Source organism: Modestobacter lacusdianchii, assembly GCF_054177765.1.
The window spans coordinates 1-57,671 of the sequence record NZ_JBJJTJ010000012.1 but is presented as its reverse complement, the minus strand read 5'-3'; the positions used below and the strand labels follow the sequence as shown (position 1 = coordinate 57,671).

The 57,671-nt window shown below is 73.4% G+C and carries 44 protein-coding genes, 2 tRNA genes and 1 pseudogene (1 of these 47 running past the window's edge); 40 read left to right on the top strand and 7 right to left on the bottom strand.

Annotated elements, in window-relative coordinates; all coding sequences use genetic code 11:
- The 10 genes from ACJTNH_RS10975 to ACJTNH_RS10930 all read left to right on the top strand — a co-directional run.
- Positions 1-1,544, top strand: partial view of a hypothetical protein gene (locus tag ACJTNH_RS10975; RefSeq protein ID WP_458175504.1) — the 3' portion only. Its footprint begins 76 nt before the window's first position; only the last 1,544 of its 1,620 coding nucleotides appear in the window; the start codon falls outside the window, past its left edge; the stop codon is at positions 1,542-1,544.
- Entirely contained in the window at positions 1,541-3,052 is a 1,512-nt protein-coding gene (locus ACJTNH_RS10970; protein ID WP_458175502.1) for an SCO6880 family protein, read from the top strand. The genes ACJTNH_RS10975 and ACJTNH_RS10970 overlap by 4 nt, the downstream gene beginning before the upstream one ends.
- Entirely contained in the window at positions 3,049-4,557 is a 1,509-nt protein-coding gene (locus ACJTNH_RS10965; RefSeq protein WP_458175500.1) for an ATP-binding protein, read from the top strand. The genes ACJTNH_RS10970 and ACJTNH_RS10965 overlap by 4 nt, the downstream gene beginning before the upstream one ends.
- A complete protein-coding gene (locus ACJTNH_RS10960; RefSeq protein WP_458175498.1) occupies positions 4,554-5,702 on the top strand; it encodes a M23 family metallopeptidase in 1,149 nt (382 codons plus the stop codon). The genes ACJTNH_RS10965 and ACJTNH_RS10960 overlap by 4 nt, the downstream gene beginning before the upstream one ends.
- A 58-nt stretch (positions 5,703-5,760) precedes the next feature.
- Complete coding sequence (locus ACJTNH_RS10955) at positions 5,761-7,671, top strand: type IV secretory system conjugative DNA transfer family protein (protein ID WP_458175496.1); 1,911 nt, start codon at positions 5,761-5,763, stop codon at positions 7,669-7,671.
- The gene (locus tag ACJTNH_RS10950) at positions 7,668-8,225 is read left to right on the top strand and encodes a hypothetical protein (RefSeq protein ID WP_458175494.1); all 558 of its coding nucleotides are present in this window, start codon (positions 7,668-7,670) and stop codon (positions 8,223-8,225) included. Before ACJTNH_RS10955 ends, ACJTNH_RS10950 begins: the two co-directional genes overlap by 4 nt.
- A complete protein-coding gene (locus ACJTNH_RS10945) occupies positions 8,225-8,785 on the top strand; it encodes a hypothetical protein (protein ID WP_458175492.1) in 561 nt (186 codons plus the stop codon). Before ACJTNH_RS10950 ends, ACJTNH_RS10945 begins: the two co-directional genes overlap by 1 nt.
- A gap of 15 nt (positions 8,786-8,800) precedes the next feature.
- Complete coding sequence (locus ACJTNH_RS10940) at positions 8,801-9,097, top strand: hypothetical protein (protein ID WP_458175490.1); 297 nt, start codon at positions 8,801-8,803, stop codon at positions 9,095-9,097.
- A 66-nt stretch (positions 9,098-9,163) separates the two neighbouring features.
- Positions 9,164-10,417, top strand: coding sequence for a hypothetical protein (locus tag ACJTNH_RS10935; RefSeq protein ID WP_458175488.1), 1,254 nt, complete (start codon positions 9,164-9,166; stop codon positions 10,415-10,417).
- An 86-nt stretch (positions 10,418-10,503) separates the two neighbouring features.
- The gene (locus ACJTNH_RS10930) at positions 10,504-11,637 is read left to right on the top strand and encodes a hypothetical protein (RefSeq protein ID WP_458175486.1); all 1,134 of its coding nucleotides are present in this window, start codon (positions 10,504-10,506) and stop codon (positions 11,635-11,637) included.
- A gap of 91 nt (positions 11,638-11,728) precedes the next feature.
- Here ACJTNH_RS10930 and ACJTNH_RS10925 read toward each other — a convergent pair whose 3' ends face one another.
- The gene (locus ACJTNH_RS10925) at positions 11,729-12,727 is read right to left on the bottom strand and encodes a hypothetical protein (RefSeq protein WP_458175484.1); all 999 of its coding nucleotides are present in this window, start codon (positions 12,725-12,727) and stop codon (positions 11,729-11,731) included.
- A 78-nt stretch (positions 12,728-12,805) separates the two neighbouring features.
- Complete coding sequence (gene mobF / locus ACJTNH_RS10920; RefSeq protein WP_458175660.1) at positions 12,806-18,301, bottom strand: MobF family relaxase; 5,496 nt, start codon at positions 18,299-18,301, stop codon at positions 12,806-12,808.
- Between the two features lie 667 nt (positions 18,302-18,968).
- Between mobF and ACJTNH_RS10915 the strand changes: the two genes are divergently transcribed.
- Positions 18,969-20,174, top strand: coding sequence for an AAA family ATPase (locus tag ACJTNH_RS10915; RefSeq protein WP_458175482.1), 1,206 nt, complete (start codon positions 18,969-18,971; stop codon positions 20,172-20,174).
- On the top strand, positions 20,167-22,389 hold the full coding sequence (locus tag ACJTNH_RS10910; RefSeq protein WP_458175480.1) for a S8 family peptidase: 2,223 nt from the start codon (positions 20,167-20,169) through the stop codon (positions 22,387-22,389). The genes ACJTNH_RS10915 and ACJTNH_RS10910 overlap by 8 nt, the downstream gene beginning before the upstream one ends.
- Positions 22,390-22,792: 403 nt before the next feature.
- Here ACJTNH_RS10910 and ACJTNH_RS10905 read toward each other — a convergent pair.
- A tRNA-Gly gene (locus ACJTNH_RS10905) sits at positions 22,793-22,866 on the bottom strand.
- Positions 22,867-22,941: 75 nt separating this feature from the next.
- Between ACJTNH_RS10905 and ACJTNH_RS10900 the strand changes: the two genes are divergently transcribed.
- From ACJTNH_RS10900 to clpX, 5 genes are all read left to right on the top strand, one after another.
- A tRNA-Pro gene (locus tag ACJTNH_RS10900) sits at positions 22,942-23,015 on the top strand.
- 95 nt (positions 23,016-23,110) lie between these two features.
- Complete coding sequence (gene tig, locus ACJTNH_RS10895; RefSeq protein WP_458175478.1) at positions 23,111-24,547, top strand: trigger factor; 1,437 nt, start codon at positions 23,111-23,113, stop codon at positions 24,545-24,547.
- A gap of 313 nt (positions 24,548-24,860) precedes the next feature.
- The gene (locus tag ACJTNH_RS10890) at positions 24,861-25,511 is read left to right on the top strand and encodes an ATP-dependent Clp protease proteolytic subunit (RefSeq protein WP_458175476.1); all 651 of its coding nucleotides are present in this window, start codon (positions 24,861-24,863) and stop codon (positions 25,509-25,511) included.
- Positions 25,512-25,513: 2 nt separating this feature from the next.
- Entirely contained in the window at positions 25,514-26,152 is a 639-nt protein-coding gene (locus tag ACJTNH_RS10885) for an ATP-dependent Clp protease proteolytic subunit (RefSeq protein ID WP_458175474.1), read from the top strand.
- A 346-nt stretch (positions 26,153-26,498) separates the two neighbouring features.
- Positions 26,499-27,773, top strand: coding sequence for an ATP-dependent Clp protease ATP-binding subunit ClpX (gene clpX / locus ACJTNH_RS10880; protein WP_458175472.1), 1,275 nt, complete (start codon positions 26,499-26,501; stop codon positions 27,771-27,773).
- Positions 27,774-27,879: 106 nt separating this feature from the next.
- On the opposite strand, the gene ACJTNH_RS10875 is transcribed toward clpX, so the two are convergent.
- Positions 27,880-28,797, bottom strand: a complete 918-nt coding sequence (locus tag ACJTNH_RS10875) for an endonuclease domain-containing protein (RefSeq protein ID WP_458175470.1) — start codon at positions 28,795-28,797, stop codon at positions 27,880-27,882.
- 123 nt (positions 28,798-28,920) lie between these two features.
- Complete coding sequence (valS, locus tag ACJTNH_RS10870; protein ID WP_458175468.1) at positions 28,921-31,509, bottom strand: valine--tRNA ligase; 2,589 nt, start codon at positions 31,507-31,509, stop codon at positions 28,921-28,923.
- Between the two features lie 19 nt (positions 31,510-31,528).
- Here valS and ACJTNH_RS10865 point away from each other — a divergent pair, with 19 nt between their 5' ends.
- The 3 genes from ACJTNH_RS10865 (at position 31,529) to ACJTNH_RS10855 (ending at position 33,719) form a co-directional block, all read left to right on the top strand.
- Entirely contained in the window at positions 31,529-32,926 is a 1,398-nt protein-coding gene (locus tag ACJTNH_RS10865) for a bifunctional folylpolyglutamate synthase/dihydrofolate synthase (protein WP_458175466.1), read from the top strand.
- Positions 32,923-33,309, top strand: a complete 387-nt coding sequence (locus tag ACJTNH_RS10860) for a DUF4233 domain-containing protein (protein ID WP_458175464.1) — start codon at positions 32,923-32,925, stop codon at positions 33,307-33,309. The genes ACJTNH_RS10865 and ACJTNH_RS10860 overlap by 4 nt, the downstream gene beginning before the upstream one ends.
- 134 nt (positions 33,310-33,443) lie before the next feature.
- A complete protein-coding gene (locus ACJTNH_RS10855) occupies positions 33,444-33,719 on the top strand; it encodes a hypothetical protein (protein ID WP_458175462.1) in 276 nt (91 codons plus the stop codon).
- 28 nt (positions 33,720-33,747) lie between these two features.
- On the opposite strand, the gene ACJTNH_RS10850 is transcribed toward ACJTNH_RS10855, so the two are convergent.
- Complete coding sequence (locus ACJTNH_RS10850; RefSeq protein ID WP_458175460.1) at positions 33,748-34,284, bottom strand: Clp protease N-terminal domain-containing protein; 537 nt, start codon at positions 34,282-34,284, stop codon at positions 33,748-33,750.
- A gap of 1 nt (position 34,285) precedes the next feature.
- Positions 34,286-34,507 carry a helix-turn-helix domain-containing protein gene (locus tag ACJTNH_RS10845; RefSeq protein ID WP_222193235.1) on the bottom strand — a complete coding sequence of 74 codons (222 nt, stop codon included), beginning with the start codon at positions 34,505-34,507 and terminating at the stop codon, positions 34,286-34,288.
- A 72-nt stretch (positions 34,508-34,579) separates the two neighbouring features.
- Here ACJTNH_RS10845 and ndk point away from each other — a divergent pair, with 72 nt between their 5' ends.
- The 20 genes and pseudogenes from ndk to holA form a co-directional block, all read left to right on the top strand.
- Positions 34,580-34,999, top strand: a complete 420-nt coding sequence (gene ndk, locus ACJTNH_RS10840; RefSeq protein WP_458175458.1) for a nucleoside-diphosphate kinase — start codon at positions 34,580-34,582, stop codon at positions 34,997-34,999.
- 33 nt (positions 35,000-35,032) lie between these two features.
- On the top strand, positions 35,033-36,958 hold the full coding sequence (locus tag ACJTNH_RS10835) for a TIGR03960 family B12-binding radical SAM protein (RefSeq protein WP_458175456.1): 1,926 nt from the start codon (positions 35,033-35,035) through the stop codon (positions 36,956-36,958).
- Positions 36,959-37,726 (top strand): TIGR03936 family radical SAM-associated protein, encoded by a 768-nt coding sequence (locus ACJTNH_RS10830; protein ID WP_458175454.1) that lies wholly within the window; start codon positions 36,959-36,961, stop codon positions 37,724-37,726.
- Positions 37,727-38,035: 309 nt separating this feature from the next.
- Positions 38,036-41,422 (top strand): Rne/Rng family ribonuclease, encoded by a 3,387-nt coding sequence (locus ACJTNH_RS10825; protein WP_458175452.1) that lies wholly within the window; start codon positions 38,036-38,038, stop codon positions 41,420-41,422.
- 205 nt (positions 41,423-41,627) lie between these two features.
- Positions 41,628-41,963 carry a 50S ribosomal protein L21 gene (gene rplU, locus ACJTNH_RS10820; protein WP_208383954.1) on the top strand — a complete coding sequence of 112 codons (336 nt, stop codon included), beginning with the start codon at positions 41,628-41,630 and terminating at the stop codon, positions 41,961-41,963.
- A gap of 4 nt (positions 41,964-41,967) precedes the next feature.
- A complete protein-coding gene (gene rpmA / locus ACJTNH_RS10815) occupies positions 41,968-42,243 on the top strand; it encodes a 50S ribosomal protein L27 (protein WP_110554204.1) in 276 nt (91 codons plus the stop codon).
- Positions 42,244-42,509: 266 nt separating this feature from the next.
- On the top strand, positions 42,510-43,997 hold the full coding sequence (gene obgE / locus ACJTNH_RS10810) for a GTPase ObgE (RefSeq protein ID WP_458175449.1): 1,488 nt from the start codon (positions 42,510-42,512) through the stop codon (positions 43,995-43,997).
- Positions 43,994-45,115: a glutamate 5-kinase gene (proB, locus tag ACJTNH_RS10805; RefSeq protein ID WP_458175447.1), complete on the top strand. Its 1,122-nt coding sequence runs from the start codon at positions 43,994-43,996 to the stop codon at positions 45,113-45,115. The genes obgE and proB overlap by 4 nt, the downstream gene beginning before the upstream one ends.
- A gap of 12 nt (positions 45,116-45,127) precedes the next feature.
- The gene (gene def / locus ACJTNH_RS10800; protein WP_458175445.1) at positions 45,128-45,607 is read left to right on the top strand and encodes a peptide deformylase; all 480 of its coding nucleotides are present in this window, start codon (positions 45,128-45,130) and stop codon (positions 45,605-45,607) included.
- Positions 45,608-45,623: 16 nt separating this feature from the next.
- The gene (locus ACJTNH_RS10795; RefSeq protein WP_458175443.1) at positions 45,624-46,232 is read left to right on the top strand and encodes a GNAT family N-acetyltransferase; all 609 of its coding nucleotides are present in this window, start codon (positions 45,624-45,626) and stop codon (positions 46,230-46,232) included.
- A 56-nt stretch (positions 46,233-46,288) separates the two neighbouring features.
- Complete coding sequence (locus tag ACJTNH_RS10790; RefSeq protein ID WP_458175441.1) at positions 46,289-47,539, top strand: glutamate-5-semialdehyde dehydrogenase; 1,251 nt, start codon at positions 46,289-46,291, stop codon at positions 47,537-47,539.
- 34 nt (positions 47,540-47,573) lie between these two features.
- Positions 47,574-48,458 carry an AAA family ATPase gene (locus tag ACJTNH_RS10785; RefSeq protein WP_458175439.1) on the top strand — a complete coding sequence of 295 codons (885 nt, stop codon included), beginning with the start codon at positions 47,574-47,576 and terminating at the stop codon, positions 48,456-48,458.
- The gene (locus ACJTNH_RS10780; RefSeq protein WP_458175437.1) at positions 48,458-49,945 is read left to right on the top strand and encodes a vWA domain-containing protein; all 1,488 of its coding nucleotides are present in this window, start codon (positions 48,458-48,460) and stop codon (positions 49,943-49,945) included. The genes ACJTNH_RS10785 and ACJTNH_RS10780 overlap by 1 nt, the downstream gene beginning before the upstream one ends.
- Before the next feature lie 78 nt (positions 49,946-50,023).
- Positions 50,024-50,794 carry a nicotinate-nucleotide adenylyltransferase gene (gene nadD, locus ACJTNH_RS10775; RefSeq protein ID WP_458175435.1) on the top strand — a complete coding sequence of 257 codons (771 nt, stop codon included), beginning with the start codon at positions 50,024-50,026 and terminating at the stop codon, positions 50,792-50,794.
- Complete coding sequence (rsfS, locus tag ACJTNH_RS10770) at positions 50,791-51,276, top strand: ribosome silencing factor (protein WP_458175433.1); 486 nt, start codon at positions 50,791-50,793, stop codon at positions 51,274-51,276. Before nadD ends, rsfS begins: the two co-directional genes overlap by 4 nt.
- Positions 51,273-52,046: a histidine phosphatase family protein gene (locus tag ACJTNH_RS10765; RefSeq protein ID WP_458175431.1), complete on the top strand. Its 774-nt coding sequence runs from the start codon at positions 51,273-51,275 to the stop codon at positions 52,044-52,046. Before rsfS ends, ACJTNH_RS10765 begins: the two co-directional genes overlap by 4 nt.
- 37 nt (positions 52,047-52,083) lie before the next feature.
- Complete coding sequence (locus tag ACJTNH_RS10760; RefSeq protein ID WP_458175429.1) at positions 52,084-53,025, top strand: DegV family protein; 942 nt, start codon at positions 52,084-52,086, stop codon at positions 53,023-53,025.
- Between the two features lie 137 nt (positions 53,026-53,162).
- Positions 53,163-54,101, top strand: a complete 939-nt coding sequence (locus ACJTNH_RS10755; protein WP_458175427.1) for a ComEA family DNA-binding protein — start codon at positions 53,163-53,165, stop codon at positions 54,099-54,101.
- Between the two features lie 731 nt (positions 54,102-54,832).
- A pseudogene (locus ACJTNH_RS10750) lies at positions 54,833-56,197 on the top strand (ComEC/Rec2 family competence protein); the annotation flags it as partial.
- A 409-nt stretch (positions 56,198-56,606) separates the two neighbouring features.
- A partial coding sequence (gene holA / locus ACJTNH_RS10745; RefSeq protein ID WP_458175425.1) for a DNA polymerase III subunit delta occupies positions 56,607-57,671 on the top strand: 1,065 nt, incomplete at its 3' end.

Here is a 57,671-nt window from a genome sequence, read left to right as displayed (position 1 = left end):
CGTCGGCCGATCCGGTGGTCTGGGCCTTCCCGGCAGATCCGTCATCGGCCGAGGAGACTTCGTCGTGTCTGCCGATCAACCCGTTCTGTGTGATCGGCGAGGCAGCCGGCGCGGTGGCCGCCGACGTGTGGGCCAGCGCCATGCTGTCGCTCTGGGAGGCCGGGCTCTGGCTGCTCGGCCTGGCGTTCTCGGTGATCGACGCCCTCACCACCCCAGACCTGTCCGCCGGCGGCCCGCTGGCCGGGATCTATCCGGTGACCTTCGGCATCGGCGCGACCGTGGCCGCGCTGATGGCGCTGGTGCAACTGGGTGCGGCGCTGGTACGCCGGGACGGTGAGACGCTGGGGCGGCTGCTGATCGGGCTGGTGCAGTTCGGCCTGGTGTGGGTCGGCTACGTCGGGGTGGCGGCACTGCTGGTCACCGGTGTGTCCGGGTTGACCACCGGCCTCCTGCGCAGCCTGCTCGACATCGACACCTTGGCCGCCTTCGACCCTTCGATCAGCGTGGGCCGCGACCTCGTCGACGGCACGGTCGCCACCGTGCTGGGGGTCAGCTCGATCTTCTTGCTGGTACCGGCCAGCGTGGGCTACCTGCTGCTGATGCTCGTCCGCGAAGCGGCGCTGATCGTGCTGGCGACGACCTCGGCGATCTCAGCAGGGGGCCTGATGGCCCAGACCTCGAGCACCTGGTTCTGGCGCAGCCTGCGCTGGTTCCTCGCCGCGCTGCTGGTCGCTCCGGTCGCCGTCCTCGTCCTCGGGGTCGGGGTGACCATCACCGAGGGGATCGTCACCGGGGCGGAAGGGACGAGCACTGAGTCCGCGGTGGGGATGGCGGTCATCGGCTGCCTGCTGGTCCTGCTCGGTGCGATCTGCCCGTTGGTGCTGTTCCGGCTACTGGCCTTCGTCGACCCCGGCACGTCCAGTGGTGCCGGGCTGCGCTCGTCGCTGGCCGCCTCCGGCGGAGTCATGAGTGCGCTGGGCAACGTCGGCGGCGGACGGGGTCGCGCCGCGGGGGCAGCAGCGGCCGCGGCTTCGGATGGGGTGGCCGCTTCGGGGGCCGCGGCCCAGCGGGCCGGTGATCGCGCTCAGGGTGAGTCGACCGCGGATGCGGCGACCAGTGGGCGCTTCGCCGGCGCGCTGCGTGCGCTGGCCACCGGCACCTCCTCCGCCGGTCGGCTCGCCACCGGGGTGGCCGCCTCGGCCGCCGACGTGCTGTCCGGTGCCGGCGTCGGGCACTCGGTCCACCACTACGGGCAGCCGGCGCCCAGCCAGAGCGGAACGGGCAGCCACGGGGCCGGGTTGCGGCTCGGTCGTCCGGCTCTGGTCGGAGGCCCGAGCCGTCGGGAAGACGGTGTCCGGGCGCCCGGCGGCGGAAGTCGGGGTCCGCGTCAGGGGGCGACTGGTGATGACGACGCCCCGGTCGGCGTGGCCTGGCCCGCGCAGTACACCAACGGCACTGGGCCCGCCGAACCGGATGAGGCCGATGCCCCGGCTCCGAGAAGCCCACGCTCCGATGGCGGCACCGATGACGGCGGTGCGCGGTGAGCGCCCGCTACGGCGACTACGCCAAGGACGTCTCGGGCTGGTTCCTCGGCATGACCGGCACCCAACTGGCCCTCGTCACGCTCGCCGGCGTCCCGGCGCTGCTGGCCCTCAATGCCCGGGCATGGGGACTGCTCGTCCTCTGCCTGCCGGTGTGGGCGCTGCTGGCGGTGGTCCTCCTGGTTCCCATCCGGGGCCGGGCAGCCGGCCGCTGGATCGGCGATCTCTGTCTCTACGCGATCGGAGGAGTCATGGGCTGGCGGGCGTTCGGATCACGAGCCGCCTCCGGAACGGCGGACGAGCTGGCCGAGGCGGATCTACCCGGCGTGCTCGCCGGCATCCGGACCCACGACGGACCGCCGTACGGGCAGCTGTTCAGCCGCCCGGTGATCGTGCAGAACTCCGCGGCACGCACCTGGGCGGCCGTGGCGCGGATCGCCCATCCCGGCATCGGGTTGGCCGAGCCGGGCGAGCGGAACCGCATGGGCGCCGGCCTGGCCGAGTTGTGCGAGATCGCCGCGCGCACCGAACTGGTCGACGTCCTGGCCCTGCAGGTGCGCACCGTGCCCGACGACGGCGCGGAACGCGCCGCCTGGGAGCGGGCCCACACCCGTGCCGACGCCGCGCCCCTGGCCACCCGGGTGAACGCGCTGCTGGGCGCCACCCTCACTCCGGCTGCGGTCCGTACCGAGGCCTTCGTGACCGTCGTGGTCGGCGAAGGTCGGATCGGCCGGGCGGCGAAGGAGAGCGGCGGAGGGTTGGACGGCCGCGCCCGGGTGCTGCACGGGGTGATGGCCGAGGTCGAGAGTGCGTTGCGTGGCCCGGTCGGCTGCACCGCGGTGACCTGGCTGGACTCGGCTGCACTGGCCGCCGCGGTGCGCACCGGCTTCGCTCCCGGCGACCGCGGCCAGCTGATCGCCGCCGACCTGTCCGCCGCCAACGGCACGCAGCTGGCGACCGGGGTGCCGATGGCCGCCGCCGGGCCCACCCAGGCCCGCGCCGAGGTGCGCCACTACGTGCACGACGCGTGGGCGTCGGTCACCGACACGATCCTGCTGCCCGACTCCGGGGCGGTACTCGGGGCGCTTGCCCCCGTGCTGGTGCCGACGACGGCGGGGGAGCGGCGCTGCGTGACGGTGTTCCTCGCTCCGCTGCCGCTGGACCGAGCTGCCCGGCTGGTGGGCCGGGAGGAGATGAGCGCCACCACCGGCAACGAGCTGCGCGCCCGCATGGGCTTCCGGCAGCGGGCCCGGCAACGCCGGGACACCGAGCGGATCGGCGTCGCGGACGAGAAGCTGGCTGCCGGGCGGGCGCTGGTCCGCCCGGCCGTCGCGGCCTGCGTCACCGTGCCGCAGAGCTGGCCGGTGGCCGAGCACGGCCGCCGGCTGGACGCCTCGATCCGCGCCGCCGGATACGTTCCGCTGCGGTTGGACCTGGCACAGGACTCCGCCTTCGCCGCCGCCGCCATCCCACTCGGCGTCGGGCTGCCCGACCGCAGGGGCCGGCGATGACGCGCCGTGCTGCGCACCGCGGACGGGACATCGCCGTCCTGCTCGACGACTTCGGCCACCGGCTGCCCGCTGTCCCCGCGCTCGAGACGGCGGGACGCGAGCGCGGGCCGTTCACTGCGCTGGTGCCCTCTCGCGGGCCACGCGGCCGCGGCCGGGGCCGGGCGGTGACGCCTGCGCCACTGTCGGTGTGGCGGATGACCTCGGAGCAGACGCCGGTGGTGTGGCCGCTGATCGCCACCTCCGGTCTGCCGCCCACCGGCGCGCAGATGGGACTGGACCTGCTGTCGGGCGGGGCGTTCTACTGCGATCCGGTCGGCTGGGTCACCGACGACGACATCCCGGTCACCAACCCGAACATCGTCGTGTTCGGCAAACCCGGCAGGGGGAAGTCGGCGACGGTCAAGGCATTGGCGCTGCGCATGCTCGCCTACGGCTACCGCACGTTGATCCTGGGCGACACCAAGGACGAGTACGAGCCACTGTGCCGCGCGTTGGGCGTGGAGCCGTTCGTCATCGGCCATGGCCTGTCCGCCCGGGTCAACCCGCTGGCCTTCGGTCCGCTGGGGCGCGACTGGAACCGGCTGGACGCCGCCGAGGCCCGCCGCCGTGAGGCCATCATGTTCGCCCGGTGGATCGTGCTGATCCGTGGCCTGGTGGGCTCCCAGGGCGTGCCGTTCGGTCCGGTGGAGGAGACCGCGGTCGGGGAGGCGCTCCGGCAGCTCACCGGCTACCGAACCGGAGCCACCCGGCTGACCGAGGGCACGATCCCGCAGTTGTGGCGGGCCTTGGACGAGCCCACTGACGAGCTCGTCGCCTGCTGCCGGTACGCCGACCGCCGGCACTTCCTCGACGCCACCCGCACCCTGCGCGATGCCCTCGGCTCTCTCGTGAAGGGGTCGCTGGCCGGGCTGTTCGACGACCACACGTCGATCGCCGTCGACTGGCGGGCGCCCATCCAATCCCTGTCGCTGTCCCGGCTCGAGCCGCTCGGTGACCAGGCCGTCGGCATCGCGTTGACCTGCCTGAACTCCTGGGGGCAGGCGATGCGGGAGGTCGCCGACCCGGGTGACCTGCGCATCGTCGTCCGCGACGAGACGTGGCGGCAGATGCGTCTGGGTGCCGAGGCGATGAAGAGCCTGGATGCGAACCTGCGGCTGAGCCGCCGCGACGCCGACGTGCAGATCTTGCTGGCCCACAAACCGTCGGACATGCTCACCGCCGGCGACGCCACGTCCCAGGCGGTCGCCATCGCCCGCGACCTGCTGCACCTGTGCGACGTCAAGGTGCTGCACGGCCAGGACCAGGCCGTCGGCGACGAGCTGGGCAGCATGCTCGGCCTGACGCCGACCGCCCAGCGGCTGGTCACCGGCTGGGCGGTCGCCGGCAAGGGCCGGGCGCTGTGGCTGGTCGGGGACCGGGCGTTCAAGGTGCAGACCGTTCTCACCGGGCCGGAGCTGCGGCTGACCTACACCAACGAGGCGCTCGCCGCCGGAGGCCCGACGTGAGCGGGACGGCGGCGCGGGCGGGGCTGTGGCGGGCCGCCGCTCCTTGCGCCCTCCCGGTGTTCGCGGGGCTCACGCTGCTGCTGCTCCCGCTTGCAGTCATCGGTGCCCAGGAGGCGTCGACGCCGACCGCGTCGTCGGCCTGCTCGATCGGCGGCACCGGCGCCATCGTCGCCGGCATCGAGCTGGACGCCGTCCAGATGGGCCACGCGCAGACCATTGCCGACGTCGCCGCGGCCCGCGGGCTGGATGCCTACGCGGCCACGGTGGCGCTGGCCACGGCCTACCAGGAGTCCCGCATCCGGATGCTGGCCAACGACGGCAGCAGCCCCGAACTCACCGGCGAGCAGGCCGACGTGACCGCCACCAGCCTGCAGTACCCGCATGACGGCCTCGGCTCCGACCACGACAGCGTCAACACCTTCCAGCAGCGGTGGATGGCCGGCTGGGGCACCGTCGCCGAGCTGATGGACCCCGTCTATGCCGTCGAGGCCTTCTTCGCCCGGCTGGTCGAGATTCCCAACTGGCAGACCATCCCGCTCACGCAGGCGGCCCAGGCCGTGCAGATCTCCGCCGCCGGCGACGCATACGCCCGCTGGGAGCCGCTCGCCCGGGAGCTGACCGCCATGCTGTGGCCCACCGCCCAGGCCGCAGCGGCCGCCCCCGCCGGCGCAGTGCCCGCCGTCTGCCCGGGACTGCCGGTGGCCGCCGGGTCGTGGATCCGGCCCACCGCCGGCACGGTCACCTCCGGCTACGGGTCCCGCTGGGGAACGCTGCACGCCGGCGTGGACATCGCCGGCCCCCGCAACACGCCCGTCTACGCCGCCGCCGACGGCACCGTGCTTCAAGCCGAGTGCACCAGCGACTACTGCGACCGCGACGGCAGCCTGAGCCTGGCCGGCTACGGCAACCTCGTGGAGGTCGACCACGGCGGCGGGGTGACCACCCGCTACGGGCACCTCTCCGCGTACACGGTCACCGCAGGCCAGCATGTCGCCGCCGGGACGCTCGTCGGCTTCCAGGGCTCGACCGGGAACAGCACCGATGTCCACCTGCACCTCGAGGTCCGTCAGGACGGCGCGCCGGTCGACCCGGTCCCGTGGCTCGCCGACCGCGGCGTCGACCTGCACGCCTCCGATGCCCCATGAGCCGTTTGGACTTCAACGAGGGAGAAGCCATGCACCACGCGAACGCAGGCGGTCAGCGATGAACGTCGGCCGGTCGCGCCCCGACGTCGGCCCCGCCAGCTGGGAGATCCCGCTCGCCGCCGTCCTGGTGTGGTTCACGGCCGCCGCGCTCCTGCTGCCGGCCGCCCGCGCAGCCGCGGCACTGCTTACCGGCGGCGGCTGGGTGTGGCCGCACGGGTCGGACGCCCTGGTCGCGTCCGTCGGTGGCCTGCTCACCGCCGAGCCCACCGCCGGGCTGGACGCCGCCCAGACGGCCGCACTACCGCCGCCCGCAGCTGTGTACACCGTCATCGCCGGGTGCCTCGCACTCTTCCTGGCCGCAAGCGGGGGAGCGGCCTGGGCCGGGCACCGATGGCTGAGCGGGCGGCCGGGCATGGCCACCCGCAGCCAGGTCGCCGACGTGCTCGGCAGCGGCCGGCTGCGCCGGGTCGGACCCGTCGTCCGTCCCGACCTGACCTCGGCTCGCCAGTGCAGGCCTCGCCGCGTGGTGAACACGGACGTGGGATGGCGGCTGGGCGACGCCGCCGTTCCCGCCGCCGGGCAGCTGTGGGTGCCCTTCGACCGCACCACCGGCGTCTACGGCCCGCAGGGGTCCGGCAAGACCCTCGACCTGCTCGCCCCCGCTCTGCTCGACGCGCCCGGCGCGGCGCTGGTCACCCTGACCAAGGCCGAGGACCTGCTGCTCACCCTCGACGCCCGCGCCGCCGGCGACCGTCCGGTCGCCGTGCTCGATCCCTTCGGCGCGGTTCCTGGGCTGCCGGAGCTGGTGTGGGACCCCGTCTCCGGCTGCGTGGATCCTATGACGGCTGAGCGCCGCGCCAAGGCTTTCGCCGCCGGCACCGTTCCCGGTGCGGTCACCGGCGGCACCACCGACTCAGCGGCCCGCTTCTACGCCTTCGAAGCCGCCAAGGTGCTGCAGGGCTACCTGCACGCCGCCGCGCTGACCGGCCGCACCATCGAGGACGTCCTGGAGTGGGCCGCTCACCCCCAGGCGGCGACCCAGCCGGCCGACGTCCTGCGCGCCCATCCGCACGCAGCGCCGTTCTGGGACGGGCTGCTGCACGGTGCCCTGCACGGCGACCCGCGTACCGCCGGGAACACCGCCACCACGGTGCAGCAGGCGCTGACCTTGTTCTTCCAGGCCGACATCCGCCGCCGGTGCACTCCCGGGCCCGGCCGGCCGGCCACCGACATCACCGCGCTGCTGGCCGCCGGCGGCACCGTCTACCTGCTCGGCCGCGAGGATCCCTACGCCTCGGCGGCCCCGCTGATGACCGCCCTGGCCGAGCACGTCCTCGACACCGCCCTGCAGCTCGCCGGCGACGCACCGACCGGACGGCTGTGTCCACCGCTGCTGGCCTGCCTGGACGAGCTGCCCTCCACCGCGCCGCTGCCCACCCTGCGCACCCGGATGGCCAACGACCGGGCCCTCGGGGTCAGCTTCCTCTACGCCGCCCAGACGTGGCGGCAGCTGGTGCTCATCTACGGCGAGGACGAGGCCCGCGCCCTGTTCGGGCTCACCAACGTGCTCGTCGCCTTCGGCGGCGGCAAGGACGGCGGCTTCTACCGCGAACTCTCCGAGCTGCTGGGCAACACCCGGGTCCGGCGCACCTCCTACAGCTACCGGGGCACCGGATGGTCCCGATCCACCCACGGCGAGACCGTGCCCGTGCTGCGCCCGGAAGAGATCCGCCAGCTGCCGCCTGGCCGGGCACTCGTGGTCGCGGAGAACGCCCCACCGCTGATCGCCCGGCTGACCCGCTGCCTCACCGGACGCCGCGGCGCGCAGCTGCTGGCCGCGCAGGCCTCGGCCCGCGACCGTGTCGCCGCCGCCCGGGAGGACACCGCCAGCGTGGCCGAGCGCACCGGTCGAGCACACGCCGCTGCCGCCCGCGCAGGGCTCACCCCGGTCGAGCGGGGCCTGCGATGACCGCCTCCAACGTGGCCCTGCCGTTCCCGCCGCCGCCGCGGGAGATCCGCCGGGCCCTCGAGCAGCTCCGGCAGGCCGAGGACGCCGGCCTCGAGCCCGCCGGCCTGCGGATGCTGGACCGGCCCTGGGACCCGGCGACCTGCTCGATTGACGTGCGCACCCGGTTGTGGCCGTGGCTGGACGACGTCGCCGCCTGGCTCAACCACAGCTACGCCTGGCAGACCACGCAGGCCATCCCCTCCTGCTGGCCTGCCCATCCCCACCTCGTGCACGAACTCGCGGTCCTGGCCTGCTTGCGAGCCACCGCAGCCGACGCGACTGCTCCGCACCCGCTGGAGGAGTGGCACCGCTACGCGCTGCCCGCCTTCCACGCCCGCCTGGCCGAGCGGCTCGGCATCGGCTGCCCACCCGGCCGGCACACCGACTGGCCCGCTCGCTCCTGGGCGGCCGAATACAACAGCCCGCAGGCGACCGCAGCGCGTCGAGCGCTGTTCGACGGCGACCTCGGCGCCACCACGACCGGCCACCGCCCCGAAGCGGTAGGAGGCCAGTGATGCCCAGAGCCGCCCCGTCCGACCGAGGCGACTGGGTGTCGCTGCTCGCCGGCGTGCGAATCAGCCGGGCCTGGATGGTCCGGCACACCCCCGACCTGCTGGCCGCCTGGTGCGACGCCGCGACCGCCGAGGGCCGCCGCGCGATCTCTAAGCGCATCCTGCAGATCGCCGCCGATCTGGAGAGCGAACCCGAGCACGGCGACGACGACGCAGCCACCGACCTGGCCTGGCGGCAGCTCGTGGCACGCATCGACGCTCGCCTGGTCCGTGGCCCGGACTGGCTGCCGCTGGCCGCTGCGCTCGCCCGCGCCGCGACCGCTGGCTACGACGTCGCCGCCCGGCTGCCTGCGCTGGCCGCCGCCGCTCCGCTGCCCGACCGGCACCCGGCTCGCGAGCTGCACTGGCGGCTGCTCGACGACTGCGCCGCCGCCCTTCCGGCGCGCGGCGCCACCGACCACCGCTCCTCGACCACACACAGCCCGGTTGGTCCTCCACAGATATCCCGCAACACGCCTGCGGCCAACCGCGGCGACGCAAGCGTCGACAGAGCCAACCCGTGAGAAAGGACGTGCCTCATGACCATCGACACGGTCAGCGACCCGCTCGGCTATGCCGCCTCCCTGCTCGACGCCGTCGGCGCCGACCGGGAACAGGTGCCGGCCGACATCGCCCTGGAGTGCCTCTACGCCGCAGAACTCCTCGAGCTCGCCGGCGGACGCACCGAACCGGTCCCGCTGATCGACGGCGATCCCGCCGCCAGCATCCGCGCAGCGATGGGCGCACTCGGCCTCCTGGACGAGGGCACCTTCGCCAGCACACCGGTGCTCGACGCCGCGCGCGCCGCCCGCCGTGCCCTGCGACGGCTGGGCTGAGCGGTGGTCACGACCCTGCGGCAGCTGCTCGACGACCTCACGGACCGAGCCGGTACCCGCCCCGCGGTGACGACCATCGAGGACGTCAGCGGAGCACTGGCCCACCTGGGTCGGGCGCTGTCCGGACTGGCCGAGGACGGGCTCACCCCCGGCGACAGCCACCGGCAGCGCAACGCCTCCGCACTCGCAGCCGCTGTCGCCACCGCCGGCCGGCTGTGGCCGCACAGCGGCGGGCCGCTCACCGACCTCGCCGGCGTCGCCGCCGACCTCGTCGGCCGCGACCGGCCCCTCATGGGCCGCTCCCACCGCTGGGCGGTCACCGTCGAGGTGGCCGAGGTCGCCGACCACTGCGCACGACTCGGTCGCCGTCTGCTGCCGGAGGCGGCAGCTCCGGAGCTGGATGTCGTCCGCCAGTTGGCTGCCACCATCGAGCGTGACGCGCAGGCTGATCCGCCCACCGCCGCGGGCTCGGTGGTGCTCGACCGCCTGGTCCCGCTGCCAGGCCCGCCGTCCGGAGAGGCCGAGGTGACCGTCCTGGACGCCGCCGCTGGTCTCCTGGCTGCGCTCGACCGTGCACAGCGAGCCGACGACCTGACACTGCGGGACCTCCGTGCCGTCGTCGCCGCCGCCGAGCTCATCAGTCGCTACGCCGCCGTTGCGGCGGGCATGGCCGGACGGGACGCCGGACCGCTGCTGGTCGCCGGGCTCGCTTGGCAACTTGTGGGTCGCGCCAGCATGGTCTTCCACGACGGACGCCGAGGAGCGCCCGGCGAGCGCGGAGGGGTCGTCGAGTCGTCGCAGGCGCTCGTCCGCGCCCTGCGCAACGAAGTCGGCGCGCCTACCAACATCGGCGAGCAGCACGGCCGGAAGACGCCCGCGGACGTTGCAACAGCGGTCCAGCAGGTCGCGAGCCACATGCCGGTCCTCGCCGACCGCCTCACGATGGCGGTCGAGCACTGGTCCCGCACCGGGCAGCTGTTCGCGAACGCCCGAGACCTGCCGCCCATGGAAGTCATGCCCGAGGACCGCATCCACGCGGTGATCGCCGGACGACACGTGCGGGCCAGCGGCGCCGACCTTGATCGTCTGCGGCAGGTCGTCGGTCGAGCCGCTGATCTGTCGACAGGACTGGCCGATGCGCTGCACCGAGCCTCCGGGACTGAGCCAGTGGCGCAACGGCCCCGCATCGACGGGCGCGACCGGGGAGCGAAGGTGCCGAGCGATGCCGAGCGCTCGCTCAGACGGGCCCACGCCATTGACCGCGACGGCCAGGGGATCCGGCTGCTCCACGCGCCGCGACGAATCCCACCGTCTCGATAGCGATCGCCGCGCGGGACGACGCTCAGCCCTTGCCGCCCAGCCGGGGCTCCCGGGACCTCGAGCCCCGTGAAAGCTACGGTTCGATCATGTACCCGCCGCCCGATGGGCAAGGCCTCACCGAAGAGCAAGCCATTGCACTCGACAACACATTTCTCGCTTCCGACCCGTTCCAGTATTTCAAGTCGCGGATCGCCTCGCTGGCGGCTTGGCACGAGAGCGCACCACTGTCGGACGTACCGCTGCCGGAGCCCAAGCCCGGCAGCATCCGCGCCGAACTTGACCAATATTTGCAGCGCCCTGTCGCCAGCGGACCGTTCAAGGATCTTGACGTGAATGCGCAGGTCGCCGCCGATGCGCTCGCGCTGCGCCACCATGCCGCCGAGGCTCTCTTGCGGTTAGCCTGCGCTCGGCTTGCTCCTTCGACGAGCGCCGGCGTGCCGTGTCTGTGGGCGGAGGTCGCCTCGGGACCGACACAGATCGGCGAGGTCATCGCGCGCCTTACTGCCAGCGCCCAGGCCGCGGACTGGGCGGAGCGGTTGCTCGGCGCGCTGGTCTCGTCGGAAAAGGTCGAGACCGCACGCACAGACCTAGAAGTCCTCGACGCCTGCGATGTAATTGTCGAATGGATCGGCTACGCCGCAGGACTGCTTAGCCCGGCGGAGATCGACCTTCAAGCGGGTCACAACAAGGTTAAGCATGGCCTCGCCGTGCGGACCAGGCCCGACATGCGAGTCACCTTCCTGAAGACAGCACCGAACGCGGACGGCACCGTCCCGCTCAGCTCACTCACGGGACCCGACGCAATCAACATCTTCGATCAGCCCGTCCTTGAGTTGCTTGCTCATGGCCCTAAGGTCGACGGCCACCGGCAGGGCCTTGAGATCACTCAGCTGCGACTCAAGCCGTCGGCGCTGCTCGCCGACGCCTACATGCTCGCCACGGCGCACGGAACGCTGTTTCACGTCGCTGCCGTTGAGCACTTCAAAGGACACGACGACCCCAGTGAACTCCGAATGCCGACATTCCCCGGCTACCCGGTCGGAGGTCCGCGACCCAAGGACATCGACGCTCACGCGCCGCTCGGGATGCGCTTCCCGCTGACGACGCCGCCCGGAGGGGGCCAGGTCAGACGCGAGGCCGGCATCGGCTTCCGCGATCGCTTCCATACTCTTCATATCGACCACGCCAATCGAACCAGCGGCCGTGTCGTCGACGGTTGAGGTCTTTTACAGCCAAGGCCCCGGTTCTGCTGCGCATTGAACGCAATAGACTGGTTGGTGGGCTAGACGACAGTTGGCGATCCCCGCCCGGTCAGTGTTCGCCGACCGGCAGATTCGACACTGCGACAAGCACGTCCGTGAGTTTGGCCGTGTCAGAAAGCAGCTGGGTCTCGAAGCGCTCCTCGATCTTGCCGAGCCGTAGGTGATGCACCCACTGCTTCTCGGTGACGACGACGTCGCAATACACCGCCGGGACAGGTAGGGCGACGATGTCGATGAAGTCGTTGGGCTCCCAAGGCTGCTGGCGCTGCGTGTGTTTGGCGCGTCGTAGGACGTTGGTGACGTACCTCGTCGGAAGGTCGTCGACGAATTCGAGCAAGCCGCGTGTGCCGAGCAGGCCGGGAAAGGTCTCTGGATCAAGGCCAGCGCGTAGGAGTGCCTCCACGACCGCTGGGTAGATGTCGCGCAGGTCGGACATCCGAATGTTGTCGTAGAGGGCTGAGCCCTTGACTCCCGCGTTAGCGATAGCCGACGCGAGTGAGACCTCGAACTCGACGAAGCGCTCAGCATGGTCGGATTCGCTGAGGTCAGAGCCGGCGGCCGCGTGGGCTGCCGGGCCGGCGCGAAGCAGTTGCTGTTCGAGCATTTCGTTCAATTGTGCCTGAAGCTGGGCCTTAAGTCCGGGAGGAGTCCCCTCGGGGACCTTCACAGCGGGCCATTCCATGCGGCCGCCGGCGATGTGCCGCAGCCCTCGCCCGAAGGGCCGTGCCCGTCGGGCGTCGGCCGGGCGGGCGAAGCGGCGGTGCAGAGCCCGGTCGATCTCTTCGTCCAGCAACGGGAATGGGAGGGCGATCGTGTGGTTGCGTGACAGTTCGAGCATTACGTCCACGAGCCGATTTCGGGAGACGTCGTCGCCTCGCTTGGCGGTCTCCCAGTAGCGGTACAGGTCGAGTGGGAACGAGACCGTGCCTGATGCGACGGTCGCGCGACAGACGTCCAAGGCGTCGCGAAACCGATCGCCTTCGGGGTGGCCGGTTGCTGCGCGCGCCAGGTCCACCCACTTGTTTTGGTCAAGGTAGACGCGGAACACGGGGCGCTTCCTTCCCGCGAGGACTGTGGGCGGACTCCGGCACCATCACAGCACCCAGCTCGCCCGCAAGGCGAACCGCTACCGGGAAGGCCCCACGTCAGGCGAGTTGCCTCGCGGCGCCAGTCCCGTAGTAACCGCCCGCAGTAGACCCCTAAACGGGGGCGTTGCGTGGGACGCCCGTCGGGGATCAGCCGTACTTCTGCCAAGCGCTGAGGTGTTCGAGTCGGCGTCGAGTACGGCACTGTGGACGGTGCCCTGCGGCACGCCAAGTACCTCAGTGGCCCGGTCGATGTGCGCCAGCCACCGGCCCGGTGGCAAGGCGACGATGATCGCGCCGGCCTCGCACAGTGCCGCATGGATGTCCGAGTCGCTCCGTTCGCGCGAAGCCGGGTTGATGCGGGCGTCGAGCAGGACGTCGGCGAGGCTGCGTGAGGAGTCGATGGCCGTCCGCAGCCCGGTGGTGCCGTCGCGATGGACGAGGTCGGCGGGATCGAGCCCCTCGGGTAGGGCGAGGCGGCGTGGGGCGTCGCCACGGCTGGTGAGCTGCCAGTAGATGCGCTCGGCGGCCTGCCGACCGGCGGGGTCGTTGTCGGTGGCCACGAGGATGCCCGGACCGTCGGTACGGATGTAGTGGCCGAGGAGGTCGGCTTGCCGGTCGGTGAGCGCGGTACCGAGGGTGGCGACGCCGACCGTCTGTCTGGCACCGGACAGGGTGAGGGCGATGGCGTCCAGCGGTCCCTCGACGAGAGCCGGGGTGGCTCCAGCGGCGAGCGCGGATCGGCTCTCGTAGAGCCCGAACAGGTGCTCCCCCTTGCGATACAGGTCGGTGCCCGGGGTGTTGAGGTACTTGGGTCCGGCGCATCCGCCGTCGGCTGCGCTGGGGGAGCGGCGGCCAATGAAGCCGACGATCGCGCCGTCGGCGTCGTGGATGGGAAAGGTGAGCCGGTCGCGGAACCGGTCGATCAGCGCGCCGGTGCGGGCGCGTTGGGCGAGGCCCGCGCCGACCAGTTCGGTATCGGTGGCGCCGAGGTCGCGCAGGTGATCCACCAGCGCCGTCCAGCCGGCGGGGGCGTAACCCGGGGCGAACCGCGGATCGGTGGTGAGGTCGGTGCCCAGCCGGTCGCGCAGGTAGCCCGGCGCCCAGGAGGCGGAGTAGCGGTCGGTGAGGAAGACGGCGGCCTGGGTGTTCAGCTCGATGAGCCGGTCGCGGCCGACGACGGCGGTGGCCCAGAAGTGCTGCTCGAGCAGGTAGTCCGCGTCGTCGGTGGCCTCGACCGCGCCGGTGAGGGTGAACGGGTCCGGTGTGCGATATTGCGGCGGCGGCGCCGGGGGAGGGGTGTCGTAGTCGGGGTCGAACGGCGCGTCCTCGTCGCCGGGCGCCACGCCCGCCGGGTCGGTGGTGGCGGTCGTGGGTACGAGCACGGGCGGCAGCAGATGCGCGTCGTCAGGTGGCTGCAGATCGTGTGGCAGCGGTTCGGGGTGGTGCGCGGCGGATGGGTCGGTGAGGGCGGCGACCCGGAAGACCAGCGCCTCGGCCAGCCCGGTCGCGTCACCGGTCACCGCTGGTGGCAGCCCGGCAAATGCAGCGGTGAGCAGGTCCGCGGGGGGCCAGCCGGTGCGGATGCCGTTGGTGACCGCGGCGACCAGCGCCGGCCACGCGGGGTCGGCCAGCACGCGCCCGGCCTGTTCGTCGGGCAGCCGGCCCAGCAAAGTGGCGCACCAGTCCGGGCGCGGTCCGGCCGAGCCCTGCGCGAGCACGGTGGCCGGGGTGACGTGGGGCGACAGCCGCCACCACAGGGCCGCGGCGGGCAGGTCGTCGGGCAGGGGACGCTGTGCGGCGACGGCGGCGAGCATGCCGGCGGCATCGAGACCGGCGCGGTCGGCGGCGGCCACGCGGTCGGCGAGGGCCGGCCAGTGCTCGTCGCGTCGTATGCGGGGGTCGATGCCATCGGCCAGCGCTGCCCACACCGAGCTGTCCCGGGCGGGAGCGGCGGCGGTCACCGCCTCGTCGAGTCGCGTCTGGGATCGGCGTTCCGGAGCCGGCCCCCGAGGCGGTCCGGTAGGGCGCCGGTCGCTGTCGGGAACGGCGAGTGCTGCGCGCCAGACGGCGAGATCGGTCCGCAGTGCCTCGTGGTCCGGGTCCAGCAGGCGCTGAGCCCAGACCGGTGCAGTGGCCGCGGTCATCTCGATGACGGCGGAGGCGACTCGTGTCGCGCAGGCAGTGAGGTGATCCGCGCGGGCGGCGAGGTAGGGACCCCACTGCGGGTCGTCGGCCAGGGCGGCCGGGATGCCGGGCAGCCACGGCAGCGGGCCGACGAGGCCGAGCTCGGGCAGCCGGTGGTCGAGGACGGCAGCGGGGTCGTTCGCCGTCTCCAGTTCCCGCGCTTCGACCGTCGTCCTTAGGGCGGCGACTGGGTCGGCACCGGTGAGTGCGAGTAGCGCCAGGTGTCCGCGCAGCGTCGGCCACGCTGGCGCGCTGGTCAGCCCGGGGTGGAGGCGCTCGGCGGCGTTCTCCAGTTTCTCTGCAGTCGCGGCATCCAGGCGGTGGTCGGCGGCGACGCGTAGCGCGTCGGCGTACCGCGTCGCGGCGGCGTGCAGCTGCTCGGCCGGGTCGGCCAGCGCCCGGCGCGCGCCGGCCGCGGAGATCTGGGCGCCGTCGCGGGCCAGCATGCTGGCCAGAAGGTCGGTGGCGGTGGGCGGGAACACGGCGGCGGGGGTGACGATGCTGTGCGAATCGCCGTCGCCGACGGTGGCCAGGTACAGGTGGTTGGCGGCGCGCCCACGGGAGAGCGCGACGTAGAGCAGCTGTCGCGACTCGCCGCCGGTGAGCACGGTGTGGCAGATGTCAGCGGTGATGCCCTGGGCGCCGTGCACCGTGGTCGCGTAGCCGAGCTGCACGTGCTCGGCGACGTAGCTGGCCGGAAGGGTGATCCGCCGTCCGGTGCCGGTGTGGACCACGTCGAGGGCGCCGTCCCGGCCGACGGCCTGGACGTTGAAGCGGTCACCGTTCTTGACCCACTCGGTGCCGGTGATCGGCAGCCGCCGGTTGTTGGCGCGGGTGATGACCGGGTCCCCGGCCCCGGCGCGGGTGCCGTCGGCCAGCTCGACCTCTGCACCCGGGGAGGAGGTAGTGCCTGCCAGCCGGTCGGCCCGCGCCCGCTGGTTCAGTTGTGTGACCAGGTCCCGGGTGGCGACCAGCAGCAGTGCGTCCATGCCGCGGGCGGAGTCGGCCGCCCAGGCGGCGTAGGCATGCTCGGCGCAGGCGGCCAGGTCCCCGACGTGCACCCGGCCGGAGTCGAGGTAGAAGCCCAGCCCGAGGGTGTCGCCGTCCCGGACGGCGACGGTGGCCGCGGCCTCGGCCGGGTCGGTGAAGCGGACCAGTTGGGTGAGGGTGACTGCGCTGTGGATGGCGGCGATCTCGGCCAGCACGCCGCCGGCGGCGACCGAGGTCAGCTGCTGGTGATCGCCGACCAGCCGCACCGATCCGCCGCGCCCCAGGACGTACTCGACCGCGCACGCCAGTTCGCGGGTGCCGGCCATGCCGGCCTCGTCGACGACCACCAGCGTTGTTGGCCCGATGCCGGCCACCCAGTCGGGCGCCTGCTCGGCGTCGAGGCACCAGACGAGCTTGGCCAGCGTGTCGCACGGAGCCTTCAAGGAGTCGCGCAGCCCGGCGGTGGCCACGGCTGAGGGCGCCAGGCCGAGCACCGTCCCGCCGCCGGCGGTCCAGGCGCGAGCCAGCGTCGCCAGCGCGGTCGTCTTGCCCGCTCCGGCCGGGGCGAGGGCCAGCTGCACCCGGGCGCCGCTGACGGCCAGCTCGCGCACCATCTCCCCCTGGCCGGGATTGAGCTCGGCGCCGTTGGCCGTCGACTCCAGTAGCGCCACCTCCACGGTGGCTGGATCGGCACGTCGTCCGTCGCTGCGGCCGGCGGCTCCCAGGAGCAGTGCCTCGGCGTCCAGCACTGCCTGGCTGGTGTAGAGCCGGGCACCGGCGACGGTGTAGACGCTGGCCCCGTCCGAGCGGCGTAGCTCCGCCGGCTCGACCACCGGATCCGACTCACCCAGCGGAACGGACAGGGCGGGGGAGAGCACGCCCTCGGTGACCCGGGTGACCGCGGCATCCACGTCGTCCGGTGCCAGGGCGGCGGCCCGCACGACCCGCTCGGCCTCGGCGCGCACGTGCCAGACCTGCCAGGTGGCCCGCGCAGCGGAGACGGTGTCCAGCACACGGACGGCGGTCGACCGGACCCAGGCCTCGGTGACCCCCGGGTGCGGGGGCACTCGAGCGTCAAGTACGCGGCCGAGCATCCGGGTGATGCGGTCGGGGCCCCCGAGGACGGCGGCGGCCTCCTGGCGCCAGGTGGCCCGCTGCTCGGCGAGGGAGCGAGGTTCGTGCTTGGGGCCGCGGGTCTCCAACGTTGCTTGCTGCGCCAGTGCGATCGCCTCCACTGCCGTCGGCGGCCGGCCGTGGTAGCGCTGGAAGTCACCGGCCAGCACCGCGCGGCGGGCGTCGATGTCCCGACGCCGCGACGACCACGCCGTCAGGAGTCCCTCTTCCATGCCGACGATCTCGCGCACCGTCCGCCGTCCCGGGGTGGTGCCAGGACGGTCGGCGAACCGGAGCCCCAAGCGGGTGACGAGGTGCGCCTCAAGCCGGGTGTCGTAGCGCTCGGAGGCGGCGACAGCGGCCTTGTGCAGCACCCGCCCGTCGAGCGCCCGCCAGTGCCCGTCGCGGGTCTGCACCTTGTTGCTCACCGCCACATGACTGTGCAGATCGGGGTCGCCGGCGCGGGAGTCGCGGTGGGTGAACACCGCGGCGACCAGCCCGGTGGCCTCCACCTGTCGCACCCCGTCGGTGCCCAGCCGGGTGAAGCACGCGTTGGCTTCCAGCCAGCCCAGTGCGTCGGCGACCGCGGCGGCGTGGGCGGCCTCGATCTGCTCGGCCACCTCCCGCGGTGCCAGCGCCCACAACGCTGACACCGACTTGACGGGGGAGAAGGTGAGGTCGTAGCCGGCCACCGCCGTCGTCGCCGGCCGTGAGACCCGGGCGAGGAAGCCCGACAACTCCCGGGCATCGCGCGGCGCACGGCCGTATGCCTCGGCGAACATGGCCCGGGTAAGGCTGCTGCGGATCCGCGCGCGGTCGACGTCCGGGACCGGAGCCGTGGCCGGCTGTCCGCGGGCAGTGTTGAAGGCGGCGAACTCCTCCGCGCAGCGGGCTCGGAACCCGTCGGCTTGAGGAGCGAAGATGTAGAAGGCCCGCCCAAGGGCTCCTGCCGCCCGCGCCTCCTGCGGCGTCTGTCCCCGGGCCAGGGCCTCCTTCTCGAGCAGATCGGCGTTGGGATGTCGCCCCTCGCCGAAGAGCGACTTCATCTGATTTTCGGCGACGGACTGCCCGGCGCTCACTCCACTAAGCCCGGCAATGCCGCTGCCGGTCCACCGTCCCGGGGCCTCTCCGCGCTGGGAGTAGTAGTCACCCAGCCCGGCGTGACCCCGCTCCGTCGCATCGAACGCTGCCACCTGCCGCGTCAGGTAGGTGTAGCCGTCCCCGGCGGTCAGCTTGTGCAGCGTCATCACGGCCGCGGACCGTAGGAAGGCGGACTTCACTACGGCTGCCGCACTTCTCCAGTAGCTCGGTGCCGCAGAACTCCGGGATGGAGCCCCCGTCGCTCGCGGCGACGGCGTCCCACCCACGCCCATCCCTGGGCAGCACGCACGCGGCCACGCTCACGAACTCTGTACCGCGACCTACTGCGGACGTCAGCCACATGAGATGTCCGCCTGCTGCTTGCTCGGCTGACGCCAAGAGGCGACTGGCCGAAATGCAAGACGTGTGTCGGGTCGCGATCTTGAAGCTTGACTGGCCTCAGAGAGCTGTCGCCGCGGGGTGGCGCGGAGTGGCAGCCGAGGCTTCCCGACGGATTGCGCGGACGATCGTCCGGGGGTGCACCGTCTTTCAGTTGGGGCCGGATGGTCCGCTTCGTCCGTACGGGGACGGCCTTGAAGACGTAAGCGGAAGGCGCACGCCAGGGAGGGCGCGTCTTCACTGGCGGAGCTGCAAGATCAAGAAGGACACACCTATCGCGGCTCCGCAGACTCGTTGGAACCCTCGACGCCAGGCGATGGGAGGCAGGCTGCCTGAGGCGGTTGACCAGGACATCGGGGTGAGGTCACCTCGCGAGTGGACTAGCTCGGGCGGAGGATGGCCGATTCAGTCCGACCCTTGGACTACGGTTGCGCCGTGACCCAGGGGGCTTCTTTCGTGGATGTGGACCAGCAGGACCAGGTGGCGCAGGATCTCGTCCAGTTGGCCCGTGCCGCGGTGGCCGCCAACAACGTTGAGATGACGCCGTTGCTTAGGCGGCTTGCTCGGCGGTATCGCAGTTCCCGCCCCGAGCTGGCGGACGCCCTGGTGCAGCTCCTCCGGGGATCGGCGACCCGTGGTGCCGCAGTCACTGCTGTCCCTGACCCAGTTGACCGAGACAGCCGGCTGTCGCTCGTGAAACAGGAGTATCCGGTCGTGCTGGCCAGTGAGCCGGTGATGCAGCCGGAAGTCCAAGCAGCGCTGAGCCAGCTGGCTCATGAGCACCTGGAGCCCGGCCGTCTGGCCGAAGCCGGCTTGGCACCTACCCGAACGGCGCTGTTCACCGGCCCTCCGGGCGTAGGCAAGACGCTTGCGGCCCGCTGGTTAGCCCGTGCGCTGGACCGACCGCTGTTCGTGTTGGACCTGGCGTCTGTGATGAGCAGCTTGCTCGGGCGCACCGGTGAGAACGTGCGGCGGGTGCTGGACCACGCTAAGTCCACGCCGTGCGTTCTCCTGCTCGACGAGCTGGATGCGGTGGCCAAGCGGCGGGACGACTCCACGGAGATCGGCGAGCTCAAGCGGCTCGTGACAGTGCTGCTGCAGGAGATCGACGCATGGCCGGAGGGAAGCCTGCTGCTCGCGGCTACCAACCATCCGGATCTGCTCGACCCGGCGGTGTGGCGACGGTTCGAGACGACGGTGGAGTTCGCCCTTCCAGACCACGAAAGGCTGGTGGGTGCGATGCAGGAGTACCTGGACGGGGCTCAGGTAGCCGAGCCGGTGCTTTCGTCGCTGGGGCAGCTCTATCTCGGTGCCTCTTACAGCGACGTGCAGCGGGACGTGATGACCGCCCGCCGGCGAGCGGCCCTGCAAGAGCTCCCCCTGGAGGAGTGCCTGCTGCGCCGATCACGCGAGCGGCTCAGTGCGCTCTCGACGGCCGAACGCATCGCAATCGCAGTCCGCCTGCTGGGCGGGGGACAGCTCTCGCAGCGCCGGGTTGCTGAGCTGACGGGCGTCAGCCGAGACACTTTGCGTCGGCGCGCGGGACAGTCCTCGGCCGCGATGTCAGGCGCCCCCAAGGCCGCACAGGACGGCGCGACCGAAGACGACCAGGACCGGGTGGCGGAGGCGTCCAGTGACTGAGCCGCGCTTTTTTCTGGGCTACGGCGAGCGACTCACCACTCGCATCCCACCCCCCGGTGGCGGCGGCGGCGTCGACCCTGCCTACACCTTCCAGGAGGCCGTGACGCGGCTGCGCCCTCTGGTGCAGGGCGCAGCGGACACCCTTCTGGAACTGCCTCGAGCGGCCTGCCCCCAGGACGAGGCAGTCGGTGTGGTCACCCTGCACCCGCAGTGGATGTCTAAGACTGCCCATCCGCAGAGACTGCTGGACGAGTACGCCCTCCGGCAGGTCGGCAGCCGGCCGGTCACGGTGCAGCCGGAGAAGTGGACGCGACAGGCGGAGCCTGAGCCAACGGCCAGCTCAGAGTTGTACGTGGCAGGCCATCGCTCGTCGTTCCTGCGGTGGGCCGAGGACCTGGGAGAGCGACCGGACGTGGTCGACCGGCAGATCCAGCAGCTTGAGGCGGTCCGCGCACCGGTGATTCAGGACCGCCTGCGCAACGTGCCTGTCCCGGCAACCGCCGAGCCCGAGCCGCTATTGCTCGAGGTTGTGCTCCACGCTGCCGAGAGCGAGAGAGATGAGTTCATCCTCGCCGGCTTCGCTCGGTACGCCGAGGCGTTAGGCGTCTCCCCAGATCTGGACCGGCGGCTCCATGCTGGCGGCCTGTGCTTCCTCCCGGTGGAGGCCGACACCCGCGTCGTGCCGGAGCTTGCTCGTTTCGCGTTCCTGCGCGTAGCCCGGCCGATGCCGCGCCTGCGAGACATCCCGTCCATCGAACGGTCGGTGCCCGCGACGTCTCTCGCGCCCGCACCACTACCGACCGAGGACGCCGTGGACCCCGACCTGCGCATCGCGGTGTTCGACGGAGGCTTGGCCGAGGACAGCCCGCTGCGTCGCTGGGCGACCCCACACGACCCGGCCGGCATCGGACCCGCTGACGAGGGGAACCTCGAGCACGGGCACGCGGTGACGAGTGCCGCGCTGTTCGGCCCGCTCGTGCCGGGCCAGGAGGCTCCCCGCCCCTATGGCGTGGTCGACCACTACCGGGTGCTCGACAAGGACACCACCGATGTCTACGACCTTTACGACGTCCTACCGCGCATCAACCAGGTGCTCAAGTCCCGCCGTCACGAACTCGTGAACCTCAGCATCGGCCCGTTTCTGCCAATCGAAGATGACGAGGTGCACCCCTGGACCGCGCTCCTCGACGAGCACCTGTCAGATGGTGGCACCCTGCTGGCGATCGCGGTAGGCAACGATGGCCACAACCCGAATCCGAGCGAGGCTCGGATTCAGGTGCCCGCAGACTGCGTCAACGGCATGTCCGTGGGGTCCACAGACACCAGGCGGTCGGACTGGAGCCGTGCCGCCTACAGCAGCATGGGCCCGGGCCGGAGCCCCGGCGTGGTCAAGCCCGACGTAATGAGCTTCGGTGGCGACGCCGCGCAGGAGCACTTCCTCGTCTACGACCCTGCGTCCGCGCCGGGCGTGGCCCAAACCAACGGCACCTCGTTTGCATCGCCGGCAGCACTTCGCCTCGCGGCCGGCGTGCGCGCGCACTTCGGGAGCCGGGTTGGGCCCCTTGGGCTCAAGGCGCTGCTGGTTCACGCGGCGATGCCAAACGAGCAAGACCGGCACGAGGTGGGCTGGGGCCGGCTGCCGACCGATGTTGCTTCCATCGCCGTGTGCGAGGACGGCATGGCTCGGATCATCTACCAGGGCGAATTGAGCCCCAGCCAGTACCTTCGGGCGCCGGTGCCACTCCCGAGCGCAACACTCGTCGGCAAGATCGACGTCGCCGCCACCTTCTGCTACGCGACACCGACAGACCCGGAAGACCCGGGCAGTTACACCCGAAGCGGGCTCGGGGTGACGTTCCGGCCTCACATGCAGAAGTTCAAGCCTGACGCCACCATCCCGACGTCGCTGCCCTTCTTCGGCAAGGGGGCCCTGGATACCGAGCAGGCCCTACGTTCGGATGCCCACAAATGGGAAACAACGCTCAACGCATCACGCCGCTTTCTCCCAAGCTCACTGTCGGGCCCGGTGTTCGACGTTCACTACAACGCCCGCGAGAGCGGCGGCGCTGCGCACGACGCGGACCGGATCCGCTACGCGCTGGTGATCACGGTGAGAGCAAAGCGGATGCCGCAGTTGTACGACCAGATCCTCCAGACCTACGGCGGTGTGCTGGAGGCGTTGACTCCGGTGGTCGACATCCCTGTCCGCGTTTGAGGTCCTCGTGGCATTCAGTCAGGGATCGTCTGACGCTGCGCATGCTGGCGTCCTCGCCCGGGTGCAGGAGGGTGGCGCGTGACTTATCTGGGTCATGATCGTCGCCGCATGGCCGCCCCACCGGCCTGGACGGGTGTAGCAGGAAGGACCCACACGACCCACGTAGCGGAAGCACGGGGTCACGACGGGGGTCCCCGAAGCCGAGCGAGCGATCCGACGCTCAGGACCGTCGGGCACAGTGGGTCGGGAGCCTCAGGGCTCCATGGGGCGTGCCTTATCCGTGCCTTAAGCACCGGTCAAATCCGGCGGTCAGCGGTCAGCAGGGGGCACCACGGCTAAGGCACGGAATGAGCGGTGCTGCCCGGCTGAGCTGCGCAAACGGACATCTGGGCTGGTCAGGACGTGGAGCGGGTGACCGGGATCGAACCGGCATGGCCAGCTTGGAAGGCTGGGGCTCTACCATTGAGCTACACCCGCGTGCGTACCGCGCCAGCCTAGCCCGTGCCCTCGCCGTGGCGTCCGCAGGCCGGCGGCCTAGACTCGCCGTGGCCACGGGGTGTAGCGCAGCTTGGTAGCGCACCTGCTTTGGGAGCAGGGGGCCGCAGGTTCAAATCCTGTCACCCCGACACTGCCGCGAGGTCTGGAAGACTCGCGGGCACCATCGGCCGCCGTCCACACGGAGGCCGCGCCCATCCCCGTCGTACCTGAGGAGCACGCCGCTGTGAAGAGCACCATCGAGAACCTGGGCCCGACCCGGGTCCGGCTCGCGATCGAGGTGCCGTGGAGCGACCTGGACCACGCCTTCGGTGAGGTCTACAAGGAGCTCGGTCGCCAGGTGCGCGTTCCCGGCTTCCGCCCCGGCAAGGTCCCCAACCGCGTGCTCGACCAGCGGATCGGCCGTCCGGTCGTCCTGGAGCAGGTCGTCCAGCACGCCGTCCCGGAGGTCTACTCCGAGGCGATCCGCGAGAACCAGGTCCGCGTCATCAGCCAGCCCGACGTCGAGGTCACCCGCCTCGAGGACGGCGAGGCCCTCGCCTTCACCGCCGAGGTCGACGTCGCCCCCACCCTCGAGCTGCCCTCGCTCGACGCCCTCGCCGTGACCGTCGACGACGTCGAGGTCACCGACGAGGAGATCGACCAGCAGGTCTCCGTCATGCGCGAGCGCTTCGCCACCCTGTCCGGCGTCGAGCGCGCCGCCGAGGACGGCGACTACGTCTCGATCGACCTGGCGGCCACGCTGGACGGCGAGGTCCTGGAGGACGGCAGCACGACCGGCATGTCCTACGAGGTCGGTGCCGGCAACCTGATGAACGGGCTGGACGAGGCCATCCGCGGGCTCTCCGCCGACGAGAGCGCCACCTTCTCCACCGAGCTGCTCGCCGGTGACCAGGCCGGTCAGATGGCCGAGGTCACCGTCACCGTCCGCTCGGTCAAGGCCAAGGAGCTGCCCGAGCTCGACGACGAGTTCGCCTCGATCGCCAGCGAGTTCGACACCCTCGCCGAGCTGCGCGACGACGTCCGCACCCGGCTGTCCCGCACCAAGGTGCTGCAGCAGGGTGCGCAGGCCCGCGACAAGCTGGTCGAGCACCTGCTCGAGGTCACCGAGGTGCCGGTGCCGGAGAAGCTGGTCGAGCAGGAGCTCGCCTGGCGCACGCAGGCCATGGAGCGCGAGCTGCAGCAGGCCGGCATGGACTGGGACGCCTACTTCTCCGCCGCCGACATCGAGAGCCGCGAGGCCTACGACGCCGAGATGCGGGAGAACGTCGAGAAGGCCGTCAAGACCCAGTTCGTGCTCGACTCGATCGCCGACGCCCGCGAGGTCACCGTCGACAACGAGGACCTGTCGGCGCAGATCATGGCCCAGGCCCAGCGCAACCGGATGGGCCCGGAGCAGTACGCCCAGCAGCTCCAGCAGGGCAACAACATCGCCGAGTTCGTCGCCGACGTGCGCCGCACCAAGGCGCTGGCCCAGCTGCTCGAGCAGACCACGATCACCGACGAGTCGGGCAACGTCGTGGACCTCGAGGCGCTGCGCCCGCGCACCGTCGCCGCCGAGGAGACCGCCTCCGACGAGGCGGCCACGGTCGGTGACGACGAGGTCGTCACCGACAGCGAGACCGCCGTCGACGAGGCCGAGGGCAGCACCGACAAGGCCTGACCCAGCCGGCTGACCAGCGCCGCCCACACCCGCCCGGGTGTGGGCGGCGCTGTCGTCGGTGGACCCGGTCACCGGGCCCCTCCAGGACGGGCTGCGCCCAGGGCGAACACCGGCCCGGACCGGGAGGAACCCGTCGGGGGTGCGCGTTAGGGTCGACGTGACACTCGGGAGAACCTGATGGGCGATCGAACGAGGCCGCACTGACGACCGGCACCGACCGGCCGTCCGCGGCGTCACCGGCCGCCCCCCGACCACCGGCCAACCAGTTCCACGAGACCGACTGCACCGCAGTCCTACGGAGGTCACCGCACCCGTGAGCAACCCAGACCTGATCACGCCGAGCGCACCGCTGCTGCGCGCCGGCGGGTCGATGATGAACCTGAACGACTCGGTCTACGAGCGCCTGCTGCGTGAGCGGATCATCTTCCTCGGCACCCAGGTCGACGACGTGATCGCCAACCAGCTGGCCGCGCAGATGCTGCTGCTGTCCGCCGAGGACCCCAACCGGGACATCCACCTCTACATCAACTCGCCCGGCGGTTCGGTGACCGCGGGCATGGCGATCTTCGACACGATGCAGTTCATCGACTGCGACGTCGCCACCTACGCGATGGGCCTGGCCGCCTCCATGGGCCAGTTCCTGCTGACCGCCGGCACCAAGGGCAAGCGCTACTCGCTGCCGCACACCCGGATTCTGATGCACCAGCCCTCCGCCGGCGTCGGCGGCACCGCCTCCGACATCGCCATCCAGGCAGAGCTCTTCCGGAGCACCAAGAAGCAGCTCAACGAGCTGCAGGCCCAGTTCACCGGGCAGACGGTCGAGCAGATCGAGAAGGACTCCGACCGTGACCGCTGGTTCACCGCGCAGGAGGCCCTCGAGTACGGCTTCGTCGACCACGTGGTGACCCGCGCCGACACCATGACCCAGACCGACAACCCGGTCACCGACGGACCGGAGAAGTGACCATGTCTGACTTCCAGATGCCGCAGAGCCGGTACATCCTCCCCTCCTTCGTCGAGCGCACCAGCTACGGCATGAAGGAGTCCAACCCCTACAACAAGCTCTTCGAGGAGCGCATCATCTTCCTCGGGGTGCAGGTGGACGACGCGTCGGCCAACGACGTCATGGCCCAGCTGATCACGCTGGAGTCCAACGACCCCGACCGCGACATCACGATGTACATCAACAGCCCCGGTGGCTCGTTCACCGCGCTGACGGCGATCTACGACACGATGATGTTCGTGCGGCCCGACATCCAGACCGTCTGCATGGGCCAGGCCGCCTCGGCTGCCGCCGTCCTGCTGGCTGCCGGCACCAAGGGCAAGCGCCTGGCGCTGCCGTACTCCCGGGTGCTCATCCACCAGCCCTCCGGCGAGGCCGGCGGTCAGGTGACCGACCTGGAGATCCACGCCAACGAGATCGAGCGCGTGCGCACCCAGATGGAGTACATCCTGGCCCGGCACACCGGCCAGACCCAGGAGCAGGTCCGCAAGGACATCGACCGCGACAAGATCCTCACGGCCGAGCAGGCCAAGGAGTACGGGATCGTCGACCAGGTGGTCACCAGCCGCAAGCTCAACGCGCTGCCCGACCTGGCCGGCTGAGCGCCGCCCCTGACCGGGGCGCCGGCGACGGGGCCCGGGTGCGGGCCGAGGGTGCGCGTGTCGCGCTCTCGGCCCGTACCGTTTCCCCATCCCGTCCAGGCGGCCCGCGCGAGCGTCTCCGTCGGGTCACGGGGGAGTGCCGAGACGGGTGTTGCGGGCCGGGCGACCCGGGTGAGTTCCTGCCCCAGAAGGTCGGACCAGCCGGGTAGGTTCGGCGGACACCCGATCCCCGGTCGACACCGCAGGGACGACGGACGCCACGCATCGACGGCGTCGACGAGGGCACACGAACGCACATACCGGGGACGGCGGCACCGTCGTCCCACTCGAGGTGGAGGTCAGCCAGGTGGCACGTATCGGTGAGAGCGGCGACCTGCTCAAGTGCTCCTTCTGCGGGAAGAGCCAGAAGCAGGTCAAGAAGCTCATCGCTGGCCCCGGGGTCTACATCTGCGATGAGTGCATCGACCTCTGCAACGAGATCATCGAGGAGGAGCTCTCGGAGTCGTCGGACCTCAAGTTCGACGAGCTGCCCAAGCCCAAGGAGATCCACGACTTCCTCGAGCAGTACGTGATCGGCCAGGACCAGGCCAAGCGCACGCTCGCCGTCGCCGTCTACAACCACTACAAGCGGGTGCAGGCCGGCGGTGACCGCGCCAGCCGCGACGAGGGCGTCGAGCTCGCCAAGTCCAACATCCTGCTGATGGGGCCGACCGGCTGCGGCAAGACGCACCTGGCGCAGACCCTGGCGCGGATGCTGAACGTCCCCTTCGCCATCGCCGACGCCACGGCGTTGACCGAGGCCGGCTACGTCGGCGAGGACGTCGAGAACATCCTGCTCAAGCTCATCCAGGCGGCCGACTACGACGTCAAGCGGGCCGAGACCGGCATCATCTACATCGACGAGGTCGACAAGATCGCCCGCAAGAGCGAGAACCCGTCGATCACCCGCGACGTCTCCGGTGAGGGCGTGCAGCAGGCGCTGCTGAAGATCCTCGAGGGGACGACGGCGTCGGTGCCGCCGCAGGGTGGGCGCAAGCACCCGCACCAGGAGTTCATCCAGATCGACACCACCAACGTGCTGTTCATCGTGGGTGGCGCCTTCGCCGGGCTCGACCAGGTGATCGAGGCCCGCACCGGCAAGCAGGGCATCGGCTTCGGTGCCGAGGTGCGCGGCAAGGCCGAGATCGAGCAGGCCAACGCCTTCGCCCAGGTCATGCCCGAGGACCTGATGAAGTTCGGGATGATCCCCGAGTTCATCGGCCGCCTGCCGGTCATCACCAGCGTGCAGAAGCTCGACCGTGAGGCCCTGATCAACATCCTCACCGAGCCGAAGAACGCCCTGGTGCGCCAGTACCGCCGGCTGTTCGAGCTCGACGGGGTGGAGCTTGAGTTCACCGACGACGCCCTCGAGGCGATCGCCGACCAGGCCATCCTGCGGGGCACCGGCGCCCGCGGCCTCCGCGCGATCATGGAGGAGGTGCTCCAGTCGGTGATGTACGACGTGCCCAGCCGGGAGGACGTCGGCACCGTGGTGATCACCAAGGACGTCGTCCTCGAGCACGTCAACCCCACGATCGTCCCGCGCAAGCCCACCCGAGCCCCCCGCGAGAAGAGCGCCTGAGGAAGGGCCCCGTCCTCCTCACCCCTCGCCCGCTCGGGGCGAGCCCTCTGGACGGGGCCGTGTACGTCAGTGGCCCAGAACCCCTGTGGTTCTGGGCCACTGACGTTCAACGGCCCAGTCGCCGCCGGACGACGGTCTCGATCTCGTGCTGGCAGGCCGTCGGTTCCGTGGTCAGCCGGCGGTAGCTGTACCGCAGGCTGACCCAGCCGAGAGCCGCCAGCGCAGTGTCCTTGCGCATGTCACGCTCGCGCGCCTCCCGGCTGCTGTGCCACCTCTCGCCGTCCAGCTCGACGCCGACCTTCGCCTGCAGGTAGGCGGCGTCCAGGTCCACGTACCGGCCGCTGGGCAGGAACACCCGGTGTTGCTGCACGGGGGCCGGGATGCCGGGGATCCGGAGCACGTGGGTCACCCCGAAGACCTCCAGCTCGCTCTGGCAGCCGCCTTCCACCAGGTCGAGCAGCGAGCCGAACGCACTGCGCCCACCGTGCACGAGCTGGCTGGCCGACACCCGCCGGAGGTCACCGACCTGGACCTCCCGTCGGCGCACGCACTCGATGAGGAGGTGCCGCACGAGGGGTTGCTCCTGAGGTGCCCGCGGGTTGCGACGTGGGGAGTGTGCCCAACCCCAGGCGTCGACCAGACTGCGGGCGACCGGCAGCCGGGGTGGCGAGAACCCCTCAGTCGGGCCGATCGGCAACTCCGAGCGGTGGACGATCACGTCGCGGCAGCCCCGCGGGTTCCGGTCGGCCGGCACGGTCACGTGGATCGGCCCGGCGGGCGGTGGGGCGAGATCGGCCGCGGCCAGGGCGGACAGGTGGCTCAGCGGCCCCCGTGCCCAGAGCGCGGCCGCCTGCGCCCTGACCGGCCACTCCCGGGCGCGAGCCGGCAGGACCACCACCCCCGCGTGCGCGAGCACCAGCTCGCCGCTACAGAGCCAGCGGCTCACGCTGCTCGAGCTGGTGGCGAGGGTCAGCTCGTCGCGGCGGGCGACGCCGTGGGGGAGCAGCGGGGCGAGCTCGTACATGCCGGGCAGGTTGCCCGAACTGCCGGCTGTCGCGTCGAGTCCCTGTGGACGACCGTCGGGAACTGGACACCGGCGGCCCAGAACCGGGTGGGGTCTGGGCCGCCGGTGTTCAGAGCCGAGGGGTCAGGCTTCCGGGGTCTCGGCCAGGACGACGTCGACGCGCAACGGGGCGTCGCCGGCGACGACGGTCAGCTCGGCGATCCTCCCGGCGTCCACCAGGTCGCGGCGGGCGGCCTCGACCAGCGGCACCTGTGCCTCCGGTGCGTGCACCGTGGCGGTCGCCACGTCGGCGCGCATCGACTGCTTGGCCTCCGACTTGGCCTTGCGCACCGCGGCGAGGGCCTCGGCGGCCACCGACGGCACCGCCCGGTCACCGCCGGCCGGCAGCTCGCTCGCGGTCGGCCACAGCGCCCGGTGCACCGAGCCGGCCTGCCACCACGACCAGACCTCCTCGGTGACGAAGGGCAGCACCGGGGCGAGCAGCCGCAGCTGCACCGACAGGGCCAGCGCCAGGGTGGCCTGGGCCGAGGCGGCGGCCGCGTCGGAGGAGTAGGCGCGGGTCTTGACCAGCTCGACGTAGTCGTCGCAGAACGACCAGAAGAACGACTCGGTGACCTCGAGCGCCCGGGTGTAGTTGTAGGCCTCCATCGCCGCGGTCGCCTCGTCGACCACCTGGGCCAGCGAGGCGAGCAGACCGCGGTCGATCGGCTCGGTGACCGCGTCGGCGGTCAGGTCGGGCGACGCTCCCAGGCCGAGCACGAACTTGCCGATGTTGAGCACCTTCATGGCCAGCCGCCGGCCGACCTTCATCTGCGCCTCGTCGAACGGCGAGTCGGCGCCCGGCCGGGCACCGGCGGCGCGCCAGCGCACCGCGTCGGTGCCGTACCGCTCGAGCACGTCGATCGGGGTGGTGGCGTTGCCCTTGGACTTCGACATCTTCTTGCGGTCGGGGTCGACCACGAAGCCGGAGATCGTCGCGTGCGTGAACGGCACGGTGCCGTGCTCGAAGTGCGCCCGGACGACGGTGGAGAACAGCCAGGTGCGGATGATGTCGTGCGCCTGCGGCCGCTGGTCCATCGGGAAGACGTGCGCGAACAGCTCCGGGTCGGTCTCCCAGCCGGAGGCGACCTGCGGCGAGAGCGAGGAGGTCGCCCAGGTGTCCATGACGTCGGGGTCGGCCATGAACCCGCCGGGCACCCCGCGCTGGTCGGCGGTGAAGCCCTCGGGGACGTCGGAGGACGGGTCGACCGGCAGCGCCGACTCCGGCGCCAGGATCGGGTCGTCGTACAGGGGCTCGCCCTCGGCGTCCAGCCGGTACCAGACCGGGAACGGGACGCCGAAGAACCGCTGCCGGCTGATCAGCCAGTCACCGTTGAGGCCCTCGACCCAGTTCTCGTAGCGGTGCCGCATGTGCTCGGGCACCCACTGGATCTCCCGGCCGCGCTGCAGCAGCGCCTCGCGCAGGTCGGCGTCCCGCCCGCCGTTGCGGATGTACCACTGGCGGGTGGTGACGATCTCCAGCGGGCGCTCGCCCTTCTCGAAGAACTTCACCGGGTGGGTGATCGGCCTCGGGTCACCGACCAGGTCGCCGGACTCGCGCAGCAGCTCGACGATCCGCTGCTGCGCGCTGAAGGAGGTCTTGCCGGCGAGCTCGGCGTAGACGTCGGCGGGCACCCCGGCGGGGGGCTCGGCGATGAACCGGCCGTCCCAGCCGATGACGGCCCGGGTGGGCAGCTGCAGCTCGCGCCACCAGGTGACGTCGTTCAGGTCGCCGAAGGTGCAGATCATCGCGATGCCCGAGCCCTTGTCCGGCTCGGCCAGCCGGTGGGCGACCACGGGCACCTCGACGCCGAACAGCGGCGTGGTGACGGTCTTGCCGAACAGTGGCTGGTAACGCTCGTCGTCCGGGTGGGCGACCAGGGCGACGCAGGCGGGCAGCAGCTCCGGCCGCGTCGTCTCGATGAAGACCGGGTCGCCGGACGGCCCGGCGAAGCCGATGCGGTGGTAGGCGCCGGGGCGCTCCCGGTCCTCCAGCTCTGCCTGGGCGACGGCGGTGCGGAAGGTGACGTCCCAGAGGGTCGGCGCCTCCTGGGCGTAGGCCTCACCGCGGGCCAGGTTGTGCAGGAACATCTTCTGCGCGGTGGCCCGCGAGGACTCGGAGATCGTCCGGTAGACGTTGGTCCAGTCGACCGACAGGCCGACCCGGCGCCACAGCTCCTCGAACGCGGCCTCGTCCACGGCGGTCAGCCGCTCGCACAGCTCGACGAAGTTGCGCCGGGAGATCGGCAGCTGGTCCTTGCCCGGCTTCTCCGGCGGCTCGAACGACTCGTCGTAGGGGAGCGAGGGGTCGCAGCGCACGCCGTAGTAGTTCTGCACCCGGCGCTCGGTCGGCAGACCGTTGTCGTCCCAGCCCATCGGGTAGAAGACGTGCTTGCCGCGCATCCGCTGGTAGCGGGCGACGATGTCGGTGTGCGTGTAGCTGAACACGTGGCCCACGTGCAGCGAGCCGCTCGCGGTGGGCGGCGGGGTGTCGATGGCGTGGGTCTGCGCGCGGGGGGCGGACAGCGCCGCGTCCCGGTCGAAGGCGTACGTGTCGCCCTCGGCCCAGCGGGCCACCCACTTGGCCTCCAGCCCGTCGATCGAGGGCTTCTCCGGTACGCCGCCGGTGCTCCCCGGGGGAGTGCTGTCCAGGGATCGGGTGTCGGCAACCATGACTGGCATCCTAAGAGCGATGAGCACCTCCCTTTCCCGTGACCTGGCCCGGGTCGAGCAGGCGCTCCTGGCGCGCTGGCCGGAGACCCGGCTCGAGCCGTCCCTCACCCGCATCTCCGCCCTGGTCGACCTGCTGGGTTCGCCGCACCGCGCGATGCCGGTCGTCCAGGTCACCGGCACCAACGGCAAGACGACGACCGCGCGCATGATCGACGAGCTGCTGCGCGGCTTCGGTCTGCGGGTGGGCCGGTTCACCAGCCCGCACCTGGAGTCGATGCGGGAGCGGATCGTGCTCGACGGGGAGCCGCTGCCCGCCGAGCGCTTCGTCGAGGTCTTCGACGACATCGCGCCCTACGTGCAGATGGTCGACGCCGCCAGCGACGTGCCGCTGTCGTTCTTCGAGGTGACGGTGGCGATGGCCTACGCCGCCTTCGCCGAGGCGCCGGTCGACGTCGCGGTCATCGAGGTGGGCATGGGCGGCACCTGGGACGCGACCAACGTCGCCGACGCCCGGGTCGCCGTGGTCACCCCCGTCTCGCTGGACCACGCCGAGTACCTGGGGCCGGACGTCGCGACGATCGCCACGGAGAAGGCCGGGATCATCAAGCCCAGCTCCGGTGACGGGGTGCTGCCCGACGGCCGTCCGGACGGCGGTGTCGTCGCGGTGCTGGCCCACCAGCCGGCCGGGGCGCTGGAGGCGCTGGTGCGACGGGCGATCGAGGTCGACGCGACCGTGGCCCGCGAGGGCACCGAGTTCGGCGTGCTCGAGCGCCGGGTCGCCGTCGGCGGACAGCAGGTGCGCCTGCAGGGCCTGGGCGGGGAGTACGACGAGGTCTACCTGCCGCTGTTCGGCGCGCACCAGGCGCAGAACGCGGCGGTCGCGCTGGCGGCGGTGGAGGCGTTCCTCGGCGCCGGCGCGGCCACCGGCGTGGTCGCCCAGGACGTCGTCCGCGAGTCCTTCGCTGCGGTGCGGTCGCCCGGCCGGCTGGAGCGGGTGCGCAGCTCGCCGGCCGTGCTGGTCGACGCGGCGCACAACCCGGCCGGCATGCGGGCCACCGTCGAGGCGGTCCGGGAGTCCTTCGACTTCACCCGGCTGGTCGGGGTCGTCGGCTGCGTGCAGGGCAAGGACGTCAGCGGCATGCTGGCCGAGCTCGAGCCGCTGTGCGCCGAGCTGGTGGTCACCCAGAACAGCTCGGCGCGGGCCATCCCGGCCGACGAGCTGGGTGCGCTGGCCGTCGACGTCTTCGGCGCCGACCGGGTCAGCGTGCACCCGCTGCTCACCGAGGCCATCGAGTCGGCCATCGAGCTCGCCGAGGCCGGCCCGGACGACGCCCTCGGCGGATCGGGCGTGCTGGTCACCGGCAGCGTGATCACCGCGGGGGAGGCCCGCGCACTGCTGGGCGGGAAGACCCGATGACCGCGCCCGACCCGGTGCGCGCCGGGAAGGCGCTGGGCGGCGCGGCGGCCGCGATCCTGCTGCTGGAGGGCATCGCCGTCCTGTTCGTGCCGCGGGGCATCGCGCAGAGCGGCGACGGGCTGACCGGCTTCCGGCTGGTCTACCTGATCGTGCTGGCCGTCGTGCTGATCCTGGCCAGCGGGGTGCAGCGCCGGCCGCAGGGGCTGCTCATCGGCAGCGTGCTGCAGGTGCCGCTGCTGCTGACCGGGCTGTTCAGCTCGGCCATGTGGCTGGTCGGCGGGGTGTTCGTGCTGATCTGGCTGTACCTCCTGCAGGTGCGCAAGGACCTGCTGGGCTCGCCCCTCGGCCCGCCGAAGACCGCACCCCCGCCTGCCGCTGAGTGACGGCGGCTCCGCCGGCTCATCCGATCGGGGGGTCCGCGGTGTGCTCGGGTGCACCGGCGGGCGAGGCTTGCCGAACTCCCCAGCAGTGACGCACGGACGCGTCGCGCGGGAGGCCGAGGGACAGGGGGACGACGATGGGTGACCACAGCCGCTGCTGCGCCGGACACCACGACGGCCAGCCGAAGAGGCGCCCGGGTCAGGCCGCCGACCCGGCGATCCCGCTGGCCGGGCCGATCAGCACGACGATCGTCTCCTACGCCGCGCGGGTCCGGCACCGGGTGGGCGAGGACGCCGTCGACCGGCACGCCCGTGAGCTGCACGCCCGGGCCAGCTACGACTGCTGGAACGGTCTGAGCGAGAAGGACCAGGAGCTCTGGCGGCACATGGCCCGCCTCGACCTGACCCGCTGAACCACACGGCCCCGCGGCGGGGCCGTGGTCACGCCGCCGATGCGTCGCCGAGCTGACCCCGCAGCCGGTCGACGTCGGCGCCCACCTGCTGGAGCACCCGCCCGACCACCGGGTCACCGACCGTCAGCAGTCCGGCGAGCACCGCCCCGGTGTCGATGGCCCGGGCGCGGCGGCGCAGCCTCGACCGGAGCACGTGCCGCAGCGCCTCCTCCAGGGCGCGCTTGCTGCCGGCGGCGAACGGGAGGTGCCCGGCCGGCTCGCAGCTCCCGCGGTCCAGGGCGCCGACCCCGAAGGCCGACTCCGCGGCGGCGCGCACCTGGTCGAGGTCGATGCCCACGGCGGCCAGCGCGTCGGCGTCCAGCGCACCGTTCGAGCGGGCCAGGGCCGACTCGACGGATCCGAGGTCGACGCCGGTCGCCCGCAGCACCTGACCCCCTCGGCCGGGGTCGGCGGTCAGGGCCAGCAGGAGGTGCACCGGCTCGATCCGCTCGGCGTGCAGCCAGCGGGCCTGCACCTGGGCCATGACGACCACCTGGCGGGCCTCTCGGGTGAAACGCTCGAACACGTCAGCGGTCCCTTCGTGAGGTGGCGTGCTTCTTGTGGACGGCCTGCCTGCTGACGCCGAGGGCGTCGGCGATCTGCTGCCACGACCAGCCGCGTGCCCGGGCGTTGCCGACCTGGAGCACCTCCAGCCGGTCGGCGAGGTCGCGCAGGGCGCGGATGGCGCGCAGCCCGGTGTCCGGGTCGTCGGCCGCGGCGGCGGTGGTGACGTCGGTGGGAGAGGCCATGGCGTCAACGTAGGTTGACGCGATCGAACTGTCAACCATGGTTGACACGGGTGGTCCCGTACGCTCCCGGCCGTGTCTGCACCCACTGCTGAGCGTTCGCTGGTCCTGGTCAAGCCCGACGGTGTCGCCCGCGGCCTGGTCGGTCAGGTCGTCGCCCGCCTGGAGGCCAAGGGCCTGCGCCTGGTCGCCGCCGAGCTGCGCACCCTGACCACCGAGGTCGCCGAGGAGCACTACGCCGAGCACCGCGAGCGCCCCTTCTTCGGCTCGCTGGTCGAGTTCATCACCAGCGCCCCACTGCTCGCGCTGGTCGTCGAGGGCCCGCGGGCCATCGAGGCCTTCCGCGCGCTGGCCGGCGCCACCGACCCGGTGAAGGCCGCCCCCGGCACGATCCGCGGCGACTTCGCCCTCGAGGTGCAGTCCAACATCGTGCACGGCTCGGACTCGCCCGAGTCCGCCGCGCGCGAGATCGCGCTCTTCTTCCCCGCACTCTGACCCGGCGAGGGCAGCGGCTACCCTGGGCGGGTCATGACTGTCGAGTCCCTGTACCCCCGTCTCGAGCCGCTGCTCGCCCAGGTGGCGAAGCCGATCCAGTACGTCGGTGGCGAGCTCAACGCCCAGATCAAGCCGTGGGACGACGTCGCCGTCCACTGGGCGCTCATGTACCCCGACGCGTACGAGGTCGGGCTGCCCAACCAGGGCCTCATGATCCTGTACGAGGTGCTCAACGAGCGCCCGGACGCCCTGGCCGAGCGCACCTACGCCGTCTGGCCCGACCTCGCCGGGCTGATGCGCGAGCACGGCGTCGGCCAGTTCACCGTCGACGCCCACCGCCCGGTGCGCGAGTTCGACCTGCTGGGCGTCAGCTTCGCCACCGAGCTGGGCTACACCAACCTGCTCGAGGCCCTCGACCTCGCCGGCGTCCCGCTGCACGCGGTCGACCGCGACGAGAGCCACCCGGTCGTCGTCGCCGGTGGGCACGCCGCCTTCAACCCCGAGCCGGTCAGCGACTTCGTCGACTGCGCGGTCCTCGGTGACGGCGAGCAGGTCGTCGGCGACATCACCGACGTCGTCGCCGCCTGGAAGGAGCAGGGCCGCCCCGGCGGGCGCGTGGAGCTGCTGGCCCGGCTCGCCCGGGTCGAGGGCGTCTACGTGCCCCGCTTCTACGCGGTCACCTACGGCGCCGACGGCACGATCGCCGAGGTGCTCCGCACCCGGGACGACGTCCCGCCGCGGGTGGGCAAGCGCACCGTCATGGACCTCGACGAGTGGCCCTACCCGAAGCAGCCGCTGGTGCCGCTGGCCGAGAGCGTGCACGAGCGGATGAGCGTGGAGATCTTCCGCGGCTGCACCCGGGGCTGCCGGTTCTGTCAGGCGGGGATGATCACCCGCCCGGTGCGCGAGCGCACGATCACCGGCATCGGCTCGATGGTCGACGCCGGGCTCAAGGCCACCGGCTACGAGGAGGTGGGCCTGCTCTCGCTGAGCAGCGCCGACCACTCCGAGATCGGCCAGCTGGCCAAGGAGCTCGCCGACCGGTACGAGGGCACCAACACCGGCCTGAGCCTGCCGAGCACCCGGGTCGACGCGTTCAACGTGACGCTGGCCAACGAGCTGTCCCGCAACGGCCGCCGGTCGGGGCTGACCTTCGCCCCCGAGGGCGGCAGTGAGCGGATCCGGCGGGTGATCAACAAGACCGTGTCCAAGGAGGACCTGGTCCGCACGGTCACCACCGCCTACGCCAACGGCTGGCGCCAGGTGAAGCTCTACTTCATGTGCGGTCTGCCGACCGAGACCGACGAGGACGTGCTGGAGATCGCCGAGCTCGCGGTCGAGGTGATCCGCGCCGGCCGGGAGGCCAGCGGCTCCAAGGACATCCGCTGCACCGTCTCCATCGGTGGCTTCGTGCCCAAGCCGCACACCCCGTTCCAGTGGGCCGCGCAGGCCAGCGCCGAGACGATCGACCACCGGCTGAAGGTGCTGCGCGAGGCGATCAACGCCGACCGCCGGATCGGCCGCTCGATCGGCCTGCGCTACCACGACGGCAAGCCCGGCGTGATCGAGGGCCTGCTCTCCCGCGGCGACCGCCGGGTCGGCCGGGTCATCGAGCGGGTCTGGCGCGACGGCGGGCACTTCGACGGCTGGAGCGAGCACTTCTCCTACCAGCGCTGGACGACGGCCGCGGCCGAGGAGCTCGCGCCCTTCGGTGTCGACCTGGACTGGTACACCACCCGCGAGCGCACCGAGCACGAGATCCTGCCCTGGGACCACCTGGACTCCGGGCTGGACAAGGAGTGGCTCTGGGACGACTGGCAGGACGCGATCTCCGAGGACGAGGTCGGCGACTGCCGCTGGACCGGCTGCTACGACTGCGGGGTCTGCCCGACGATGGGCACCGAGATCCAGATCGGCCCCACCGGTCGCGGCCTGCTCCCGCTGACCGTGGTGCGCTGAGTGGCCCGCCAGCCCGACGGGCCCCCGCCGCCGCCGACCGTCCAGAAGCTCCGGCTGCGCTACACCAAGCGCGGCCCGCTGCGGTTCGCCTCGCACCGGGACCTCGCCCGGGCGCTGGAGCGGGCGCTGCGCCGGGCCCAGGTGCCGATGGCGTTCTCGGCCGGGTTCAGCCCGCACCCGAAGATCTCCTACATGGGGGCCGCGCCGACCGGGGCGGCGTCCGAGGCGGAGTACTTCGAGATCGGGCTCTCCGAGCGCCGCGACCCGGAGCAGGTCCGGGTCGCCCTGGACGCCTCGCTCCCGCCGGGCATCGACGTGCTCGAGTGCGTCGAGGCGGGGGAGGGCACCGGCTCGCTGGCCGACCGGCTCGACGCCACCCGCTGGCGGATCGACCTGCCCGGGGTCGACGCCGACGAGCTGGCCCGCGCCGTGCAGGCCCTGCTGGCGGCCGAGACCGTGCCGGTCACCAAGCGCACCAAGAACGGCACCAAGGACGTCGACGCGCGGGCTGCCGTGGTCAGCGCAGCCGTGGCCGTGGAGGCAGGTTGTGCCATACTGCACGTGGTCGTACGTCAGCTCACGCCGACAGTGCGACCGGACGACGTGATGGCCGCTCTGGCTGCCGTCGCCGACCTGCGCCCGCCGTTGCCCGCCAGGGCCGTGCGTGAGGCGCAGGGCCGGCTCGACGACAGCGGTGACGTCGCCGATCCGCTCGGGCCCGACCGCGATGCCAGCTCCCGCTGCCAGGGGGAGCCGGCGCAGGTCTGACCCAGCGGAGCCGGATGCCGGGCGCTCGTCGCCTGCGACACGTCTGCCAGCCGTGGCGCACCTGCACCGCCCCGTCTTCAGCTCCACCGCAGTCTTCAGCTCCACCGCACTCTTCGATCCACCGCACCACCCGCGTTCAGCACGCAGCACCACCGGGCCCCAGCCGCACCGGCCGGGGCGCGCACCCAGACTTCGCGGGCCGGGCACAACTGCCGCGCAGCGGCCGCCCGACCCGCCCAACCCGCGTCCCTGCGCGGCCGCCAGTCGGAGACGATCGGCGCCCGGGGACGCACAGGAGGCGAGCCCTTCGTGGCCGACCGCATCGACAGCGACACCAGTGACGACACCGCGACCGAGGGCGTGAGCGCGGGAGCCCCGGCCCCCACCGAGCTGCCCGGGACGTCGCCCGCCGGCGAGGTGGAGACCGCGCCCGAGGGGCTTGCCCCGGAGGCCGACGCCGAGGAGGACGGCGAGGAGGCCCCCGCCGCTCCGGTGACCGAGGCGGCCCCGTCCGCCCCCGAGCCCGAGCCCGAGCTGCCCCGCTTCGGGGCGCAGTTCAGCTCGCCGGAGCCCACCACCGTCACCGCCCGCCCCCGGCGCCGGGCCACCCGGCCGGCCCTGGCCGCCGACCCCGACTCCGTCGCGCCGCCCGCGCCGGTCGCGCCGACCGTCCCCGCCTTCGTGTCCTTCGTCGCGCCCGAGCCCGACGTCGCGCCGCCCCGCCGGCGCAGCCGCCGGGTGGCCGCCGAGTCGCCTGCCGAGCCCATCGACGCCGGCACGCCGGCCGCCGACCGGGACGACCGGGACGACCGGGACCGGGACGACCGGGACCGGGACGACCGGGATGTGGAGCAGACCGCGCCGCGCCGGTCGCGCAGCCGTCGCCGCGCCGTGGCCGAGGACGCACCGGCGCCCGAGCCGGCCGAGGCCGAGGACACCGACACCGACGAGCGCGACGCCGAGGACACCGACGACCGGGACGGCGAGGAGGGCGGCTCCTCCAGCAGCCGCCGCCGTCGTCGCGGCCGCCGTGGCCGTGGCCGGGGCCGGACCGGTGACGACGCGACCGACACCGAGGACGACACCGACACCCCCGCCGAGTCCGACGCCGGCACCGCCGACGAGCCGGACGGGTCCGGCGACGCCGAGGACGCGTCCGACGAGGACGAGGACACCGCCGAGGGCGGCTCCGGCTCCAGCACCCGCCGTCGGCGGCGCCGTCGTCGCCGGGGCAGCAGTGGCGAGGCCGGCACCGACGAGAGCACCGAGGACGCCGACGACCGGCCGGAGCGGGCGGGCCGCAACGGCCGCACCTCCAGCGACGACGACGTCCGCGGCGTGGCCGGCTCCACCCGCCTGGAGGCCAAGCGCCAGCGCCGCCGCGAGGGCCGCGACGGCGGTCGCCGCCGCGCGCCGATCCTGTCCGAGTCGGAGTTCCTGGCCCGCCGCGAGGCCGTCGACCGCGCCATGGTCATCCGCCAGCAGGGCGAGCGCACCCAGATCGCCGTCCTCGAGGACGACGTCCTGGTCGAGCACTACGTCACCCAGGCGCAGGCGACGTCCTTCGCCGGCAACGTCTACCTCGGCCGGGTGCAGAACGTGCTGCCCAGCATGGAGGCGGCGTTCATCGACATCGGCAAGGGGCGCAACGCCGTCCTGTACGCCGGCGAGGTCAACTGGGACGCCGCGGGGCTGTCCGGCAAGTCCCGCTCCATCGAGACCGCGCTGAAGTCCGGCGACAAGGTGCTGGTCCAGGTGACCAAGGACCCGATCGGCCACAAGGGCGCCCGGCTGACCCAGCAGGTCAACCTGCCCGGCCGCTTCCTGGTCTACGTGCCCGGCGGCTCGATGACCGGCATCAGCCGCAAGCTCCCGGACAAGGAGCGCACCCGGCTCAAGGACATCCTCAAGAAGATCGTCCCCGAGGACGCCGGCGTGATCATCCGGACCGCGGCGGAGGGCGCCTCGGAGGAGGAGCTCACCCGCGACGTGGCCCGGCTGCAGGCGCAGTGGGAGGTCATCCAGACCAAGGCCGCCTCGACGTCCAACGCCCCGACGCTGCTCTACGGCGAGCCCGACCTGGCCATCCGGGTGATCCGCGACGTCTTCAACGAGGACTTCAAGCGGCTGGTCGTGCAGGGCGACGACGCCTGGGACACCGTCGAGGCCTACGTCGCGCACGTCTCCCCGGAGCTGTCCGAGCGGCTGCAGCGCTACACCGGCACCGGTGACGTCTTCCGCGACCTGCGGATCGACGAGCAGCTGATGAAGGCCCTCGACCGCAAGGTCTGGCTGCCCTCGGGCGGTTCGCTGGTCATCGACCGCACCGAGGCGATGACGGTCGTCGACGTCAACACCGGCAAGTTCGTCGGCTCGGGCGGCAACCTCGAGCAGACCGTCACCCGCAACAACATCGAGGCCGCCGAGGAGATCGTCCGCCAGCTCCGGCTGCGCGACATCGGCGGGATCATCGTCATCGACTTCATCGACATGGTGCTGGAGAGCAACCGCGACCTCGTGCTGCGGCGGCTCACCGAGTGCCTGGGCCGTGACCGCACCAAGCACCAGGTCGCCGAGGTGACCTCGCTGGGCCTGGTCCAGATGACCCGCAAGCGCGTCGGGCAGGGCCTGCTCGAGGTCTTCTCCGAGCCGTGCGAGCACTGCCGCGGTCGCGGGGTGCTGGTGCAGATCGACCCGGTCGACGAGAAGAAGCGCTCGGGCGGCAACGGCGGCGGTGGCCGGAACCGCGGTGGCCAGGAGTCCGCCAAGGACTCGGGCAACGGGTCGGCCAAGGACTCGGGCAACGGGTCGGCCAAGGACTCGGGCCCGGTGGCCAAGGGCACCGAGGACGCCGGCTCGGACAAGGGCGCCAGGGTCGCCGGCTCGGCGACCGGGGGCGTGGACGCGGGCACCCAGGCCGGTGCCGGCCGCGAGGCCGCTGTCGAGGACGCCGTGGCCGCCGACGAGGCGCCGCAGGAGCGCGGCTCGCGCAACAGCCGGCGCCGCGGCGGACGATCGGAGGCCGCCCGATCCGGTGGTGCCGCAGCTGACGTCACGGCGGCCGGGGCGGGCCAGACCGGCCCGGCCGGGCCGGACGGGGCCACTGCCGACGCGACCAGCTCGGAGGCGACGCCCGGTGCCGGCACCGCGCCCGCCGGTGAGCCGGTCGGACCGGGGGAGTCCTCGCGCCGGGTCGACCCCGACGCCGGCTGGGACGTCGCCGACGCGATGGCCCTGCAGGGCAGCGCGGTGGGCGGTGCGCCCTCCTCGGACGAGGTGGACGAGCCGGCCGAGGAGTCCGGCGAGTCCTCCGGTGGCAGCCGTGGTCGCAGCCGCGGTCGCGGGCGTCGTGGGCGCGGGCAGTCCGCCGAGTCCCGGGCCGCAGCGGCTGCCGAGCCGGCCGGTGACCAGCCGGCCGGGGAGGCCGTGGGTCAGGTGCCGGACGGCGCCGACAGCGTGGCGCCGGACGCCGTGGCCGGCGAGGCCGCGACCCCGGACACGCTGCTGGCCGCCGCGATCGCGGACGAGGACGCGCCGGCCGGAGGGAGCGCCCCGGCCGAGCCGGAGGCGCCGCCGTCGGCCGTCGTGGTGGCGCCGCAGCCGGTCGCCGAACCCGTGACCGAGGACGCGCCGCCGGTGGCCCGACCGCGCCGGCGCCGGGCGGCCTCGCGGCCGGCCGGACCGCCCGCCTCCTGACCGGCTCTCCGCCGGTCGCGCCGGCCCCCGCCGGACGGGGGTCGGCAGGCAGACCACGTTCGACCCGCGCACGAGGACTCGGGTACGCTGGACGGGTTGCTGCACCACGGGCAGTGCACTCCGGTGCCGCCTGGCCGGCGCGAGCAGCTCGTCCAGCACCTCGGCCCTCGTGGCGGTCGTGCGCGCAGGACACAGTGCTGGACACATGGAACCGATCGAGGAGTCAGTGGTGTACGCAGTCGTCAAGGCCGGTGGAGCGCAGCACAAGGTGGGTGTCGGTGACACGTTCACCGTCAACCGCCTGAGCGGGGAGGCCGGTGACACCGTCACCCTCCCGGCCATCCTGCTGGTCGACGGCGACACCGTCACCGCCGATGCGCAGACGCTCGCCGGGGTGACCGTGACCGGCGAGATCGTCGAGCACGGCAAGGGCCCGAAGATCCACATCCACAAGTTCAAGAACAAGACGGGCTACCACAAGCGCCAGGGGCACCGTCAGCCCCTGACCAGCGTCGTGGTCCGCGACATCACGAAGGGCTGACGACATGGCACACAAGAAGGGCGCTTCGTCGTCCCGCAACGGTCGCGACTCGAACGCCCAGCGCCTGGGCGTGAAGCGCTTCGGTGGCCAGGTCGTCAAGGCCGGCGAGATCATCGTCCGCCAGCGCGGCACCCACTTCCACCCGGGTCTGGGCGTCGGCCGCGGCAAGGACGACACGCTGTTCGCGCTGGTCCCCGGTGCGGTGACCTTCGGGTTCCGCCGCGGCCGCCGCGAGGTCGCGATCTCGGCCGTCCCGGCCCGCGAGACCGTCTCCGCGTAAGGCTCTCCGGCCCCGTTCAGAGGCTCGGCCCGAGGAACGAGGGCTGAGGGGAACGGGGTCCTTCAACCGAGGGGTGGGGGGGGGGGGGGGGGGGGGGGGGGGGGGGGGGGGGGGGGGGGGGGGGGGGGGGGGGGGGGGGGGGGGGGGGGGGGGGGGGGGGGGGGGTGGGGGGGCCGGACCGCGGGGGGGGCCCGCCCCCCCCCCCCCCCCCCCCCACCCGTTTCCCTTTCCGGACAGTTCGGCCGTAACGCAGAGAGGCGGCGATCATGGCCGCTTTCGTCGACCGCGTGACGGTCCACGTCTCGGCAGGCAAGGGTGCCAACGGGGTCAGCTCCGTGCACCGCGAGAAGTTCAAGCCGCTCGGGGGCCCCGACGGTGGCAACGGTGGCGACGGCGGGGACGTCGTCCTGCAGGTCGACGCCAGCGTGCACACGCTGCTGGACTTCCACCACCGTCCGCACCAGCGGGCCGGCAACGGCAAGCAGGCCGCCGGCAACTACCGCAACGGCGGCCGCGGCGAGGACCTCGTCCTCGGCGTCCCCTCCGGCACGGTGGTCAGCGTCGGCGGGCAGGTCGTCGCCGACCTGGTCGGCGCCGGCGCCCGGCTCGTGCTCGCCCACGGTGGCAAGGGCGGGCTCGGCAACGCCGCGCTGGCCAACGCCCGCCGCAAGGCCCCCGGGTTCGCCCTGCTCGGCGAGCCGGGCGAGGCCGTCGACGCCGTGCTGGAGCTCAAGAGCATCGCCGACGTCGGCCTGGTCGGGTACCCCTCAGCCGGCAAGTCCTCGCTGGTCGCCGCCATGTCCGCGGCCCGGCCGAAGATCGCCGACTACCCGTTCACCACGCTGGTGCCCCAGCTCGGCGTCATCCGCTCCGGCGACACCGTCTACACGATGGCCGACGTCCCCGGGCTCATCCCCGGCGCCTCGGTGGGCAAGGGCCTGGGCCTGGAGTTCCTGCGGCACGTCGAGCGCTGCGCCGTCCTGGTGCACGTCGTCGACATGGCCACGATGGAGCCCGGGCGCGACCCGGAGACCGACATCGAGGCGCTGGAGCACGAGCTGCGCGAGTACGGCGGCGAGGAGCTCGACCTGGTCGGCCGGCTGCGGATCGCCGTGCTCAACAAGATCGACGTGCCCGACGGGCGGGAGCTGGTCGACCTGGTCCGCGGGACGCTGGAGGCACGCGGCCTGCAGGTCTTCGCGATCAGCGCAGCCACCGGCGAGGGGCTGACCGAGCTCGGCTACGCCCTCGCCGCGGCAGTCGAGGAGCACCGGGCCTCGCTCCCGGAGATCCCGGCCGCGCCGATCACCATCGCTCCCCGCGCGGTCGACGACGGCGGCTTCAGCGTCGAGCCCGACCCGCCCACCGACGGCTGGCTGGTGCGCGGCACCCGGCCCGAGCGGTGGATCCGGCAGACCGACTTCAGCAACGACGAGGCCGTGGGCTACCTGGCAGACCGCCTCAACCGGCTCGGCGTCGAGGAGGAGCTGGCCAGGGCCGGCGCCGTCCCCGGCGACGCGGTCACCATCGGCGACGTCACCTTCGACTGGGAGCCGACGCTGCCGGCCGGCACGCTCACCGTCGAGGAGACCGCCGGACTGGGCGGTCGCGGCACGGACGCCCGGCTCGACACCAGCACCCGGCTGTCCGCCGACGAGCGGCTGGCGGCCAAGAAGGCCCGCCGGCTGCCCTACGAGGTCACCGAGGGTGACGGCTGGGTGGACGCCGACCTGCTCGACGACGCCGACCGGTGAGCGCCCGCGCGGAGGTGGCCACCGCGCAGCGCGTGGTGGTCAAGGTCGGGTCCTCCTCGCTGACCACGCTGCCCGGGGGCCTGGACGAGGAGCGGCTGCGCGCGCTGGTCGACGTCCTGGGCGCGCTGCGGGCCGCCGGCCGTCAGGTCGTGCTCGTCTCCTCCGGCGCCATCGCCGCCGGCCTGGCGCCGCTGGCGCTCACCGGCCGCCCCCGTGACCTGGCCACCGCGCAGGCCGCGGCCAGCGTGGGGCAGCTGCGGCTGGTGCAGACCTACGCCGACGCCTTCGCCGCGCACGGCGTGACGGTCGGGCAGGTGCTGCTCACCGCGAACGACCTGACCCGGCGCAGCCACTACCGCAACGCCCAGCAGACCATCGAGCGGCTGCTCGCCCTCGGGGTGCTGCCGATCGTCAACGAGAACGACACGGTCGCCACCGAGGAGATCCGGTTCGGCGACAACGACCGGCTGGCCGCCCTGGTCGCGCACGTCGCGGTCGCCGACGCCCTGGTGCTGCTCTCCGACGTCGACGGCGTGTACGACGGCGACCCCCGCACCGGCCCGGCGCAGCTGCTGGACACGGTGCACGGCCCAGACGACCTGGCCGCGGTCACCCTCGGCTCGGCCAGCCGCAACGGGGTGGGCACCGGCGGGATGGCGACCAAGGTGGAGGCGGCCTTCATCGCCTCCGGGGCCGGGGTGCCGGTCGTCGTGACCTCCACGCCGCAGGCCGCGGCCGCGCTGGCGGGGGAGCGGGTGGGCACGCTGTTCGCGCCGACCGGCCGCCGTCCGTCCGCGCGGCAGTTCTGGCTGCGCTACGCCAGCCGCCCGCGCGGCCGGCTGCTGCTCGACGACGGCGCGGTGCGCGCGGTACGGGAGCGGCACGCCTCGCTGCTCGCCGCCGGGATCACCGGGGTCACCGGCGAGTTCCTGGCCGACGACCCGGTGGAGCTGGTCGGCCCGGACGGCGTCGTCGTCGCCCGCGGGCTGGTCGGCTACGACGCCCGGGAGCTGCCCGAGCTGCTCGGCCGCAAGACCGGTGACCTGGACCCGGAGCACCGGCGCGAGGTGGTGCACCGCGACGAGATGGTGCTCGTCGGCCGCCGCACGCGGGGCTGAGAGACTGACGCGGTGACCGTCCGTCCCATCCGCGAGATCGGCGACCCGGTGCTGCGCACCCCGGCCGACCCCGTCCGCGCCTTCGACAAGGACCTCGCCGCGCTCGTCCGCGACCTGGAGGAGACCGTCGACCACCCCGGCCGCGCCGGGGTGGCGGCCACCCAGATCGGCGTCGGCCTGCGGGTCTTCTCCTACAACGTGGACGGCGTCATCGGGCACATGGTGAACCCGGTGATCGCCGAGCGCTCCGAGGAGACCCAGGACGACGACGAGGGCTGTCTCTCCATCCCGGGGCTGTACGCACCGACCGTGCGGGCGATGCACTGCGCGGCCGAGGGCTTCGACGTGCACGGTGAGCCGCTGCGGATCGAGGGCAGCGGCCTGCTCGCCCGCTGCCTGCAGCACGAGGTCGACCACCTGGACGGCACGCTGTTCGTCGACCGGCTGACCGGGGAGGCCCGCAAGAGGGTCCTCCGGGCGCTCCGCAGCTGATCGAGGGCTGCCCGACATGGTCGTACGCCGGGCGTGGCTCGAGCCGATCACGCTGACCGGTGAGCTGGTCACCCTCCAGCCGCTGGCGCACGAGCACGTGGGCGCGCTGGCGACGGCGGCGGCCGACGGCCGGCTGTGGGAGCTCTGGTACACGTCCGTGCCCACGCCCGAGGGCATGGCCGCCGACGTCGCGGCGAAGCTGGCCCAGCGGGAGGCCGGCAGCATGCTGCCCTTCACCGTCCGGCGCAACGACACCGGCGCGGTGGTCGGGGTGACCACCTACTGCAACGTCGACCCCGACGCCCCGCGGCTGGAGATCGGCCACACGTGGACGGCGGCCTCCGCGCAGCGCACCGGGGTCAACGCCGAGAGCAAGCTGCTGCTGCTCGGCCACGCATTCGAGGAGCTCGGCTGCATCGCGGTCGAGTTCCGCACGCACTGGCACAACCAGCAGTCGCGGGCGGCGATCGCGCGGCTGGGCGCCAGACAGGACGGCGTGCTGCGCAACCACCGACGGCAGCCCGACGGCTCGTTGCGGGACACCGTCGTCTTCTCGGTCCTGGACACCGAGTGGCCGGCGGTGCGCGCCGGGCTCCGCTCCCGGCTCGCCCGGCACGCCGGCTGAGCGCCGAGCAGGCTCGCGGCGGGCTGGCGCGGGGCGGCCGCGCGTAGCCTCGACGCGTGTCCGACGCCGACCTCCCCCTGATCGGGGCCGCCGCGACGCGCGCTCGTGCGGCCGCCCGCGTGCTGCGCACCCTGCCCACCGAGACCAAGGACGCCGCGCTCACCGCGATGGCCGATGCGCTGCTGGAGCGCGCCGACGAGGTGCTCACCGCCAACGCCGTCGACGTCGAGGCCGCCGCGGCGGACGGCACACCGGCCTCGGTGCTGGACCGGCTGCGGCTGGACCACACCCGGCTGGCCGCGGTCGCCGATGCCCTGCGGCACCTGGTGTCGCTGCCCGACCCGGTCGGCGACGTCGTCCGGGGCTCGACGCTGGCCAACGGACTGCAGCTGCGGCAGCTCCGGGTGCCGCTCGGCGTGGTCGGGATCGTCTACGAGGCCCGGCCCAACGTCACCGTGGACGCCGCGGGGCTGTGCCTCAAGAGCGGCAACGCGGCGCTGCTGCGCGGCTCCGGGTCCGCGCACCGCACCAACACCGCGCTGGTCGCCGTGCTCACCGAGGCCGCGGAGAAGGCCGGGCTGCCGGCCGGGTCGATCGCGCTGCTGCCGGCCGACCGGGCGTCGGTGGGCGAGCTGCTCAACGCCCGCGGCCTGGTCGACGTGGTCATCCCGCGCGGTGGGGCGTCGCTGATCTCCCGGGTGGTCCGCGAGTCGACCGTGCCGGTCATCGAGACCGGCGTCGGCAACTGCCACGTCTACGTCGACGCCTCGGCCGATCCGGCGATGGCCGAGGCGATCGTGCTGAACGCCAAGACCTCGCGGGTCAGCGTGTGCAACTCCGCCGAGACCCTCCTGGTGCACCGGGACGTCGCCTTCCTGCCCCGGCTGCTGTCGGCGCTGGCCGAGGCAGGCGTGACCCCGCACGGCGACGAGGCCGCCGTCCGGGCGCACGAGGGCGTCGTGCCGGCCACCGACGAGGACTGGGCGACCGAGTACCTGTCGATGGACATGGCGGTGCGCGTGGTTGACGACCTGCCCGCCGCGCTGGACCACATCAGCCGGTGGGGGAGCGGGCACAGCGAGGCGATCGTCGCCGACTCCGCGCGCGCGATCGCCGACTTCACCGCGGGTGTCGACGCCGCCGCGGTGCTGGTCAACGCCTCCACCCGGTTCACCGACGGTGGCGAGTTCGGGTTCGGCGCCGAGATCGGCATCTCCACCCAGAAGCTGCACGCCCGCGGCCCGCTCGGGCTGCCGGAGCTCACCTCCACCACCTACGTCGTCACCGGCAGCGGCCACACCCGCTGACCGCCGTACGCCTGCCCGCTCGACGAGGAGCCGCATGTCCCGCACGCCCACGCACGCCGCCCAGTTCGCCGACGTCGCCGACGTGACGACGCGGCTGTCGGCCGCGGGGTACCTGCCCGACCACCAGATCGCCACGACGGTGTTCCTCGCCGACCGGCTGGGCAAGCCGCTGCTGGTCGAGGGCCCCGCCGGGGTGGGCAAGACCGAGCTGGCCAAGGCGATGGCGACCGCCACCGGGGCCGAGCTGATCCGGCTGCAGTGCTACGAGGGGCTGGACGAGGCCCGGGCCCTCTACGAGTGGAACTACAAGAAGCAGCTGCTGCGGATCTCCGCCGCGGGCACCGGCGGCGCGGACTGGGACACCGTGCACGACGACGTGTTCGGTGAGGAGTTCCTGCTGGCCCGCCCGCTGCTGACCGCCATCCGGCGCACCGAGCCCACCGTGCTGCTCATCGACGAGACCGACAAGGCCGACGTCGAGGTGGAGGGGCTGCTGCTGGAGGTGCTCAGCGACTTCCAGGTGACCATCCCCGAGCTGGGCACGATCACCGCCACCCGGCGGCCGATGGTGGTGCTCACCTCCAACGCCACCCGCGAGCTGTCCGAGGCGCTCAAGCGGCGCTGCCTCTACCTGGCGCTGGACTACCCGAGTGCCGAGCGGGAGCGGGAGATCGTGCTGTCCCGGGTGCCCGACCTGGCACCGGGCCTGGCCGACCAGCTGGTGCGCACGGTGCGCGCGCTGCGGGCGCTGGAGCTGAAGAAGTCGCCGTCGATCTCCGAGACGCTGGACTGGGCGCAGACCCTGCTGGCGCTCGGCCTGGACACCCTGGACGAACAGGCGATGCGCGCGACCCTGGGTGTGGTGCTCAAGCACGCCAGCGACCAGACCCGCGCCGCGGCCCAGCTGCGGCTGAACTGATGTCCGGGCCGTCGCCGCAGCCGGGCGGGCCGGGCGCTCCCGTGCCGGCCGGCGCGGGCGGGTCGGCCGTGCCCGGCGGGCTGGCCGGGCACCTGGACGGCTTCGTCCGCGCGGTGCGCGAGGCCGGCGTCCCGGTCGGGATCAGCCAGGCGGTGGACGCCGCCGAGGTGCTCACCGTCGTCGACCTGCTCGACCGGGAGCAGCTGCGGCACGGGCTGGCCGCGGTGCTGCTGCGACGGGCCGCGCAACGGGAGGCCTACGACGTCCTGTTCGACCTGTGGTGGCCGCTGACCGACCGCCCCGCGCACGCCCCGGACGACGCGGACGAGCCGGACGACGGCGACGGTGCGGACGGCGCGGACGCCGACGGCCCACTGCCGGTGGGCGACCCCGGGGCGCTCGCCGAGGCGATGCGCGCCGAGCTGCTGCGCCTGCTGCTGGCCGGTGAGGAGGAGGCGTTGCGCCGGTTCGCCCGGCTGGCGGTCGACCAGCTCGGTGCCGGGACCCCCACCGCATCCGGGCAGTCGTTCTTCAGCTACCGGGTGCTGCGGGCGCTCTCGCCGGACACGCTGGTCGCGCAGCTGCTGGCCGGGATGCTCGGCTCCACCGAGCGCGGCGGCCTGGCCGAGCAGGTCGCCCGGTCGACGGCCAAGGAGCGGATCGCGGCGTTCCGGACGGCGGTGGAGGCCGAGGTGCGCCGACGGACCGCCGCCGAGAAGGGCCGCGACAAGGTCGCCCGCAACGCCGTCCGGCCGCTGGCCGACCAGGTCGACTTCCTGCGGGCGCAGCAGGCCGACCTGGCCGAGCTGCGGCGCACGGTCGCGCCGCTGGCCCGGCGGCTGGCCGCGAAGCTGTCGGCCCGCCGCCGCCTGGGGCGGGCCGGGCGGCTGGACTTCCGGCGCACCGTGCGGGCCTCGCTGGCGACCGGTGGCATGCCGCTGGTGACCCACCACCGGCCGCGCGCGGTGCACAAGCCCGAGCTGGTCGTGCTGTGCGACGTCAGCGGGTCGGTCGCCGGGTTCAGCCACTTCACGCTGATGCTCACCCAGGCGCTGCGCGAGCACTTCAGCGGCGTCCGCGCCTTCGCGTTCGTCGACACCACCGACGAGGTGACCCGCTTCTTCGCACCCGGCGCCGACGTGGTGGACGCGATCGCCCGGATCGGCCGGGAGGCCGACGTGGTGGGCTTCGACGGGCACAGCGACTACGGCAACTCCTTCGAGGTGTTCGCCGAGCGGTGGCCGGCCGCCGTCGGCCCGAAGACGTCGCTGCTGGTCCTCGGGGACGGCCGCACCAACTACCGGCACCCCGGGCTGACCACGCTGGCCGACCTGGTGCGCCGCTCGCGGACGGCGCACTGGCTCAACCCGGAGCCTCGCCGGCTGTGGGGGAGCGGTGACTCCGCGGCCGACCAGTACCGCCAGGTGATCCCCATGGAGGAGGTGCGGACGGCCGCCCAGCTCGCTGACTTCGTCACCACGCTCTGAGGGCCGGCGGGGCCCCGGGTCCCGCCGCCGCCGACGGTCGGAGGACCGGCTGTGGCGGCGCCGGGCTAGGCTCGGTCGGTGGCAGGACGTCGACTCGGGGTGATGGGCGGCACCTTCGACCCCGTGCACCACGGTCACCTGGTGGCCGCCAGTGAGGTCGCCGGGCTGTTCGGGCTGGACGAGGTCGTCTTCGTGCCGACCGGTCAGCCGTGGCAGAAGTCCGAGCGTGGGGTGAGCCCGGCGGAGGACCGCTACCTCATGACGGTGATCGCCACCGCGTCCAACCCCCGGTTCTCGGTGAGCCGGGTCGACATCGACCGGGGCGGCCCGACCTACACGATCGACACCCTGAACGACCTGCGCCGCGAGCACCCGGACGCCGAGCTCTTCTTCATCACCGGCGCCGACGCGCTGGCCCAGATCGTCGGCTGGCGGGAGACCGACAAGCTCTTCCAGCTGGCCCACTTCGTCGGCGTCACCCGCCCCGGCTACCAGCTCGCCGACGCCGACCTGCCCCAGGGCGCGGTCAGCCTGGTGGAGGTCCCGGCACTGGCGATCAGCTCGACCGACTGCCGTGACCGGGTCCGCCGCGGGCGGCCGGTCTGGTACCTGGTGCCCGACGGCGTGGTGCAGTACATCGAGAAGCGCGGGCTCTACCACCCCGGTGCCGCCGGCGCCGGCGAGGTGCTGCCCGGTACCGGGGTCCGGCTCGACGGCGCCCCCGACCGGACGACGACTCCCGGCCCGCCGCCCGCTTCCGCCCCGTACGAGTCGGGCAGGCCGACCCTGCCCGACGACCCAGCCCCCGGGGACGGCACGTCCCCCGACCTGCAGGAGATGCCCCGATGACCGCCTCGGCCGAGGCCCGCGAGACCGCGCTGATCGCAGCGCAGGCCGCCGCCGACAAACTGGCCACCGACGTCTCGATCGTGGACGTCAGCGATCGACTGGCGATCACCGACGCCTTCGTCCTCACCTCGGCCCCCAGCGAGCGCCAGGTGCAGGCCATCGTCGACGCCGTGGAAGAGCAGCTCCGTGAGCACGGTGTGAAGCCGGTGCGCCGTGAGGGTGTCGCCGAGGGGCGCTGGGTGCTGCTGGACTTCGTCGACGTGGTCGTGCACGTGCAGCACGCCGAGGAGCGGGCGTACTACGCCCTCGAGCGGCTGTGGAAGGACTGCCCGGTCATCCCCTTCACCGACGCGGCGGCCCGCCCGGCCGAGGGGACGACCGGCGTCGTCGACGGGACCGGCGCTGCCGACGCGACCGGCGCTGCCGACGCGACCGGCGAGGACGAGTCCGGCGACCCGGAACAGGGCGAGTCCGACCGGTGACCGAGGGCGCTGGCGACCCGCCGGTGCGCCGCCTGCTCGTGTGGCGGCACGGGCGGACCGAGTGGAACGCCGGTGGCCGGTTCCAGGGGCAGCTGGACCCACCCCTGGACGACGAGGGGCGGTCCCAGGCGGCGCGGACCGCGCCGGTGCTGGCCGGTCTGCTGCGCGGCGAGCAGGTGCTGCTGGTCTCCAGCGACCTGCAGCGGGCCGTGGACACCGCGGGTGCCCTCGCGCCGTACCTGGGCGTGCCCCTGCAGGTGGACGAGCGACTGCGCGAGCACGGGCTCGGCAGCTGGGAGGGCCTGACCCGCGACGAGGTGGCCGAACGGCACCCCGACCAGTACGCCGACTGGATGGCCGGCCGTCCGGTGCCGGGGCGCGGCGGTGAGGCGCAGGCCGACGTCGCCGCCCGGGCGCTCGCCGCGGTCGCCGACCTGCCGCCCGCGGCCGTCGCCGTCCTGGTGACCCATGGCGGTACCGCCGGTCGTCTGCTGGAGGCGCTGCTGGGCATCGGTCCCGAGCACCGCCGGCTGTTCGGGCCGCTGGGCAACTGCCACTGGAGCGAGCTGTCGTTCCAGGCGTCGGGGTGGCGGCTGATGCGGCACAACGTGTCGGTGCCCGCGCAGGTCGAGGGCGGCCGGTGGTCGACCGGTGACCGGGGCCCGTTCCCGGGGCCGTCCGGCACAGACGTGCCCGATGCCCCGGCGTCGGGCGCCACCCCGGACGAGGCGCCGCCGGCGACCCTGACCGACGCCGACGCCGCGGGCTGACCGCCGCCCCCGCCGGCCCCGCCACTAACCTCGCGCCATGTCCGTCGCCGTGGTCACCGACTCGACGGCCTACCTGCCGTCCGAGGTCGTGGACACCCTGGGCATCGAGGTCGTCCCGCTCTACGTGGTGCTGGCCGGTCGGTCCGGGCGGGAGGGCAGCGACGTCACCTCCGCCGAGGTGGCCCGCTCGCTGGCGGTGCGGGGCGGACACGTCTCCACCTCCCGGCCGACGCCCGGCGACTTCGTGGCGGCCTACCGCCGGCTGCTCGACGGCGGTGCCGAGCGGATCGTGTCGGTGCACCTGTCCGGTGAGCTGTCGGGCACGTGGGACGCCGCCCGGGTGGCCGCCGGCCAGGTCGGCGAGCACCTGGTGACCGTGCTCGACTCCCGGTCCGCCGCGATGGGCACCGGCTTCGCGGTGCTCGCGGCCGCACGCGCAGCCGCCGACGGTGCACCCGCCGCGGACGTGGCGTCGGCGGCCCGGGAGACGGCCGCGGCGACCCGGACCTTCTTCGTGGTCGACACCCTGGAACACCTGCGGCGGGGAGGCCGGATCGGCGCCGCCGCCGCGCTGCTGGGGAGCGCCCTCGCTGTCAAGCCGGTGCTGCACGTGACCGACGGCCAGGTGGTCGCCCTGGAGAAGGTGCGCACCTCCACCCGCGCGGTCAACCGGCTGGTCCAGCGTGCGGCGGACGTCGCCGGGGACGATGCCGTCGCCGCGGCCGTGCACCACCTGGCCGCCCCCGAGCGGGCACAGCGGCTGGCCGACCAGCTCGCGGCCCGGCTGCCCCGGCTCACCGAGCTGTACGTCAGCGAGCTGGGTGCGGCGGTGGGTGCGCACGTCGGGCCGGGCGCGGTGGGCGTGGTGATCGACCCGACGCCACGGCCGGCCGGCGCCGGACCGCAGCCACCGGGAACGGCGGCTCCGGCGCAGCGCACGGACGTCCAGCCGGGGGACGAACCGGGTCAGCAGGCCTGAGCTCAGCGGGTCGGGCATCCCGGCAGCGTGGGGCAGCAGCCCGGCACGATGTGGCCGGTCGTCCACAGCAGGAACGGCCGTCCACAGCCCTCGCCGTCCGCTGCTGCTGCACCTGATCGGCTCCTACCGTCCGCCGGGTGCGTTCCTCCGCCCGTCGCAGCGACGACTCCGACGTCATCCGCGCCCGGTTGCGCGCGCTGCTGGCCGAGGAGCAGTCGCGGGGCGGCTGGGTGCCGGGGGAGGAGGACTCCTGGGCCCGGCCCGCCCGGTGGGCGGACGACGCCCCTGCCACGAGCCCGCGGGCCACCCGGTGGGCCGACGTCCCCGCCGTCGGGGTCCAGGCGCCCCGGTGGGCCGATGAGGAGGACACCGACGAGCTGTACGACGTGTCCGACCTGCCCCGCGAGGACGCTGCACTGCCCGCCGGCCTCGGCCGGCACCGCGCCCCCGGGCGGACGGCGCGGCTCGACCCGGGCCGTCCCGGAGCGTGGGCGCTGTGGGTCGCCGCCGTGCTGGCCGCGGTGCTGGTGGTCGGCTGGACGTGGGCCGATCGGCCGGCGGTGGAGCAGGTGCCCACGTCCACCTCCTCGACCGTCCCGGACGACGACGCGACCGCTGGGGCCGAGCCGTCGGGGGAGGCGCCGGCCCCGGCGCCGACCGGGACGGTGGTGGTCTCGGTCGTCGGGCAGGTGGCCAGCCCTGGTCTGGTCACCCTGCCGGCCGGCGCCCGGGTGGCCGATGCGCTCGCCGCCGCCGGTGGGCTGCTGCCGACGGCCGACCCGGCGTCGGTGAACGCCGCTGCACTGCTCACCGACGGCGAACAGATCGCCATCGGCGTCCCCGGTGCCGCAGCGCCCGCCGCCGCTGGGCCGGCCGCACCCGGCGGCCCACTGGACCTGAACGCCGCCACCGTGACCGACCTGGACGCCCTGCCCGGCATCGGCCCGGTGCTGGCCCAGCGGATCGTGGACCACCGCAGCGCGCACGGCCCGTTCAGCAGCGTCGAGCAGCTGGACGACGTCAGCGGCATCGGGCCGGCGATCTACGCCGAGCTGGCCGAGCGGGTCCGGGTCTGACGGTGCAGACGCCGCCAGCGGTCTCGCGGAGGGCGCGACGGCCGGTGCACCGGGTCCGCGCGCCCGGGCGGTGGTCGTGGGTCGACCTGCGGCTGGTGCCGGTCGCGGCCACCGTCTGGCTGCTGACCCTCGCGGCACCCCACCTGGAGGTCCGGCTGCTGCTCGTGCTCTCGGGCGGGGCTGCCCTCGCCGCGGTCGTGTTGCTGGCCGGCGGTGGTGGCCGGGCGGGCGCATCGGTCACGGTGGCCTGCCTCGCCGCGCTCACCGTGACCGGCGGGGTGTCGGCGGCCCGCGCCCAGGGCCGGCTGGACTCACCGTTGACCGGGCTGGCCGGCCGGGTCGTCGAGGTCCGGCTCGAGCTGGACGACGACCCGCGTGTGCTGACGGCCGCCGGTGGCCCCCGGGCGCTGGTCCGGGGCAGCGTGACCGCGGTCGAGGACCGTGCCGCGGAGGGGGACGACGTCCTGCTGTTCGGGCCGGCCGAGGAGTGGACGGGGCTGCTCCCCGGCCAGACGGTGCGGCTGCGGGCGGCGGTCCGGGCTGCGGCAGTGGCGGACGGCGTGGTGGCCGTGTTGTCGGCGCGCTCGCCCCCGGAGCCGGTCGGTGGCCCGGGCCGGGGGCAGCTGGCCGCCGGTGCGCTGCGCAGCGGGCTGGTCGACTCGGCGGCCCGGACGCTGCCGGAACGTCCCGCCGGGCTGCTGCCGGGCCTCGTGGTGGGTGACACCAGCGCCATGGACCCGGAGCTCACCGCGGAGTTCCGGCGGGCCGGGCTGGCGCACCTGACGGCGGTCTCCGGTGCCAACGTCGCGATCGTCGTGGCCCTCGTGCTCTGGCCGCTGCGGGCACGGGGAGCCGACCGCCGGGTGCAGGCGGTGGTGGGTGTCCTGGCCGTCGTCGGGTTCGTCGTCCTGGCGCGGCCCGGCGCCAGCGTGCTGCGCGCCGGGGTGATGGGCGGGGTGGCGCTGCTGGCGCTGGCCTCGGGCCGGGCGCGGGCGGCCGTCCCCGCACTGGCCGCGAGCGTGGTCGTGCTGCTCCTGCTGCGGCCGGGGCTGGCCGTGGACGGCGGCTTCGTGCTCTCGGTCGCGGCCACGGCGGCGATCGTGCTGCTGGCGCCGGGCTGGTCGCGGGCGTTGCGCCACCGGGGCACCCCGCGGCCGGTGGCCGACGCCCTGGCGGTCAGCGCGGCGGCCGGGCTGGTGACCGCACCGCTGATCGCCGCGCTGTCCGGCGTGGTCAGCATCGTCTCCCTGCCGGCCAACCTGCTGGCGGCGCCGGCGGTCGCCCCGGCCACCGTGCTCGGGCTGCTGGCCGCGCTCCTCTCACCGGTGGCCCCGGGCCTGGCCGACGTGGCCACGTGGCTGGCCGGGTGGCCGGTCCGGTGGTTGGTGTTCCTGGCCGGGCGGGCCGCGGCCGTGCCGGACGGCGTCACCGGCTGGCCCACCGGGCTGCCCGGAGCGCTGCTGCTCGCGGTGCTGTTCGTCGCCGTCGCCTGGTCGCTGCTGCGCTGGCCACGGTTGCGCCCGCTGGCCCTGGCGGCACTCGTCGGGATCGTCGTGGTCGGCTGGCCGCTGCGCCAGGTGACCCGGGGGTGGCCGGTGCCGGACACCGTCGTCGTCGCCTGCGACGTCGGGCAGGGCGACGCGCTGGTGCTGCCCACCGGGCCCGGCGAGGCGGTGCTGGTGGACGCCGGCCCGGACCCGCCGCTGGTCGACGGGTGCCTCGACCGCCTCGGGATCGACCGGCTGCCGCTGGTCGTCCTCTCCCACCTGGACGCCGACCACGTGGGCGGCCTGGCCGGCGCGCTGGCCGGCCGGGAGGTCGGCGAGATGGCGACCGGGACGCTCACCCCGACCGACGAGCGGCGCCCCGCCCTCGACGCGGCCGTCGCGGAGGCGGGGGCCCGGCACGTCGTCCTGCGGCCCGGAGACCGGCGGACGGTGGGCACCGCCCGGTTCGAGGCGCTGGCGCCCGACCCGGCGCTCGCCGTGCCGGGGGCCGAGCCCAACGACCTCAGCCTGGTGCTGCGGGCCACCCAGCGCGGGCTGCGGGTGCTGCTCACCGGTGACCTCGGTGCCGGGGCGGAGGCGCGGCTGGTGGCCTCCGGCGTCGACCTGACCGCCGACGTGGTCAAGGTGCCGCACCACGGCAGCGCGGACGCCGACCCGGAGTTCCTGTCCGCCACCGGGGCCGCCGTGGCGCTGATCTCGGTGGGCGCGGACAACTCCTACGGCCATCCCGCCGACCGGCTGCTGGACATGCTGGCCGGCATGCGCGTCTACCGCACCGACCGGGACGGCGACGTCGCGGTCAGCGGCAGCGCGGAGGGCTGGGGCGTGGCCGTACGCGGCCCGGACGGCGCACTGCATGCCACGGCTGCCCCACCAGACCTCGCTGCCGGGCACGGACCCGGCCTGCCCGTCCGGCCGCGCACCCCTGCCGCAGCGGGCCGGCGGCGGCTGCCGGTCGTGGGCCGGGGCGGTCGGCACCGCGTGGCAGCATGGCCGCGTGCCCGCACAGACCCCCGCACCGACCTCCCGGCTCCGCGTCGTGGCGGGCGAGGAGGAGCTGCTGCGCGCACGCGCGGTGTCGGCCGTGCGGGCCGCCGTCCGCGAGCGCCACCCCGACAGCGAGGAGCACGAGCTGGCCGCCGCCGGGCTGCCGGTGGGGCAGCTGGCCGACGTGCTGGCGCCCTCGCTGTTCGGCGGGCACCGGCTGGTCGTGGTCACCGGGGTGCAGGAGTCGGCGGCCGCGCTGGCCGACTCCCTGATCAGCTACACCAAGGACCCGGACCCGGAGCTGACGCTCGTCGTCGTGCACAACGGCGGCAAGCGCAACGAGGCGCTGCTCAAGGCCTTCAAGAGCGCCGGCGCGGCGGTCGACGACTGCCCGAAGATCAGCTCGGCGGGGGAGCGGGTCGCCTTCGTGCGCAACGAGGTGCGGCACGCCGGCGGCAAGATCACCCCCGACGCGGTCACGGCGCTGCTGGACGCGGTCGGCAACGACCTGCGCGGCCTGTCGGCCGCCGCCAGCCAGCTGGTCTCCGACTTCGGCGGGGTGATCGACGCCGACGCGGTGGCCCGCTTCCACCGCGGCCAGGCCGAGGTCACCGGCTTCAGCGTCGCGGAGCGGGTGCTGGTGGGCGACACCGCCGGGTCGGTGGAGATGCTCCGCTGGGCACTGGACCGCGGGGTGGCCCACGTGCTGATCGCCGACGCGCTGGCCGACGGGGTGCGCACCGCGGCCCGGGTGGCGTCGCTGAACACCACGAACATCGGCGACCTGGCCCGTCAGCTCAAGCTGCCCCCGTGGAAGGTGAAGAAGGCCCAGGCGCAGGCCCGGGGCTGGAGCATCGACGCGCTGCAGCAGGCGATCGGCGTGGCCGCCGAGCTCAACGCCGACGTCAAGGGCGCCGCGGCCAGCGCCGACTACGCGTTGGAGCGGGCAGTGCGCCGGATCGTCGCCATCCGCGGCGCCGGCACCGGCGGCCGGCCCCGCACCTCCCGCAGACGCTCGGCCGACCCACCCCGGGAACCCCGCCGCACCCCCCCCCGGCGCGGGCGCGGGCGGGGG

Excerpts from the sequence above, each read along its gene's own strand:
- ACJTNH_RS10965 (WP_458175500.1), top strand. The coding sequence starts at position 3,049 with ATGACGCGCCGTGCTGCGCACCGCGGACGGGACATCGCCGTCCTGCTC.
- ACJTNH_RS10955 (WP_458175496.1), top strand. The coding sequence starts at position 5,761 with ATGAACGTCGGCCGGTCGCGCCCCGACGTCGGCCCCGCCAGCTGGGAG.
- ACJTNH_RS10950 (WP_458175494.1), top strand. The coding sequence starts at position 7,668 with ATGACCGCCTCCAACGTGGCCCTGCCGTTCCCGCCGCCGCCGCGGGAG.
- ACJTNH_RS10945 (WP_458175492.1), top strand. The coding sequence starts at position 8,225 with ATGCCCAGAGCCGCCCCGTCCGACCGAGGCGACTGGGTGTCGCTGCTC.
- ACJTNH_RS10940 (WP_458175490.1), top strand. The coding sequence starts at position 8,801 with ATGACCATCGACACGGTCAGCGACCCGCTCGGCTATGCCGCCTCCCTG.
- ACJTNH_RS10930 (WP_458175486.1), top strand. The coding sequence starts at position 10,504 with ATGTACCCGCCGCCCGATGGGCAAGGCCTCACCGAAGAGCAAGCCATT.
- mobF (WP_458175660.1), bottom strand. The coding sequence starts at position 18,301 with ATGACGCTGCACAAGCTGACCGCCGGGGACGGCTACACCTACCTGACG.
- ACJTNH_RS10885 (WP_458175474.1), top strand. The coding sequence starts at position 25,514 with ATGTCTGACTTCCAGATGCCGCAGAGCCGGTACATCCTCCCCTCCTTC.
- ACJTNH_RS10875 (WP_458175470.1), bottom strand. The coding sequence starts at position 28,797 with ATGTACGAGCTCGCCCCGCTGCTCCCCCACGGCGTCGCCCGCCGCGAC.
- valS (WP_458175468.1), bottom strand. The coding sequence starts at position 31,509 with ATGGTTGCCGACACCCGATCCCTGGACAGCACTCCCCCGGGGAGCACC.
- ACJTNH_RS10865 (WP_458175466.1), top strand. The coding sequence starts at position 31,529 with ATGAGCACCTCCCTTTCCCGTGACCTGGCCCGGGTCGAGCAGGCGCTC.
- ACJTNH_RS10860 (WP_458175464.1), top strand. The coding sequence starts at position 32,923 with ATGACCGCGCCCGACCCGGTGCGCGCCGGGAAGGCGCTGGGCGGCGCG.
- ACJTNH_RS10855 (WP_458175462.1), top strand. The coding sequence starts at position 33,444 with ATGGGTGACCACAGCCGCTGCTGCGCCGGACACCACGACGGCCAGCCG.
- ACJTNH_RS10845 (WP_222193235.1), bottom strand. The coding sequence starts at position 34,507 with ATGGCCTCTCCCACCGACGTCACCACCGCCGCCGCGGCCGACGACCCG.
- ACJTNH_RS10835 (WP_458175456.1), top strand. The coding sequence starts at position 35,033 with ATGACTGTCGAGTCCCTGTACCCCCGTCTCGAGCCGCTGCTCGCCCAG.
- rplU (WP_208383954.1), top strand. The coding sequence starts at position 41,628 with ATGGAACCGATCGAGGAGTCAGTGGTGTACGCAGTCGTCAAGGCCGGT.
- rpmA (WP_110554204.1), top strand. The coding sequence starts at position 41,968 with ATGGCACACAAGAAGGGCGCTTCGTCGTCCCGCAACGGTCGCGACTCG.
- obgE (WP_458175449.1), top strand. The coding sequence starts at position 42,510 with ATGGCCGCTTTCGTCGACCGCGTGACGGTCCACGTCTCGGCAGGCAAG.
- ACJTNH_RS10795 (WP_458175443.1), top strand. The coding sequence starts at position 45,624 with ATGGTCGTACGCCGGGCGTGGCTCGAGCCGATCACGCTGACCGGTGAG.
- ACJTNH_RS10785 (WP_458175439.1), top strand. The coding sequence starts at position 47,574 with ATGTCCCGCACGCCCACGCACGCCGCCCAGTTCGCCGACGTCGCCGAC.
- ACJTNH_RS10780 (WP_458175437.1), top strand. The coding sequence starts at position 48,458 with ATGTCCGGGCCGTCGCCGCAGCCGGGCGGGCCGGGCGCTCCCGTGCCG.
- rsfS (WP_458175433.1), top strand. The coding sequence starts at position 50,791 with ATGACCGCCTCGGCCGAGGCCCGCGAGACCGCGCTGATCGCAGCGCAG.
- ACJTNH_RS10760 (WP_458175429.1), top strand. The coding sequence starts at position 52,084 with ATGTCCGTCGCCGTGGTCACCGACTCGACGGCCTACCTGCCGTCCGAG.